Origin of the sequence: Mesorhizobium sp. BH1-1-5, assembly GCF_020165615.1 — a bacterium.
Classification (GTDB): Bacteria; Pseudomonadota; Alphaproteobacteria; order Rhizobiales; family Rhizobiaceae; genus Mesorhizobium.
Genome location: NZ_JAIUIM010000036.1, coordinates 1 through 55,101, shown reverse-complemented (window position 1 = coordinate 55,101; position 55,101 = coordinate 1). Strand labels below are relative to the sequence as shown.

General features: G+C 65.1%; 55 protein-coding genes and 1 tRNA gene (1 of these 56 only partly in view). 23 read left to right on the top strand and 33 right to left on the bottom strand.

The genetic code is table 11. From position 1 onward, the window contains the following. Nucleotides 1-740: the 5' portion of an ABC transporter permease gene (locus tag LB572_RS31460; protein WP_224670519.1), read on the bottom strand. 400 nt of this gene lie to the left of the window's left edge; the window shows 740 of its 1,140 coding nt (coding positions 1-740); its start codon is at nt 738-740; its stop codon lies beyond the left edge, outside the window. After that, the gene (locus tag LB572_RS31455) at nt 737-2,269 is read right to left on the bottom strand and encodes an ABC transporter ATP-binding protein (protein WP_140809331.1); all 1,533 of its coding nucleotides are present in this window, start codon (nt 2,267-2,269) and stop codon (nt 737-739) included. The genes LB572_RS31460 and LB572_RS31455 overlap by 4 nt, the downstream gene beginning before the upstream one ends. A gap of 255 nt (nt 2,270-2,524) precedes the next feature. Here LB572_RS31455 and LB572_RS31450 point away from each other — a divergent pair, with 255 nt between their 5' ends. After that, the gene (locus tag LB572_RS31450) at nt 2,525-2,734 is read left to right on the top strand and encodes a SlyX family protein (RefSeq protein WP_224670518.1); all 210 of its coding nucleotides are present in this window, start codon (nt 2,525-2,527) and stop codon (nt 2,732-2,734) included. A 22-nt stretch (nt 2,735-2,756) separates the two neighbouring features. Next, the gene (locus tag LB572_RS31445; protein WP_224670517.1) at nt 2,757-3,164 is read left to right on the top strand and encodes a hypothetical protein; all 408 of its coding nucleotides are present in this window, start codon (nt 2,757-2,759) and stop codon (nt 3,162-3,164) included. A 174-nt stretch (nt 3,165-3,338) separates the two neighbouring features. On the opposite strand, the gene LB572_RS31440 is transcribed toward LB572_RS31445, so the two are convergent. Both LB572_RS31440 and LB572_RS31435 read right to left on the bottom strand, forming a co-directional pair. After that, nucleotides 3,339-3,797, bottom strand: coding sequence for a GNAT family N-acetyltransferase (locus LB572_RS31440; RefSeq protein WP_224670516.1), 459 nt, complete (start codon nt 3,795-3,797; stop codon nt 3,339-3,341). A gap of 68 nt (nt 3,798-3,865) precedes the next feature. Then, nucleotides 3,866-4,855, bottom strand: coding sequence for a BMP family lipoprotein (locus LB572_RS31435; protein WP_140809334.1), 990 nt, complete (start codon nt 4,853-4,855; stop codon nt 3,866-3,868). Between LB572_RS31435 and LB572_RS31430 the strand changes: the two genes are divergently transcribed. After that, the gene (locus tag LB572_RS31430; protein ID WP_140809335.1) at nt 4,856-5,050 is read left to right on the top strand and encodes a hypothetical protein; all 195 of its coding nucleotides are present in this window, start codon (nt 4,856-4,858) and stop codon (nt 5,048-5,050) included. 86 nt (nt 5,051-5,136) lie between these two features. Here the strand turns inward: LB572_RS31430 and LB572_RS31425 are convergent, their stop codons facing one another. Further along, nucleotides 5,137-5,463 (bottom strand): hypothetical protein, encoded by a 327-nt coding sequence (locus LB572_RS31425; RefSeq protein WP_140809336.1) that lies wholly within the window; start codon nt 5,461-5,463, stop codon nt 5,137-5,139. A gap of 84 nt (nt 5,464-5,547) precedes the next feature. Continuing rightward, nucleotides 5,548-6,243 (bottom strand): hypothetical protein, encoded by a 696-nt coding sequence (locus LB572_RS31420; RefSeq protein ID WP_224670515.1) that lies wholly within the window; start codon nt 6,241-6,243, stop codon nt 5,548-5,550. A gap of 462 nt (nt 6,244-6,705) precedes the next feature. Here LB572_RS31420 and LB572_RS31415 point away from each other — a divergent pair. Next, nucleotides 6,706-6,795 (top strand) — tRNA-Ser (locus LB572_RS31415). 84 nt (nt 6,796-6,879) lie between these two features. Here LB572_RS31415 and LB572_RS31410 read toward each other — a convergent pair. Next, entirely contained in the window at nt 6,880-7,095 is a 216-nt protein-coding gene (locus LB572_RS31410; RefSeq protein WP_224670514.1) for a KTSC domain-containing protein, read from the bottom strand. A gap of 103 nt (nt 7,096-7,198) precedes the next feature. Between LB572_RS31410 and LB572_RS31405 the strand changes: the two genes are divergently transcribed. Continuing rightward, complete coding sequence (locus LB572_RS31405; RefSeq protein ID WP_224670527.1) at nt 7,199-7,819, top strand: alpha-ketoglutarate-dependent dioxygenase AlkB; 621 nt, start codon at nt 7,199-7,201, stop codon at nt 7,817-7,819. 15 nt (nt 7,820-7,834) lie between these two features. On the opposite strand, the gene LB572_RS31400 is transcribed toward LB572_RS31405, so the two are convergent. After that, on the bottom strand, nt 7,835-8,260 hold the full coding sequence (locus LB572_RS31400; RefSeq protein ID WP_224670513.1) for a cupin domain-containing protein: 426 nt from the start codon (nt 8,258-8,260) through the stop codon (nt 7,835-7,837). A 55-nt stretch (nt 8,261-8,315) separates the two neighbouring features. Continuing rightward, nucleotides 8,316-9,068: an SDR family oxidoreductase gene (locus LB572_RS31395; RefSeq protein ID WP_224670512.1), complete on the bottom strand. Its 753-nt coding sequence runs from the start codon at nt 9,066-9,068 to the stop codon at nt 8,316-8,318. Nucleotides 9,069-9,300: 232 nt separating this feature from the next. Between LB572_RS31395 and LB572_RS31390 the strand changes: the two genes are divergently transcribed. Further along, nucleotides 9,301-10,305: a mechanosensitive ion channel family protein gene (locus LB572_RS31390; RefSeq protein ID WP_140809341.1), complete on the top strand. Its 1,005-nt coding sequence runs from the start codon at nt 9,301-9,303 to the stop codon at nt 10,303-10,305. Here LB572_RS31390 and LB572_RS31385 read toward each other — a convergent pair. Beyond that, on the bottom strand, nt 10,288-10,776 hold the full coding sequence (locus LB572_RS31385) for an RrF2 family transcriptional regulator (protein WP_224670511.1): 489 nt from the start codon (nt 10,774-10,776) through the stop codon (nt 10,288-10,290). The two genes, LB572_RS31390 and LB572_RS31385, sit on opposite strands and share 18 nt — an antisense overlap. 277 nt (nt 10,777-11,053) lie before the next feature. On the opposite strand from LB572_RS31385, the gene LB572_RS31380 reads away from it, so the two are divergent. Together LB572_RS31380 and LB572_RS31375 are read left to right on the top strand one after the other, a co-directional pair. Then, the gene (locus tag LB572_RS31380; RefSeq protein WP_224670510.1) at nt 11,054-11,464 is read left to right on the top strand and encodes a hypothetical protein; all 411 of its coding nucleotides are present in this window, start codon (nt 11,054-11,056) and stop codon (nt 11,462-11,464) included. Nucleotides 11,465-11,543: 79 nt separating this feature from the next. Continuing rightward, nucleotides 11,544-12,734 carry an NADH-quinone oxidoreductase subunit D gene (locus LB572_RS31375; RefSeq protein ID WP_140809345.1) on the top strand — a complete coding sequence of 397 codons (1,191 nt, stop codon included), beginning with the start codon at nt 11,544-11,546 and terminating at the stop codon, nt 12,732-12,734. Between the two features lie 88 nt (nt 12,735-12,822). Here LB572_RS31375 and LB572_RS31370 read toward each other — a convergent pair whose 3' ends face one another. After that, nucleotides 12,823-13,257 (bottom strand): hypothetical protein, encoded by a 435-nt coding sequence (locus tag LB572_RS31370; protein WP_224670509.1) that lies wholly within the window; start codon nt 13,255-13,257, stop codon nt 12,823-12,825. A gap of 300 nt (nt 13,258-13,557) precedes the next feature. Here LB572_RS31370 and LB572_RS31365 point away from each other — a divergent pair, with 300 nt between their 5' ends. Continuing rightward, complete coding sequence (locus tag LB572_RS31365; RefSeq protein WP_181179283.1) at nt 13,558-13,740, top strand: hypothetical protein; 183 nt, start codon at nt 13,558-13,560, stop codon at nt 13,738-13,740. 44 nt (nt 13,741-13,784) lie between these two features. Here LB572_RS31365 and LB572_RS31360 read toward each other — a convergent pair whose 3' ends face one another. The 7 genes from LB572_RS31360 to LB572_RS31330 are packed head-to-tail and all read right to left on the bottom strand — an operon-like array spanning nt 13,785 to nt 20,098. Further along, nucleotides 13,785-14,576, bottom strand: coding sequence for a sugar isomerase domain-containing protein (locus tag LB572_RS31360; protein WP_140802900.1), 792 nt, complete (start codon nt 14,574-14,576; stop codon nt 13,785-13,787). Nucleotides 14,577-14,598: 22 nt separating this feature from the next. Further along, entirely contained in the window at nt 14,599-15,366 is a 768-nt protein-coding gene (locus LB572_RS31355) for a GntR family transcriptional regulator (RefSeq protein WP_224670508.1), read from the bottom strand. Beyond that, nucleotides 15,363-16,232 (bottom strand): ROK family protein, encoded by an 870-nt coding sequence (locus LB572_RS31350; RefSeq protein WP_224670507.1) that lies wholly within the window; start codon nt 16,230-16,232, stop codon nt 15,363-15,365. Before LB572_RS31350 ends, LB572_RS31355 begins: the two co-directional genes overlap by 4 nt. Beyond that, entirely contained in the window at nt 16,229-16,969 is a 741-nt protein-coding gene (locus LB572_RS31345) for a PIG-L deacetylase family protein (protein ID WP_224670506.1), read from the bottom strand. Before LB572_RS31345 ends, LB572_RS31350 begins: the two co-directional genes overlap by 4 nt. Continuing rightward, nucleotides 16,966-17,841, bottom strand: a complete 876-nt coding sequence (locus LB572_RS31340) for a carbohydrate ABC transporter permease (RefSeq protein WP_224670505.1) — start codon at nt 17,839-17,841, stop codon at nt 16,966-16,968. The genes LB572_RS31345 and LB572_RS31340 overlap by 4 nt, the downstream gene beginning before the upstream one ends. Next, nucleotides 17,838-18,770 (bottom strand): carbohydrate ABC transporter permease, encoded by a 933-nt coding sequence (locus tag LB572_RS31335; protein WP_224670504.1) that lies wholly within the window; start codon nt 18,768-18,770, stop codon nt 17,838-17,840. Before LB572_RS31335 ends, LB572_RS31340 begins: the two co-directional genes overlap by 4 nt. 56 nt (nt 18,771-18,826) lie before the next feature. After that, nucleotides 18,827-20,098, bottom strand: a complete 1,272-nt coding sequence (locus LB572_RS31330) for an extracellular solute-binding protein (RefSeq protein WP_224670503.1) — start codon at nt 20,096-20,098, stop codon at nt 18,827-18,829. A 335-nt stretch (nt 20,099-20,433) separates the two neighbouring features. Here LB572_RS31330 and LB572_RS31325 point away from each other — a divergent pair, with 335 nt between their 5' ends. From LB572_RS31325 to LB572_RS31315, 3 genes are read left to right on the top strand one after another with little or no spacing between them, the layout of a single operon-like run. Next, on the top strand, nt 20,434-21,726 hold the full coding sequence (locus tag LB572_RS31325; RefSeq protein ID WP_224670502.1) for an ABC transporter substrate-binding protein: 1,293 nt from the start codon (nt 20,434-20,436) through the stop codon (nt 21,724-21,726). Nucleotides 21,727-21,754: 28 nt separating this feature from the next. Beyond that, nucleotides 21,755-22,645 carry a carbohydrate ABC transporter permease gene (locus LB572_RS31320; RefSeq protein WP_224670501.1) on the top strand — a complete coding sequence of 297 codons (891 nt, stop codon included), beginning with the start codon at nt 21,755-21,757 and terminating at the stop codon, nt 22,643-22,645. Continuing rightward, nucleotides 22,642-23,502: a carbohydrate ABC transporter permease gene (locus LB572_RS31315; protein WP_224670500.1), complete on the top strand. Its 861-nt coding sequence runs from the start codon at nt 22,642-22,644 to the stop codon at nt 23,500-23,502. Before LB572_RS31320 ends, LB572_RS31315 begins: the two co-directional genes overlap by 4 nt. Here the strand turns inward: LB572_RS31315 and LB572_RS31310 are convergent. Further along, a complete protein-coding gene (locus LB572_RS31310) occupies nt 23,492-24,679 on the bottom strand; it encodes a Gfo/Idh/MocA family protein (protein WP_224670499.1) in 1,188 nt (395 codons plus the stop codon). The two genes, LB572_RS31315 and LB572_RS31310, sit on opposite strands and share 11 nt — an antisense overlap. Nucleotides 24,680-24,892: 213 nt before the next feature. Between LB572_RS31310 and LB572_RS31305 the strand changes: the two genes are divergently transcribed. The 8 genes from LB572_RS31305 to LB572_RS31270 all read left to right on the top strand — a co-directional run bounded on the left by LB572_RS31305 (nt 24,893) and on the right by LB572_RS31270 (nt 33,972). Further along, nucleotides 24,893-25,792 carry a MurR/RpiR family transcriptional regulator gene (locus LB572_RS31305; RefSeq protein ID WP_224670498.1) on the top strand — a complete coding sequence of 300 codons (900 nt, stop codon included), beginning with the start codon at nt 24,893-24,895 and terminating at the stop codon, nt 25,790-25,792. Nucleotides 25,793-25,863: 71 nt separating this feature from the next. Beyond that, entirely contained in the window at nt 25,864-26,646 is a 783-nt protein-coding gene (locus LB572_RS31300) for an SDR family oxidoreductase (RefSeq protein WP_224670497.1), read from the top strand. Continuing rightward, on the top strand, nt 26,622-28,172 hold the full coding sequence (locus LB572_RS31295; RefSeq protein ID WP_412033613.1) for a mannitol dehydrogenase family protein: 1,551 nt from the start codon (nt 26,622-26,624) through the stop codon (nt 28,170-28,172). Before LB572_RS31300 ends, LB572_RS31295 begins: the two co-directional genes overlap by 25 nt. 19 nt (nt 28,173-28,191) lie before the next feature. Next, entirely contained in the window at nt 28,192-29,103 is a 912-nt protein-coding gene (locus tag LB572_RS31290; RefSeq protein WP_224670495.1) for a sugar phosphate isomerase/epimerase family protein, read from the top strand. Nucleotides 29,104-29,173: 70 nt separating this feature from the next. After that, nucleotides 29,174-30,226: an ABC transporter substrate-binding protein gene (locus LB572_RS31285; protein ID WP_412033612.1), complete on the top strand. Its 1,053-nt coding sequence runs from the start codon at nt 29,174-29,176 to the stop codon at nt 30,224-30,226. Nucleotides 30,227-30,446: 220 nt separating this feature from the next. Next, complete coding sequence (locus LB572_RS31280) at nt 30,447-32,006, top strand: sugar ABC transporter ATP-binding protein (protein ID WP_140802916.1); 1,560 nt, start codon at nt 30,447-30,449, stop codon at nt 32,004-32,006. Further along, nucleotides 32,003-32,989: an ABC transporter permease gene (locus LB572_RS31275; protein ID WP_140802917.1), complete on the top strand. Its 987-nt coding sequence runs from the start codon at nt 32,003-32,005 to the stop codon at nt 32,987-32,989. The genes LB572_RS31280 and LB572_RS31275 overlap by 4 nt, the downstream gene beginning before the upstream one ends. Beyond that, entirely contained in the window at nt 32,986-33,972 is a 987-nt protein-coding gene (locus LB572_RS31270) for an ABC transporter permease (RefSeq protein ID WP_224670493.1), read from the top strand. Before LB572_RS31275 ends, LB572_RS31270 begins: the two co-directional genes overlap by 4 nt. 14 nt (nt 33,973-33,986) lie before the next feature. Here LB572_RS31270 and LB572_RS31265 read toward each other — a convergent pair whose 3' ends face one another. The 7 genes from LB572_RS31265 to LB572_RS31235 form a co-directional block, all read right to left on the bottom strand. Continuing rightward, complete coding sequence (locus LB572_RS31265) at nt 33,987-36,656, bottom strand: nitrate reductase (protein WP_224670492.1); 2,670 nt, start codon at nt 36,654-36,656, stop codon at nt 33,987-33,989. A gap of 3 nt (nt 36,657-36,659) precedes the next feature. Then, entirely contained in the window at nt 36,660-36,989 is a 330-nt protein-coding gene (gene nirD / locus LB572_RS31260; protein WP_140802963.1) for a nitrite reductase small subunit NirD, read from the bottom strand. A gap of 5 nt (nt 36,990-36,994) precedes the next feature. Then, entirely contained in the window at nt 36,995-39,445 is a 2,451-nt protein-coding gene (gene nirB / locus LB572_RS31255; protein ID WP_224670491.1) for a nitrite reductase large subunit NirB, read from the bottom strand. Between the two features lie 13 nt (nt 39,446-39,458). Beyond that, on the bottom strand, nt 39,459-40,760 hold the full coding sequence (locus LB572_RS31250; protein ID WP_224670490.1) for an MFS transporter: 1,302 nt from the start codon (nt 40,758-40,760) through the stop codon (nt 39,459-39,461). 65 nt (nt 40,761-40,825) lie between these two features. Further along, entirely contained in the window at nt 40,826-40,984 is a 159-nt protein-coding gene (locus LB572_RS31245; RefSeq protein ID WP_181179285.1) for a hypothetical protein, read from the bottom strand. Nucleotides 40,985-41,302: 318 nt separating this feature from the next. Further along, nucleotides 41,303-42,529 (bottom strand): CmpA/NrtA family ABC transporter substrate-binding protein, encoded by a 1,227-nt coding sequence (locus LB572_RS31240; RefSeq protein ID WP_224670489.1) that lies wholly within the window; start codon nt 42,527-42,529, stop codon nt 41,303-41,305. Next, a complete protein-coding gene (locus LB572_RS31235) occupies nt 42,526-43,128 on the bottom strand; it encodes an ANTAR domain-containing response regulator (protein WP_140651304.1) in 603 nt (200 codons plus the stop codon). The genes LB572_RS31240 and LB572_RS31235 overlap by 4 nt, the downstream gene beginning before the upstream one ends. A 134-nt stretch (nt 43,129-43,262) precedes the next feature. Here LB572_RS31235 and LB572_RS31230 point away from each other — a divergent pair, with 134 nt between their 5' ends. After that, complete coding sequence (locus LB572_RS31230) at nt 43,263-43,985, top strand: Crp/Fnr family transcriptional regulator (RefSeq protein WP_318014095.1); 723 nt, start codon at nt 43,263-43,265, stop codon at nt 43,983-43,985. A 115-nt stretch (nt 43,986-44,100) separates the two neighbouring features. On the opposite strand, the gene LB572_RS31225 is transcribed toward LB572_RS31230, so the two are convergent. Genes LB572_RS31225 through LB572_RS31210 form a run of 4 tightly spaced genes read right to left on the bottom strand, consistent with a single transcriptional unit; the run spans nt 44,101 to nt 47,459 of the window. Then, nucleotides 44,101-44,544, bottom strand: a complete 444-nt coding sequence (locus LB572_RS31225) for a hemerythrin domain-containing protein (RefSeq protein WP_224670488.1) — start codon at nt 44,542-44,544, stop codon at nt 44,101-44,103. Between the two features lie 24 nt (nt 44,545-44,568). Beyond that, the gene (gene cydX / locus LB572_RS31220) at nt 44,569-44,700 is read right to left on the bottom strand and encodes a cytochrome bd-I oxidase subunit CydX (RefSeq protein WP_127864050.1); all 132 of its coding nucleotides are present in this window, start codon (nt 44,698-44,700) and stop codon (nt 44,569-44,571) included. 20 nt (nt 44,701-44,720) lie between these two features. After that, the gene (gene cydB, locus LB572_RS31215) at nt 44,721-45,875 is read right to left on the bottom strand and encodes a cytochrome d ubiquinol oxidase subunit II (RefSeq protein WP_224670487.1); all 1,155 of its coding nucleotides are present in this window, start codon (nt 45,873-45,875) and stop codon (nt 44,721-44,723) included. Between the two features lie 12 nt (nt 45,876-45,887). Beyond that, a complete protein-coding gene (locus LB572_RS31210; RefSeq protein ID WP_224670486.1) occupies nt 45,888-47,459 on the bottom strand; it encodes a cytochrome ubiquinol oxidase subunit I in 1,572 nt (523 codons plus the stop codon). A 100-nt stretch (nt 47,460-47,559) separates the two neighbouring features. On the opposite strand from LB572_RS31210, the gene LB572_RS31205 reads away from it, so the two are divergent. After that, entirely contained in the window at nt 47,560-49,176 is a 1,617-nt protein-coding gene (locus LB572_RS31205; protein WP_224670485.1) for an ATP-binding cassette domain-containing protein, read from the top strand. Beyond that, nucleotides 49,173-50,774: an ATP-binding cassette domain-containing protein gene (locus tag LB572_RS31200; protein ID WP_224670484.1), complete on the top strand. Its 1,602-nt coding sequence runs from the start codon at nt 49,173-49,175 to the stop codon at nt 50,772-50,774. Before LB572_RS31205 ends, LB572_RS31200 begins: the two co-directional genes overlap by 4 nt. A gap of 31 nt (nt 50,775-50,805) precedes the next feature. Here the strand turns inward: LB572_RS31200 and LB572_RS31195 are convergent, their stop codons facing one another. The 3 genes from LB572_RS31195 to LB572_RS31185 form a co-directional block, all read right to left on the bottom strand. After that, the gene (locus LB572_RS31195; protein WP_140802927.1) at nt 50,806-52,137 is read right to left on the bottom strand and encodes an HlyD family type I secretion periplasmic adaptor subunit; all 1,332 of its coding nucleotides are present in this window, start codon (nt 52,135-52,137) and stop codon (nt 50,806-50,808) included. Then, nucleotides 52,134-53,867, bottom strand: a complete 1,734-nt coding sequence (locus LB572_RS31190) for a type I secretion system permease/ATPase (protein WP_224670483.1) — start codon at nt 53,865-53,867, stop codon at nt 52,134-52,136. The genes LB572_RS31195 and LB572_RS31190 overlap by 4 nt, the downstream gene beginning before the upstream one ends. Before the next feature lie 31 nt (nt 53,868-53,898). Beyond that, the coding region (locus LB572_RS31185) for a VCBS domain-containing protein (protein ID WP_224670482.1) at nt 53,899-55,101 on the bottom strand (1,203 nt) is incomplete at its 5' end.

Genomic DNA, 55,101 nt, shown 5'->3' with positions numbered 1-55,101 from the left:
CCGGCATAACGCGCCGCCTTCGAGCTATGGCCGTAGGTGCGCATCTCGTAGCCCAGCTTGGTCCGCCAGATCAGAAGCCAGACCAGGAACGCCATGACAAGCGCCAGCAGGAAGCAGATGTTGAGCGGCGCCGAGCGGATCTTGGCGCCGAACAATTCGATCATCCAGTTCAGCTTCGGCAGTTCGGCGCCGGCAAGGAAATTGCGCGTCTGCGGCGCCTGCGAGCCGGCCGGCTTCAGCGGACCGACCAGCAGATAGACCATTACCGAAGCGGCGATGAAGTTGAACATGATGGTGGTGATGACGATATGCGAGCCGCGCTTGGCCTGCAGATAGGCCGGGATCAGACCCCAAAGCGCGCCGAACGCCGACGCGGCCACGATCGCGATCGGAAAGATCACCCACCAGGGCAGCACGCTGTCGAAGCTGAGGCACACGAGCGCGATGCCCAGGCCGCCTATATAGGCCTGGCCCTCGGTGCCGATGTTGAACAGGCTGCAATGCGCCGCCACCGCCACCGACAATCCGGTGAAGATGAAGGTGGTGGCATAGAACAGGGTGAACGCGATGCCCGTGCCCTTGCCGAAGGCGCCCTCGACCAGGATGACGGCGGCGCGGAACGGGTTTTCGCCGACCAGCATGACGACGAAGCCGGCGACGATGAAAGCGACCGACAGGTTGATCAACGGAATCAACCCATAATCGGCCCAGGCCGGCAGCTTGGCGTAAGGCGTGCTCATTCGGCGGCCTCCTGGTGCTCGACGCCGGCCATCAACAGGCCGAGCTCGCCTTCGGTCGCGTCCGGGCCGCGCTCGCCGACGACACGGCCGGCGAACATCACCAGGATGCGGTCGGAGAGCGAGCGGATCTCGTCGAGCTCAACCGAGACGACCAGCACCGCCTTGCCCTGGTCGCGCATGGCGATCAGCCGCTTGTGGATGAATTCGATGGCGCCGACATCGACGCCGCGCGTCGGCTGGCCGACGATCAGCACGCCCGGGTCCTGTTCCATCTCCCTGGCCAGCACGATCTTCTGCTGGTTGCCGCCGGAGAAATTGGCCGTCTTCAGGCGCGGATTGCCGGGGCGGATGTCGTATTTCTCGATCTTGTCCTTGGCGTCGGCCATGATGGCGTCGACGTCGAGGAACGGCCCCTTCAGGTAGCGCTCGTCGTCGTGATAGCCGAGGATCGAATTCTCGTTCTCCTCGAAGGCGAGAACCAGCCCGACATGGTGGCGGTCCTCCGGCACATGGGCGAGCCCGCGGTCGCGCAATTCGCCGGGATCGGCCTTGCCGGTGAGATCGATCGGCTTGCCGTCGAGCATCACCTCGCCGGACACCGCGTGCCGGATGCCGGAGATCGCCTCCAGCAGCTCCGACTGGCCGTTGCCGGCAACGCCGGCGATGCCGACGATCTCGCCGCCGCGCACGTCGAAGGAGACGTCGTCAACCATGGTGACGCCGCGCGAATCCTTGACCGTCAGGTTCTTGACCGAGAGTTTTACCGCCCCGGCTTCCGACTCGCCCTTCTCGACCCTGAGCAACACACGCCGGCCGACCATCAGCTCGGCCAACTCGCCGACCGTGGTTTCCTTCGTCGTCCTGGTCGCCACCATCGTGCCCTGGCGCATCACCGAAACCGTGTCGGTGATTGCCATGATCTCGCGCAGCTTGTGCGTGATGAGCACGATCGTTTTGCCCTGTTCCTTCAATTGCTTGAGGATGCGGAAGAGGTGGTCGGCCTCGGCCGGCGTCAACACGCCCGTCGGCTCGTCGAGGATCAAGATCTCGGCGCCGCGATAGAGCGCCTTGAGGATCTCGACGCGCTGCTGCAGCCCGACCGGCAGCTCTTCGATGACGGCGTCGGGATCGACCTCGAGGCCATATTCGCGCTCCAGCCGGTCGAGCTCGGAACGCGCCTTGGCGATGCTGCTCTTCAGCAGCGCATCGTTTTCAGCGCCGAGGATGATGTTTTCCAGCACCGTGAAATTGTCGACCAGCATGAAGTGCTGGTGCACCATGCCGATGCCCAGCGCGATCGCATCGTTGGAAGTGCTGATCGACACCGGCTTGCCGCCGACACGGATTTCACCGCTGTCGGCCTGGTAGAAGCCGTAGAGGATCGACATCAGCGTCGACTTGCCGGCGCCGTTCTCGCCGACAATGCCGTGGATGGTGCCGCGCGCGACTTCCAGGTTGATGTCGCGGTTGGCGCGCACGGCGCCAAAGCTCTTGTTGATGCCTATGAGCTCGATTGCGGCTTGCGCCATGCAGCCTGTTCCCACTATTTTTTTATCGCTTGGTCAAAATGCCTAGCATGATGCCCCGCTTATGCCAATCGGCCGTTCACTCTCGACAAATCCCCGCGCCCTTGTCAATTTCGAACCTGAGCAGGTTCCGCAAAAGTGCTCTGCGGTTTTGCGATAAGGACCGGCGAAAACCTACAGACCATAAGCAGATATTCGTCGGGCAGCCCACGAATATCTGCTTGGGCGGAGGCTTCACATTCATAAGGATCGGTTTGCATGGCCATGCCCGACAATCGGCTGACGACGCTGGAAATCCGCGCCGCCGAGCAGGAAAAGACCATCGAGGAACTGTCCGGCCAGATCGCCGAACAGTGGAAGGTGATCGAGCGCATGGAGCGCAAGCTCGCCGCCCTCACCGACCGGTTCCTGGAGTTGGAGGAGCAGACCGCCTCCGATGTTCCGGTGACCAAGCCGCCGCATTGGTGAGGAGCCAAGGGGAAAGACGGCCATGTCCAGTGAAAGCGACCGCGTCGCTCGGGCCGGCGATTATGTCTTTGGCCTGATGAACGACAGGGAACGCGCCCGCGCCGAGCGCGACCTGGAGATCGATGCCGCCTTTCGCGACACGGTGCTGCGCCTCGCCGAACGTTTGCGCGCCTTCGATCCTGCGGGACCTGAAGGGCGCGACAACCGCTGGGAACTGGTCACGCAACGTCTCGCTGAACTGCCGCAGATGCAGACGCGGCTGGCTGGCGTTGCCGCCCCGGAGGCGGAAGCGCCGCCGCCCGTGATCCACCGCCTAGAGCGCAAACCCTACGGCGTCGGCCTGCATTCGCTCGGCGGCAGCCTGGGCTTCGTCATCGCGCTTGCCCTGGTTGCCGCCTTCGCGCTCGGCTATCTCGCCGGAACGCTATAAGAGCAATTCCAGGAAAAGTGCGGACGGTTAAAGCGCGTCGCGCTGAAACGGATTCAGGCGACGCGCTTTAAGCCTTTGTTTTGATGCATGTCGTTGTCCCAGAACCGCTGCGCACTTCTGGGCGACATGCATTAGGCTCGGCGCCTTCGCCGTCGCCCTCCATCCGGGATTGCGTCAAGGTAGAGACTTCGACATCAGGAGCATCGGCTCGCCGCCCTGCTCGAAGGCCTCTATCGCCGTCCATCCGAGCGCTTCGTAGAAGCCGCGCGCCTGCCAGGTATAAAGGTGGAGCGTGCCGATACCGGCCGACGCGGCATGGGCCTCGATGGTCTTGACCAGCGCCGTGCCGACGCCGCTGCCGCGATGAGTTTCCTCGACCACCAGCCCGGCCAGCCATGGCGTCAGGTCGTGCGGCGAACTGATTTCGTCGCGGACGAGCAGGCAGCTCCCGATCGGCCGGCCGCGGTCTCGCGCAACGAAGGCCGCCTCGAAGCCATCGCCGGCAATCAGCCCGCGCAGCCCGGCCGTGTCCTCCTCGAGTGTCCGGCCAGTGCCCTCGAAGAAAGCCTCGAGCCGAAGCCGCGCCATCGCTTTGACGTCGCTTTCGGCCATGGCTTGGATTATCGGTCGCATCATGCGGTCCCCAAAAACGAAACCGCCGGGCGTTGGCCCGGCGGTTCCTGCCCTGATTCAGCTGCCGATCAATACGGGCAATTGTTGTCCGTGGTGTAGTCGTGCACCTGGACCTTGCCGGAGATGATGTCGGCCTTGGCCTTTTCGACGGCCGCTTTCATCTCGTCGGTCACCAGCGCCTTGTTGTTGTCGTCCATGGCGTAGTCGACGCCGCCTTCCTTGAGGCCGAGATTCTCCAGACCACCCTTGAAGGTGCCGTTCTTGCCGTCCATGAAGGTGTTGTAGACGGCAACGTCGACGCGCTTCATCATCGAGGTCAGCACCTTGCCGGGCTGCAGGCCGTTCTGGTTGGAATCGACACCGATGCCGAGCTTGCCGGCATCCGCCGCCGCCTGCAGCACGCCGACGCCGGTACCGCCGGCAGCGGCATAGACCACGTCGGCGCCCTGATCGATCTGCGTCTTGGCGATCTCGCCGCCCTTGGCCGGATCGTTCCAGGCGGCCGGCGTGTCGCCGGTCATGTTCTGGATGACGTCCGTGGCGCCGGCCGACTTGGCGCCGCCGACATAGCCGCATTCGAACTTACGGATCAGCGGGATGTCCATGCCGCCGATGAAGCCGACCTTCTTCGATTTCGACGCCATCGCCGCCAGGATGCCGACGAGATAGGAGCCTTCATTCTCCTTGAACACCAGCGAGCGGACATTGGGCAGGTCGACGGCATCGTCGATGATGGCGAAATTCAGGTCTGGATAATCTTTCGCGACCGCTTTCAGCGCGTCTTCCCAGGCGAAGCCAGCCATGACGATCGGGTTGCGGCCGTCTTCGGCGAAGCGGCGCAGCGCCTGCTCGCGCTGCGAGGCGTTGGAGACTTCGAATTCGACATAGGCGATGCCGGTTTCGGTCTTGAACTTCTCGGCGCCGTGATAGGCGGCCTCGTTGAAGGATTTGTCGAACTTGCCGCCCAGATCGTAGAGGATGGCCGGCTGCACATCCGCGGCGAAAGCCGGAAGAACCATTGCGGTTGCGGCCAGGAGGCCGAGAACGATACGTTTCATGTGATCCACACCCTGTCGGTTATTTTTCCGTTTTGCGCTGCCTGCCCGCCCGGTTCTCCGGCGGGCTTGCGGCGCCAGGCAGGAAGTGTTTTTTCCCTCCCGCTCGCGGGCAATCTGGCACGGCGCGAAACAAAATTCACGTGGAATTTTGACCTGTTGGAAAAAGCGGTTACCGGCGCGCCGGCCGTCTCTTGAAGCAATTCCAGGAAAAGTGTGAGGCGGTCAGGCTCGGCGACTTCGCCGCGGTCCTGCCATCCGGAATTGCGTCGGAACAAAAGCCTTCAGGGGGTTGGAGCGAATTCCGCGCCGCGGCGCTTGCGGCGATAGCCGATGGCGTAGAGCAGGAAGGCCAGCACCGCGAACACCGCAAAACCGGGTTGAGCGAGCACCCAGGCGACGACGCCGTCCCAGACCAGCGGGCTTGCCTTGGCGCGCACGAAAGTCTCGAAGGCCGCGCGGGTATCGGGCGAGACCGCGAGCCAGCTTGCGTTGAGCGGCGTCATCACCAGCGAGGAGCCGGCGACCGAGCGTGTCGTGTCGATCACCGCCATGATGACGGAAATCGACAGCGCGATCATGGCTGCCAGCCGAAAGATGAAACGCAACATCGACGCTCTCCCCGGGAAAGCTCCAGTCTACCCCGCAATCGACATAGAGCGTGCATGGTTCCCGCGCAATCGCGACCCGTGAAATTAGCGAGCCCGCGCCGGCCTGCGCTGATTCACCCGCCAGATGGCGAAAATACCGCCGGCGATCGCGCCGACGATCAGGCCGCCCAGGCCGACGAAAGCCGCGAAAAATCCGCAGGCGCCCTCGAAGCAGCTCATATGCGTCAGGTCCGCGATCAGCGAGCCGGCGAAGAACCCGGCGCAGGCGCCGATCGCCGCGCCAAGGATGATGCCGAGCAGCGCGGCAAGGATCGAGACGAAGACCGGCGGCCGCTCGGTCTCCGGATTGGCGTAGACGGTTTCGGAACCGGCCCCGTTGCGCAGCAGGTAGATGCAGAGCAGGCCGATGGCGATCTCGGCCACGGTGAAGCCCAGCGCCTCTACCGAGAAGACGAAGGCATAGGACACATAGGCCTGGCGCAGGACGAGCCAGATGATGATGGCGATCTGCCAGATCGTGTAATGGCGCGGGAAGCGGGCCGAGCGGTTGAAGGCAAGGCCGAGCAGGTACAATCCCCACAGGATGGTGATCACGCCGCCGGTCAAGCCGCCATAAACGAGAAAGAATGCATTTTCCGGCAGGCTGAAGTCGCCGATCAGCCGCCAGTTTGCGAACAGGCCGTAGGCCGACAGCCCCATGACGACGACGAGCCAGGCCACCGGGATGAAGGAAAGCCCGCTATCCGGCCGCCCCGCGGGTCGCTGGTCGATCGATGCCATGCCAGGACGATGCCCCTCGCCCGAGCAATTCCAGGAAAAGCACGCAGCCGCTTTCCATCAGGAACTGCAAAACTGAACCGGCAACACCAGGGAGAGCTCGCAACCGTTCCAACCGGGATTGCATGAAAACAAAGAGTCCGGGCAGTCGACAGCCGGGCGCGGCCGAAGTCAAGCGCAGCCAGCCGGAGGCGACCGGCCTGTGCACATCATTCAAACGCATCGGCCTCCCGCCCGCGCCCGCCTTGGCGCTATCCGCGGCAAAAGTCGCCGCGATGCCAATATGGCTTGGCATTCGCTTTCGGATCGACTAGATGAGCCCCGCGCCTGTTTGCCTAGACGGCTAGCGGTGCAGGGAAGGGTTGCCAGCCGGTTGAAGGCAGCCAGATGATCCGTTGAGGACTTCCCATGGGAGCATCTCCCCAACCCGCGCGGCAAAACCAGCCGACGCGCGATGCAAGCGACGGAGAGGTGGCCGAGTGGTTGAAGGCGCACGCCTGGAAAGTGTGTTTACGGGAAACCGTAACGCGGGTTCGAATCCCGCTCTCTCCGCCATATTTTTATAATAATATAAAATACTTAGCTGACCTGTCGCTGCGCCGCCGGCCAGTATCCCTCTGTTCGCACCGGTCATGGCACTCAATGACGACCTCCATGCTCGACCAGGCGATATCTGAAACGATCGCGAACGCATTCGTTGAAGAATTGCCCTTTTGAGGACGCCGCCTTGAAAGCCGCATAAGTCTCGGGCCCGACACCTTCGTAGTCGTAGCGGTCGCCGCTTGGGACGAACCATACCGAAAGGATCCGCCTCGACGGATCGTAACGGATGTTCCGGATGGCGGTGGAAGGCATGTTCGCAATCCTGCTTTCCACCCCTAATCCTTGCCGCGACACGAGGTTCCGGCATGGTGGGTACTGGGCTTGCACAAGCGCTCCGGTTGCCTATTTGAGCCGCATGCCATCATCAAAAAGCCAAGCCGCCGACGACGCTTTCCAGGGCGATCTCTTCGGTGCGCCCGCAAGCCTGCCGCCCGTACCCGAAGGCTTCTCCTACCAGCCGGACCTGATTGCGCGCGACGAGGAGCACGAACTGGTCCGTCGCATCCAGGGCCTGCCTTTCAAGCCGTTCGATTTTCACGGCCATCTTGCCAACCGGCAAGTCGTCGGCTTCGGCCTGCGTTACGACTACGAGCGCCGCCTTGTGCTCGAAGCGCCGCCGATCCCGGACTTTCTGCTGCCGCTTCGCGCCGAAGTGGCCGACTTTGCGGGCGTTCCGGCCGCCGAATTCGCGCAGGTGCTGATCAACGAGTACCGCCCGGGCGCCGGCATCGGCTGGCACCGGGACAAGCCGCATTTCGAGCTCGTCGCCGGCGTGTCGCTGCTGGCGCCCTGCAGCTTCCGGCTGCGCCGCAAGAACGGCGCGGCATGGGACCGTGAAACGATCGAGGTCGAGCCGCGGTCGCTCTACCTCATGGCCGGACTGGCGCGGAACGAGTGGGAGCACTCCATCCCGCCGGTCGCGCAACACCGGTACTCAGTCACTTTCCGAACGCTCCGCGTCGACCGAACAGTCTGATAGGACGACCAGCCACTACTTCTTGGTCGGGAAGGTCAGCTCTTGCTGGCCCGTATCGACAACGAAAACGGCGAGCAGCTTTGCCGGGTTCGTCTTGCTGGCATTTTCGCTGACGCCGTGCCGGTCACCGGGCATTTCCGAAAAGTTCTGACCAGCTTTGTAGACCGTGACGGGGCCGTCATTGACCTGGCTGCGGATCTCGCCCTCCAAGACAGTAGCATAGATGAAGGCGGACTGAGGGTGCGTGTGACCCTCCGAGAAGCCTCCGGGCGCATATTCGACGAGAACGCCTTTGATGCTCTTGCCGGGTACATTGGGCAATTCATGGTCATAGACCAAAGTGACCTTCGCGCCTTTTCCGCCGCCAGGCGTGCCATCGGCAAGGGCCGAACCGGGCAGAAACGCCGCGAGAATCGCGGCAACGGCAAGTGATTTGATCATGTCGATTTTCCTTTTCACGGGGTTGGACGCCGCCGGACGAAGGCGGCTGGAGAGATTATTTCTTGGGCTGAGCGGCGAGCCATTCGTCGAAGCCGACGCGGCCGATGCGGGGATGGTTGTCGGAGACCAGCGAACCGTCTTGCAGTCTGGTCCCGAAGTACCGCGCCTCCGGATCGGCTATGACGGTGCGCGTGTCGCCGATCGCCTTGAGGTAACGAGCGACGAAATCGCACAGACGCAAGCGCTCGGGACCGGAGATTTCGACGATGCCGTTGATCGGGGCGGCAAGGGCGGCGTCCGTCACGAAATCCGCGACGTCGTCCGAAGCAATCGGCTGAAGGTAGCCCGTCGACAGGCGTGCCGTATCGCCGACCGTGCCCTCCTGGGCTATGCCGCGGAGAAATTCGAAGAACTGCGTGGAGCGCATGATCGTATAAGGGATGCCACTCTCCCTGATGATCTTCTCCTGCGCCGCCTTGGCGCGAAGATAGCCGCTGTCGGGCAACCGATCCGTCCCGACGATCGAAAGCGCGACATGGTGTTTGACGCCGGCGGCCTTCTCCGCGGCAAACAGGTTGCGGCCCGAGGTCTGGAAGAATTCGAGCACGGCCCTGTCCTCGAATGAAGGAGAATTTGCCAGGTCGACGACCACGTCTGCCCCGGCCAGCACGTCCGCCAGGCCTTCGCCGGTGGTGGTGTTGACGCCGGTGTTGGGCGAGGCCGCGATCACTTCGTGGCCATGCTTGCGCAGGCGTTCGGCGGTTTTCGAACCGATCAGGCCGGTGCCCCCGATGATGACGATTTTCATGCGATGTCTCCTTCGCGCCTGCGCTTGCAGCGCGCTCTTTGTTCGATGGGGGGTCTGAGCACGCGGCTTGATCGCTCGATCACAAGCCGGCCTTGCCTTTTCCGGGTTTGCCTATTAAGGATAATTGATATCCTTATGGATAGATAATATCCTTAATTGCCGAGCTGTAAAGACCCTTTCGACCCAGGCGACACGCACGAGGTTTGAGCATTTCCACCAAGAGGTTTGTTTGATGCCGCTCGTCCTGACCAACATCCTCGGTATCGCCGGTATCGTCGTCTGGCATCTCCAGGGCAGCAACCGTCCGACAGGCCGATTGATCGTCCAGATCCTGTTCTTTGCCGGGATGAGTTTCGTGCTCTATCTGGGCGGTGTCTCGCCGCAGCATGGCGATGACACCAATCTGCAGGGTTTCGCCGCGCTGCTCGCCAAATCGGCCATGATCCTGTGGTGGACGCATCTGGCATGGGCCATTATCGGCCTGGTCCACATCTGGCTCATGCTCAACCGCGGGCCGCGCGAAGCCCACCTTGTCCGAGATATGACCGTCGGCGTCATCTATCCCGGCGTGGCGCTGTCGATCATAGGCTTCGTTTTCGGCATGCCGGTCGGCACGCTGATCGCGACCTCGGGCATTGTCGCCGTCGTGTTCGGCCTGGCCCTGCAGAACACGCTCGGTGATATGTTCTCAGGCATCGCGCTGACACTTGGCAGGGCCTATGCCATAGGCGACTGGATCCGGATGAAGGATGGCCCTGAAGGCAGGGTTATCGAAACCAACTGGCGCTCCGCCAACCTGCTCACCGCGCAGTACAATGTCGTCGTGGTGCCGAACAGCGTTCTGGCCAGGCAAGCGCTGACCAATCTCAGCCGTCCCGATGACACACGCCAGATCACGTTGACCGTGCGCATCGTCCCCACGCAACCGAGCTTCGTCGAGCAGGCCATGCGCTGCGCGCTGCAAGGCAGCGCGCGGATCGTCAAGGACCCGCCGCCGATTGTCGCCTTGAAGACCATCGATGCGGTCGCGATCGAGGTCGACCTGCTGTTCCGCGTCGCAAACCCAGCCGACTGGGCAGCGGCCGGCAACGAGATCATCGACCTGATCTACAGCCAATGCAACGCGGATGGCCTTTCGTTGGCCGCTCCGGCCGAAAGCATTGTCTTCGGGCCGGCCGCGATCAGCGCGGGAAAGACCGTCGGACGTATCGATGCGCGTTCATCCCGCGCGGTCTAACACCCAATCGAATGTGTCCTTCCAGAGAGCGGCGGGGGTTTCCTGTACAAGCATTCGCCCCAGATCCGACAGCGTGACGCTGCGCAGCTTGTCGCGCCAGGCTTCATCGGCCGCCCACATGATGCGCGCGACGGCGCACGACCCGCTATAGCAATAATTTTCAGGCACACAGGGATTGTTCGCGCGGATGTTGTTGCACACGAAGGTGCGCGTCTTGCCTTCCACGGCCTCGACGATGTCAAGAAAGGTCACTTGCTCCGGCGGTTTTGCAAGACGATATCCGCCCGACGGACCGAGCGTCGTATCGACAAGGCCCGCTTGCGAAAGGCCCTGCAGCGCCTTGGAGAGATATTCCTTCGGAAGTCCGTGAAGTTCCGCCAGCGCCTTGGTGGACAGATAACGTCCCTCGGGCAGGCCGGAGAGAATGGCACAGCAGTGCAGCGCCCATTCAACTTGGCTTTTCAAAATCATCGATCTTTTCCGGGAATTGGCCGATCACCTCATATTAAGGATGCATAATATCCCTATTGTAGCATCATGTAAACATTGAGGTTTCCGGTGCCTTCGGCACTGTCCGCCAATACGATAACGACACGTGCTCCGAAGGTTTGGCAACCGACCACCTGGCATTCCTCGCATTCGGAGCGCCGCGCGCCACCGGGGACCTTGGATTCGTGAGGCCTGATGCCGGAACCATCGCCGGCCCCCCGGGTTGTGTCGTCAGATTTCCAGATGGAAAGGAAAGACGATGCGCATGTTGACGATGGTCCTGACGCTGTCGGCAATGGCATTGGCGCAGCCCGCTTCCGCTCAACGCGCCGATCCGCAGCCGCCGCAAGTCCCGCCTGCTGCCCAGGAGCCGATCCCCGGCCAGCCTCAACCCGGCCAACCCCAACCCGGGCAAGACGATGCCGCCCAGAACGTCACCAACATCGTCGTGGTGGCGATGGAGGACCTGCCCTCGGAAGTGAAGGCGCAGGCCGAAGCCATAGTCACGAGGACGACCGCCAAGGAACTGGCCAAGCTGCAGAGCTCGGTCGACGCCTCGCCCGAGGCAACGTCGGTCCTGCACGCGAACGGACTGAATTCCTCGCAGGTCGTCGCCGCCAACATCGACGGCGACGGCACGCTGACGCTGATCATCCAGACGACGGCCTGATCTTTGGGGGCATGACCCGGCCGGACGGCGGCTGGCGGGCCGTGGTTCGCATTCGATCCTCACTCGTGCGGAGGTCGTCATGACCGAAGCCATAGTCCGCAACTTCACGCTCAATTTCGGGCCGCAGCACCCCTCGGCGCATGGTGTGCTCAGGCTGGTGCTGGAACTGGACGGCGAGATCGTCGACCGGGCCGATCCGCATATCGGCCTGTTGCATCGCGGCACCGAGAAGCTGATCGAATACAAGAACTATCTGCAGGCGCTGCCCTATTTCGACCGGCTCGACTATGTCGCGCCGATGAATCAGGAGCATGCCTTCTGCCTCGCCGCCGAAAAGCTGCTCGAACTGTCCGTCCCCCGGCGCGGCCAACTGATACGCGTGCTGTTTTGCGAGATCGGTCGGCTCCTGTCGCATCTTCTCAACGTCACCACGCAGGCCATGGACATCGGCGCGCTGACGCCGCCGCTCTGGGGTTTCGTCGAGCGCGAGAAGCTGATGGTTTTCTATGAACGCGCATCCGGCGCCCGCATGCACGCGAATTATTTCCGCGTCGGCGGCGTGCACCAAGACCTGCCGGAAGAGTTGCTGGATGACATCTGGGATTTCTGCGATCCGTTCCTCAAGGTCTGCGACAATCTCGAGGGCCTGCTTACCGACAACCGAATCTTCAAGCAGCGTAACGCCGACGTCGGCGTGATCTCCCTCGATGATGCCTGGGCCTGGGGTTTCTCCGGCCCAATGGTGCGCGGGTCGGGCGCAGCCTGGGACCTGCGCAAGGCGCAGCCTTATGAATGCTACCCCGAGATGGATTTCGACATCCCCATCGGCAAGCATGGCGACTGCTACGATCGCTATCTCGTGCGCATGGAAGAGATGCGCCAGTCGGTGCGCATCATGCGGCAGTGCCTGGAAAAGCTGCGTTCACCCGATGGCCGGGGTCCGGTCGCCGTGCCCAACCAGAAGATCACGCCGCCGCCGCGCGCCACCATGAAGCGCTCGATGGAAGCGACCATCCATCATTTCAAGCTGTATACCGAAGGCCACCGCGTGCCGCCGGGCGAAGTCTATGCCGCGGTCGAGGCGCCGAAAGGCGAGTTCGGCGTCTATCTGGTCTCGGACGGCAGCAATGTTCCCTATCGCTGCAAGATACGGGCGCCGTCCTTCGCCCATCTCCAGGCGATGGATTTCCTGTCGCGCGGGCACATGGTAGCCGATGTCGCCGCGATCATCGGCTCGCTCGACATCGTCTTCGGCGAGATCGATCGCTGAAAAAAGGAGGGCGCGGAGAACTCGCCAAGTCTCCGTTGCTCCTATCAAGGCCTTAGACCAGCGCGCGCCCCTGTGCGCAGGGACACGACTAGTGCATGAATACCGCTCTCAGCCAGGCGAGAATGCCTGCGCCCGGCGAAATCGCCGCCCGCACGCGCGACGCTGCCCAGCGGGCCGGCATGTTGGCGCCGACATGGCAATGGCAAACGACTTCGTGCAGCTGCCAGTCGCTCATCTCGAAGAAGCGCTTTGCTTCGCCGTAAGTGTCGTCGCGCAGGCCTTGCGCGCGGAATATCGGATCCGCGAAAGCGATGGTGATCGCCGATCCGTCGGTGCGCATTCTTTCACGCACGTCGGCTGCGGCGTATTCGGTGCCCGCCAGCGCCGTGAGGCGGCGGCCCGGGCTTTCCTCCAGAAGTTGCGCCCAGCGTTCGAGGCGCTGGCCGCGATTGGCGATGAGAGCCGGTGCTTCCGCATGAACGTCGGCAACGGCGTTGATTTGGTCAAGGGTTTGGTGTTTCACGGCCGTCTCCTGTGTCGGCAGATGGCCCCCATCCATTACGGGAATTAAGGCGGCCACCGACGCCGGCAAGAGCCGAAACAGGTGCGCGGAATGATTTGATCGTTACGTGTCGCCATCGCGCGGCCCGCCCGATCAGGTTGGAACCATCCGCGGGCGCGACCGTTCTGCCAGCTTGCGCCGCCAATCGCTCCCGGCGAAGCAACCGAATGCGCGATCACCTCCATCATGTCAGGTCGGGCCGGACATCTCGCTTGTTGGGTCGAGCAGGCCTTGCCAAGGCATCGAGCAGAAGGAAACCCGATGGCCATTCTCCCCAGCCCGGATCCGGTTCCCACGCCGGTGCCGACCCCGCCGCCTATCCCGGAACCGAAGCCGGTGCGCGAGCCGGATCCGGATCGGCTGCCCGACGAGGCGCCGATCCCCAATCCCGACGAGAATGACGCGCCGCCCAGGCATTCGGCCGTCATAGGGCGCCGGCTTTGACCTGGCTCCCGGGGGGCGCCTGACGCGCCTCCCGGCCAATCCCATCACTCGCCGCGCATCGTCGCCTGGAAGGTCGGCAGGTGCTTTTTCTGCGCCTCGATCATGCGTTCGCGGTAGACGCCGTAGATGACGTCGGTATCGTGCAGCGTAACGCCCGCTATGGTCGGCGAGGCGAAGACCGGCAGCTCGATGCCGCGCTTCGACAGTTGCTCGGCCGTGCGCGCAAGCAGCTCATGCGCCATGATCATCGCCAGCACCGTCGAGGAACCCGCCACCGGCCGGCTCCAGCCTTCGATCGGCACCACCGCGTCCTCGATCGGCGAGCAGGTGTCGATGACGAGGTCGGCTGCGTCCGCCAGCCGCTTGCCGGAGGAATGCGTGGCCGGCTTGTCGAGATTGTTCTTGCTGGTCACCGCGACGACGAAGATGCCGCGCTTCTTGGCGTAGAGGGCAGTGTCGATGCCCGACGAATTGCGGCCGCTATGGCCGAAGATGATGATGGAATCGCCCTTGTTCAGCGGCTGGTGGTCGAGGAACTTCTCGGCGTATTTCTCGGTTCGCTCCAGCCACAAAAGCTCGCGCACGCCGCCGGCGCCGAGCACGTTGTGCCACATCACCCTCGGGTCCGTCAGGGGGTTGAAGCCGACGAAGCTGCCATAGCGCGGGAACATCTCCTGCGCCGGCAGCACCGAATGGCCGGAGCCGTAGAGATGCACCAGCCCGCCATTCTCGAGCGTGTCGGCAAAGCGGCTCGCCGCCTGGCCGAAGGCTTCGGCATTCGCCTTTGAAGCCTGTTCGAGAAGAGCGGTGAGGCGTGGGATATAGAGATCGGACACTTTGGTACTCCTGTTGATCGTGTCAGCTTCTGGTGTTTGGGAGGCGGCCGGCGCGCAGCGTCGAGCGAATCTCGTAGCGGTCGCCGCGCATGACGGAGACGGTGAATTCGAACGGGCCGCGCTCGTCGATGGTGATGCGCTCGACGACGAAGGCAGGACTGCCTGCGGGCAGGCCGAGCAACTCAGCGTCCGCCGCGCCGACGGCGCCGACACGGTAATTCTCGCGCGCCTCGACCGGCACGATGCCGTACTGGCGCTCCAGCGCCTCATAGAGCGAGCCCTTGAGCAGGCCGGCATCGAGAAAGCCCGGCACGCGCGCCGCTGCCAGTTGCGCCGTCTGGATGCCGATCGGCTCGTTGTTGCCGAGCCGCAGCCGCCGGATGCGCACGACGGGATCCCCCTCCTCGATCTCCAGCGCGCCGGCCGCAGCCGCGCTCGCCGTGGTCAGGCTGCAGTCGAGCAGGCGCGAGCCGGCGACCACACCGATATTGCCCATCTCCTGGGTGAAGGAAGTGAGCTCGCGTGTGCCGGCGACCAGGGTGGTGGAGCGCACGAAAGTGCCTCGGCCATGCTCGCGCCGGAGCAGCCCGCTTTCCTCCAGGTTGCGCAGCGCGTGGCGCAGCGTGATGCGGCTGACGCCGAACAGCGCGCAGAGCCGGTCCTCGGCCGGTATCTGGTCTCCTGTCGCCCATTCGCCGCTCTTGACGATGGCGCGGATCGCCTCCTCGACCTGATACCAGAGCGGCTCGGGCCGCCTGCGGTCCGGCTGCTGAAAGCTCGCTTCGCTCATCGGATCTGCCTCCACCCACTGCCCGCCTGCCCGGCAAGTGCGGCGCCGATCAGCCCGGCGCGGGAGCCGAATTTTCCAGGCTTGAGTTCGATGCCGCGCAGATGCGGCGGCAATTGACGCCGCAGTGCCGCAAGCAGCGGCGGCGCGATCACGTCCAGCGCATCGGCGAGGCCACCCGAGACCAGGATGACGCCCGGATCGAGCAGCCCGACGGCGCCGGCAAGCGCGGTGCCGAGCTGACGCGCCGGCACCTCGAGCGAGGTCTGCGCTGCAAGGTCGCCTGCCTTGGCGGCTTCGATCAGCTGTCGGCTGTCGGCCAGTCCAATCTGTGCGGCAAGGGCGTCCAGCGCACGACCGGAGGCGACACGTTCCAGCCACCCGCTGCGATCCTCGCCGTGGTCCTTGATGTCGGCGCTGGCCCAGCCGAAGGAGCAGGCGCCGCCATGCGCGCCGGCGACGATGCGGCCATTGGCCAGAACCGCCGAGCCGATGCCGGTGCCGATCGCAAGCAGGATCGCGTCGGAGACGCCCTTGGCCGCGCCTTGCGCTGCTTCCGCCAGCAGCGCGATCTGCGCGTCATTGCCGACCGCCACGCGAAGGTTGGGAAACAGCGCCGCCATGTCGACGCCGTCGAGCCAGGGCAGGTTCGGAATCCAACGGCAGACCGACCCTTGGACCAGGCCCGGCACGGCAAGCCCGAGCGCCTCGGCTTCGCCCCCGGTCGCAAGCGCGCGGACGCGCGCCACGAACGCGTCGAGGTTCTGCGGCGCCGGCTCGCGGACTTGCGGTGTAAGCGCGCCGACATCGCCGGTATGGGCGGCGCGCAGATTGGTGCCGCCGAGATCGATGGCGAGGACCCGCGTCATGTCTCGCGACTCCGATCGGCGGGCGGCGCGAACAGGCCGCTGCCGGCATTCCAGGAACGCGAGGCCGCCGCGAAGGCCTGGGCATGGCGCGTGCCGCGCAGGCAGCCGCGCAGCCGGTAGAGCGCGCTGTAATAGTCGACATAGGGAAAGCTGCTTAAGCCCCGCGCCAGCTCATATTCCATCACCGCCTCGTGCCAGGCGTCGAAGCCGGCGCTGACATCGACGAGGTGCTCGGGCCGGAAGCCCTCGTCGTCCTCCCAGTTCTCGCCGAACAGCAAAAGCTGCGGCGTGTGCGCCGGATGGGCGCGCTTCAGCGTCGGCAGCGCCGAGAAGAAAATGCCGGTCTGGGTAAGGTGCGCCGCGGCGCGATGGTCCTTGTGCCAGCTGCCGTGCCAGTGGGTGATGACGACTTCCGGACGCACCTCGCGGATGACGTCGCAGACCTGGAGCGCAGTTGCGTTGTCGTTGGGCAGGAAGGCGTCGCGCAGCTTCATGTTGCGCATGTCGACGCCGAGCCGCGCGGCGGCCTTCGCCGCCTCGTCCTCCTTCTGTCCCGAATAGTGCTCCGGGATCAGGCAGGGATGACCCTGCTCGCCCATCGACAGATGCAGGAAGGTGACCCGGGCGCCGCCCTTGGCGGCCGCCGCCGCCAACGGTCCCGCGATGACCTCGGCGTCGAAGGCATGCGCCCCGACGACCAGGATCGAACGCGCGGCATAGACCTTGTCCTCGATCATTTCATGCCTCCCCCAGCGCCGACGCCCTCGCGAATCTGGCGCGCCAGCAAACAATACATGATCAGGATCGGCGCCATGGAGATCGCCAGCGAGGCGAACACCAGGCCCCAATCGGTGCGGAACTGCCCGACGAACACGCTGATCGCCAGCGGCACCGTCTTGTAGCGGTCATCGAAGATGAAGATCAGCGGGAAGAAGAAATCGTTCCACACCGCGATCGCCGTGAAGATGGCGATGATCGACACCGCCGGCTTGACCATCGGCAGCACGATCTGGAACAGGATGCGCGCCTCGCCGGCCCCGTCCATGCGCGCCGCCTCGTCGAGTTCGGAAGGCAGCACGCGCATGAAATTGGCAAAGATGAAGACGGCGAACGGGATGCGGATCGCCGAATAGACGAGGATCAGCCCGGTAAGCGAATCGAGCAAGCCGAGAGTGCGCATCAGCGTGAACAGCTCGACCGAGGCCAGCCGGATCGGCAGCATGATGCCGGACAGGAAGAGGCCGAGCATGATGCCGTTCCAGCCGAGCTTGTAGCGGCTGAGCGGATAGGCTGCCATCGCCGAGACGGTGATGGTTAGGACCACCGCGCCGCCGGTGACGATCAGGCTGTTGATGAAATTGTGGCCGAGATCGGCGCGCGTCCAGGCGCGGACGAAATTGTCGAGCGCCCAGCTCTGCGGCAGGCCGAGCCGGTTGTCGTAGATTTCCGCCGTCGTCTTGAAGCACGAGACGACGAGGATGTAGAGCGGCAACAGCACCGCCGCCGTCCAGATCAAAAGGATGATCCAGCCGGGCAGCCGCGCCAGTTTCCGCGGGATGGCCAATTCCTGCTGAAGGGCCAATCTTCGCTGAAGGGACCGGACGCTCATAGCTCGACCGTCCGCTTGTCGAAGAAGCGCAGCATCAACAGCGTGCCGATGCTGAGGATCAGGAACAGCATCGTCCCGAGCGCCAGCGCCAGCCCGATATCGGTGATGCCGACCGCGCCTTCCGCGCCGAAGGCCAACCGGTAGAAATAGGTGACCAGCGTATCGGTCGAATAGCTCGGATTGCCCTGCACGCCCTGCATCACATAGACGATGTCGAACTGGTTGAAGGTGTTGATGAAGGAGAGCGTCGTCAGCGTGCCGAGCGCCGGCATCAACAGCGGCAGCGCTATCGCATAGAGCATGCGCGCGTTGCCGGCGCCGTCGAGCTTCGCCGCCTCGAACACCTGCGGCGAAATCTGACGGAGGCCCGCCGTATAGATCAGCACCGGCAGGCCCATCCAGTTCCAGGCGTCGACGGCGATCAGCATGCCGAGCGCGGTGTGGCTGTTGCCGAGCACGGTCAGACTGCCCTGATGCAGGCCCAGACCATTGAGCGCCCATTCGACGATGCCAGCCGGCGCCAAGAGCAGGCGCCACAGCGCGCCGACGATGACGGGGCTGAGCACCGCAGGGAAGAAGAACACCGACTGGAAGAAGGCAGCGCCCCTGCCGCGCAGGAAAAGCAGCCAGGCGAACAGGAGGCCGAGCCCGTTCTGCAGCACCATGATGCCGAAGAACCACGCGATGTTGTGCCAGAGCGCCCCGTAGAGCCGCGCGCCGCTCGGAAACACGAACAGCCGCGTGAAGTTCGCCAGCCCCGCGAACTCCTGCATGCGCAGCCCCTTCCAGGTGAAGAAGCTGCCCCACAGCGACATGAGCAGCGGATAAAGCACGAACAGCCCGTAGCCGGCCAAGGCCGGCAGGATGAACAGCACCGCCATGCGCTGCTGCGTGCGCTGGAGGCTGGTCGTGCGGCGAGGCTTGATCATGCGCTGCGTTCTATCGAGGAAAAAGCGCCGGCCGCGTCTCGGCCGACGCCGCTCCTTCACTGCTTCGGCTTGAACCAGGTGGCGGCGGCCGCCTGCATGTCGGCCGCCAGCTTCTCTGGCGCGACATTGCCTTCGACCATGTCGATGATCCCGGACTGCAGCACCGACGACGCCGTCGGCGTTTGCCAGCGGAAGCCGACCAGCGTCAGGTAGGGCGTTGAGTTCTTCGCCATCTCCATCATCTTGGAAAGCACCGGGTCCTTCACGGTGACGTCGGTGCGGGCGGGCGGCCAGCCGAGCTCGTCGGCGAAGGCCTGCGCGAATTCGGCCGAGGCCATGTAGTTCAGCACCTTGGTCGCCGCTTCCTTGTTCTGGCTTTCGGAGACCAGACCATAGGAGCCATCCGAGAAGGCCGAGGTGTAGAGCTTGGTCGAGGCATCGTCGGCCGGGAATGGGAAGATCGAGAATTTCAGCTTCGGGTTCTGCGACTTGAAGCTGCCGTTCTCGAACGAGCCGCCGAAGAACATCGCCGCCTTGCCGCCGATGAACTGCTGCGTCGCGGTCGTGTAGTCGATGCCGGCAAAACCGTCGGAATAATAGGGCTTAAGCTCGGCGAAGCGCTTCAGCGCCGCGACATAGCGGGGATCCTCGAAAGTCGCCTTGCCGCTCATCATCTCGTCATAGAAACCCGGGCCGTAAAGCGTCGGCCCGATGACGCCGACGCCGATCTCCAGCTCCCAGGCCGAGCCGTTGGCGCCGCCATTGGCGATCGGCGTGATGCCCGCCGCCTTGAGCTTCTCGCAGGCGGCGACGAAGTCCCTGTAGGTCTTGGGGACCTCGATGCCTTGCGCTGCAAAAATGTCTTCATTGTAGAACACGCCCATCATCGGCACCGAATAGGGCACGCCGTAGATCTTGCCGTCGGCACGGCCGCGCGCGCCGCCAAGCGCGGCATCCGGCATGTTCTTCAGTTCCGCCACGCTGTCGTCGAGCGCGTCGAGATAGCCGCCTTCGATGAAGGGCTGCAATTCGCCATAGGCCTTGAGCTGCGCGATATCGGGCCCGCGACCGCCGCGCAGCGCCGTGCTCAGGCGGTTCTGGTAATCGGCGTCGGGCGTGAACTGGATGTCGACCTTGATATCGGGGTTCTTCTTCTCGAAGGCCTCGAAGATGCGGTGCATCGCTGCCTCGTCCTCGGTGCGCCAGCTCCACAGCGTCACCGTCGAATCGGCGCGGGCCGGCAGCGTCGTAAAGATGGCCGCGCTGGCGGCGGCAACGCCGCCGATCAGGCCGAGCACGGCGCGCCGGTGTATGGAAAGCATGCTCATTACCAGTTCTCCCATTGTTTCGGTTTTGAGGTCCGCGCGGCAAGCGGCAGAAGGCACTCGTCGCAACTCGTCTGCTTTTCCACAAAGTCATTATAACGACATGATGCCATTCGCAAGACCGGTCAGGACGTTTGCGGCCGCTGGCCGATCGAGATGTGCGAAGGGAGTATCGATATATCTATCTGATTAATATATGTAATTAAGAGAAGCCGACATTACCCGGATTTTTGATCCCACAAATCTGATCCAAACCTTCGCATGCAAGGGGCTTGCGCCCTTGCTCAAACTTGTCATAACGTCATTTGCTCTTGTCACGGCTTATGTGGAGGATGCCGATGTCGCTTGCCTGGATTTCGAAGCTGACTCTCGCCGCGGGGCTCGTTGCGCTGCCCGCGACCGGCTGGGCGCAATCGGTCAACATCTCCTATCTCACCCACTGGTCGCCGGAGACGGTGGCACTGCTCGAGGCAGCGGCCAAGGATTTTTCCAAGCAGAATCCCGATGTCGCCGTCACCGTGCGCGCGGTTCCGTTCGGCGATCTCTTGACCACGCTGCGCTCGCAGGGCGGCTCCTCCGACGGCCCGACCATCGGCGGCATCTACGATCTGTGGCTGCCGGAACTGGCGAGGGACAAGCTCGTCGCCCCTGCTCCCGACGCTGTTGCCGGCGAGGTGAAGAGTGCCTGGCCCGCCGGCGTCGTCAGCGCCGCCTCGGTCGGCGGCACGCTCTACGGCATCCCGAACGAGATCGACGTCTATGCGCTGAACTACAACAAGGAATTGTTCAAGGAAGCAGGCATCGGTGCGCCTCCGAAAACATGGGCCGAATTCAAGGATGCCGCCGCGAAGCTGACCGACAAGGACAAGGGCCAGCAGGGCTTCGGTATGATCAATTCATGGGCGGCGGGGGTGGTCCATCCTTTCGCCTCGCTGCTCGTCTCCAATGGTGGCAACCTGGTCAAGGACGGCAAGCCGGCGCTGGACAGTTCCCAGGCCGGCGAGACCTTCGCGCTCTATGAAGACTTGATAAAGTCCGGCGCGAGCAATCCGGCGATGGCGACGGCCGACGCCAACACAACGGGTCCGTTCCTCGACAATTTCGTCTCCGGCAAGACCGGCATGATCATCATGGCCAACTGGTGGGAAAGCGCGCTCAAGGCCGGCATGGGCGACAAGTTCGCAAATATCGCCACGGCGCCGATCCCGGTCGGCCCGAGCGGCGACAAGCCGCATTCGATTTCGTATTCCTGGATGACCGTCGTCAACGCCAAGGCTGGCGAGGCCGAGCAGAAGGCGGCCTGGGAGTTCCTCGCCTGGCTGAACAGCCCGAAGTCGGGCAAGAACGGCGCCTCGGCTATGTCGGATATCCTGATGTCGATGGGCATCCTGCCGTCACGCAACTCCGACATCGAGGCACACAAGGACAAGCTCGGCTCAGAGTTCCTCTCCGGCTATGTCTCGGTGCTTGCCGATGCGCACCCCTTCCCGGTCGTGCTCGGCGGCCAGGAGTTCTCGGAATCCCTGCAGCAGACGCTCGAGGCGTTGCAGTATGGCCAGGTCTCGGCCAAGGATGCGCAGGCGAACGCGCAGTCCGACGCCACGTCGATCCTGGAGCGCGCCGCCAAGTAAGTTCGGGTCGCTGACCGGAAGCAGGTGAATGGCCAAAGCTTTTCGTGCCTCGGCGGGCATCATGCTTGCGCCCGCCGTGACATTGATCGGCGTGTTCGTGCTGCTGCCGATGCTGCTTACCGTCTGGCTGTCCTTCCAGGACTGGTCGACGCAGACGCCCTTTTCCGAGGCGAGCTTCGTCGGCCTCGGTAATTTCCGCGAGATCTTCGGTCCCACCTCGGTCGGCCGCGATTTCAAGACCGCCCTGCTCAACACCACGATCTACACCGCGCTGTCCGTGGCCCTCATCCTGCCGCTGTCGGTCGTCTTCGGCCTGCTGGTCTATCAGCGCGAGGTCGCCGGCGGCACGGCGCTGCGCACGGTGCTGTTTTCCACCTACATGGTGCCGATGATCGCGGTGGCGCTGGTGTGGTCGAAGCTCTATTCGCCGAGCGAGGGCCCGTTCAACCAGTTGCTCGGCCTGGTCGGCATCGGTCCGCAGCCCTGGCTCTCCTCACCGCGTTCGGCCTTGATCTCGATCGTGCTTCTCAATGTCTGGCAGCAGGTCGGCTATTTCACCGTGCTCGCCATCGCCGGGCTGACGCAGATCCCGGGCAGCCTCTATGAGGCAGCGACGCTGGATGGCGCCAATGGCCGCGAGCAGTTCCGCTTCATCACTCTGCCTTTGCTTCGCCGCACGCTTCTCTTCAGCGCCGTCATCGCCATCATCAACGCGGTGCAGGTGTTCGAGCCGGTGGCGTTGATCACGCAGGGCGGACCGGTCGGCTCGACCAATGTGCTCACCTACCATATCCGCCGCGTCGGCATCGAACGCGCGCAGGGCGGGCTGGGCTCGGCCATGGCGGTGATGCTGATGGTCTCGCTGATCGTCTGTGTTTCGGCGTTGTTTGCCTTCGTCAACCGCAAGGACAGCGAATGATCGCTGTAACCCGACCGCTCGCCCGCAAGCGCCCTTCGGGCCGCAAGGCGCTGCTTGCGACCGCAATGCTTCTCGTAGCCGTCGCCTCCGCCTTCCCGCTGGCCTGGATGGTGCTGTCCAGCCTGAAGACGCCGGCCGAGACCATGCAGGTGCCGCCGGTCTGGATCCCGCGCACGCCGACCCTCGAAGCCTATGGCAAGGTCGCCGGCGTCATCAATCTTGGACGCTCGATGTGGAATTCCTTGGTCATCGCCTCGGTGACCACGGCGGGCATCCTGGTCACCAGCATGATGGCCGGCTATGCCTTCGCCAAATATTCCTTTCCCGGCCGCTCGCTGCTGTTCTCGCTGCTGATCGCCACAATGTTCCTGCCGCCGATCGTGACGCTGATCCCGCTCTACCGCATGGTCGGCTCGATCGGGCTGAACGCCAGCCTCGACGGCATCATCGTGCCCAACCTCGCCAATGCCTTCGGCATCTTCCTGATGCGCCAATTCATCGCCGGCGTGCCGGACGAGCTGATCGACGCCGCGCGCATGGACGGCGCCTCCGAACTGCTCATCCTCTACAAGATCGTGGCGCCGAGCGTCGCGCCCGCGATCGCGGCCCTGGCGCTGTTCGCCTTCGTCTATCATTGGAACAGCTATCTGTGGCCGCTCACCGTGCTGCAGGGCAATGCCGACGCCTACCCGATCGTCATCAGCCTCAGCCGGCTGCTCAGCTACAATCGCGGCGCGGTCAACACCAGCCTTGTGATGGCCGGCGCGACGCTCGCCGTGCTGCCGCCGCTGGTTCTGTTCGTCTTCCTGCAGCGCTTCTTCGTCGATTCGATCGTCGGCTCGGCGATCAAGGGTTGAACCGCGCCGGCGTCCACGCCCCTCCAGCCGCGTTCGACTCCACCGCCGCGGCGACAAACTTCACGCCGCGCGCGCCGTCGACCACGTCGGGCACCTGCGCCGCGCGCGCTGGGTCGACCTCACCGCCCGAGCGATGCGCGCGGATGATATCGGCCGCGTCGCGGTAGAAATTGGCGAAGGCCTCGATATAGCCTTCCGGATGCGCCGCCGGCATGCGCGAGACGCGCCTCGCTTCCTCCGTCGAGCCATGGCCGCCGCGCACCAGCGTGCGCGTTTCCTCGCCATAGGGCGAGAAGCGCAGCTCCTCCGGCCGCGACCCAGACCATTCGAGCCCGGCCTTCTCGCCATAGATGCGAACCGACAGATCGTTGTAGTGGCCGGGCGAGGTCTGGCTGGCCAGGATCGTGCCGCGCGCCCCGCCTGCCCAGCGCAAGAGCACATGGGCGTTGTCGTCGAGCCGCCGCCCCGGCACGGCCGTGAAGAGGTCGGCGGAAACCGCCTCGGCCTCGAAACCGGAAATGAAGCTCGCGAGGTTGAAGGCATGGACGCCGATGTCGGCGAGCACCGCCGACTGGCCGGCGCGCGCCGGATCGGTGCGCCACTCCGCCTGCTTCTGGCCCTCGGCGTCGATCGGCTTGGTCAGCCAGTCCTGGATATAGGCGCCATGCACCGACACGATGCGGCCGAGCTCACCCGCCGCTACCATTTCGCGCGCCTGACGCACCATGGCGTAGCCGGTGTTGTTGAGCGTGACGACGAAGCGGCGCTGTTTCGCTTTCGTGAGCGCCACCAGCGCTTGCGCCTCATCGAGCGTCGTCGACAGCGGCTTGTCGCAGATCACGTCGATGCCGGCTTCGAGGAAGGCGGTGGCGACCGGCGCATGCAGATGGTTGGGCGTGACGATGACCACCGCCTCGATGCCGTCCGGCTTTGCCGCTTCGGCCTTCGCCATGGCGCGGTAGTCGGCATAGCTGCGCTCCGGCGCGATGCCGATTTCCGCGGCGGAGGCCGCGGCGTTCTCCGGATCCGAGGACAAAGCACCCGCCACCAGCGCGATCTGGTCGTCGAGCCGCATGGCCAGCCGATGCACGGCGCCGATGAAAGCATTGCGGCCGCCTCCGACCATGCCGACCCGCAGGCGTTGACGTGACGTACCATCAGCGGTTGCATAGACCATGATTGCGATTATTCTCCCTAAGGTTCGCTATAGCGGTCGACGCGGATGTTTGCCGTAACCGTCGTCGTTGTTTTCGAATGATATTTCTATTTTTTGTTTTGTAAAACGATTGTGCCGCGTTAGCTTTTACCCAGGCTCAGGTGATGGGCCGCATCCGGAGGGCAGGGATCGGATGACGCATCCGATGGTTGGGGTCACGATGAGGCATATCCTATGAGCGGCCGCGGCAAGGCGGCCGACGAGCCGTCCACACACAGCCTGGAGACGGCGGCGAGAAAGCGGAGCCGATCACTGGCAGCACTTGGCTACACCAAGCCGCAAACCTACGAAGAGCTGCGGGCGGTGCTTTCGTCAGGCACCGTGCATTTCCCAAAGCGGCTTCGCCAGGTCGCGATCTTTCTCTGGCAGCATCCGAGCGAAGTGGCGCTGGGCACGATCGCGCAGGTGGCGGAGCAGGCCGGCGTGCAGCCCTCGACCCTGGTGCGCTTCGCGCAGATCTTCGGCTATTCCGGCTTCTCCGATTTCCAGGTCCTGTTCAAGGACCGCATGAAAGGCTCCTGGCCGGACCCGCAAGGCAGCCAGGAAAAGGCAGCGGAGCCGAACGCGAACCTGCATTTTCTCAACGGCATGGTCGGTGCCTGCCAAGCCTCGCTCGGCCGCATCGGCACCGGTTTCGACATCGACAGTTTCGAAACGATGATCGATCATCTGGCGGCGGCCGAGCTGATCTATGTGATCGGCAGCAAGCGCGCCTTCCCCGTCACCACCTATCTGTCGCTGACGCTCTCCCAGCAGGGCGTGCGCAACGTGCTGGTCGACAATGTCGGCTCGACCGCGCTCGACCAGGTCGGCTGCATCACGCCGCGCGACGCGGTGCTGGCCGTCTCCTTCAGCCCCTATAATTCGATCACGCCCGACCTCGTCGCCGTCGCGCATGAGCGCAAGGCGCGCATCGTCACCATCACCGACAGCACCTTTTCGCCGCTGGTGAAGCTCTCCGACACCTGGCTCGAAGTGGTCGAGCAGGATTTCGCCGGCTTCCGCTCGCTCGCGGCCTCGCTGGCGGTCGGCATGGCTTTGGTCCACGGCGTGGTCGAGCGGCGGACAAACTGACCGACATGGTTGACTAAAGAGAACCGTCATTCCATATTCAAAAAAATAGAAACTTTGTTCCAGGAGGAGGAATGGAGGTTCGTCTCGACGGCAAGGTGGTGCTGGTCACCGGCGCGACGCAAGGCATCGGCCGGGCGATCGCCGAGATCGCCGCGCGCTCCGGCGCCGCCGGCCTGCTGATCACTGGCCGTGACCGGAAACGCGGCGACGCTGCCGCGGCAGACCTCTCCGCCATGGGCACCGCGGCGGCCTTCGCGTCCGCCGACCTCGGCGATCCCGAAGCCCCGGCGCAACTGGCGCAGGCCTGCATCGAACGCTTCGGCCGCATCGATGGCCTGGTCAACGCCGCCGGCCTGACCGACCGCGCTTCCTTCATCGATGCCAGCCTCGACGATTGGGCATCGCTGTTTGCCGTCAATGCCCGCGCGCCCTTCTTCCTGATGCAGGCCGCGATCGCCGACATGAAGAAGCGCGGACAAGGCGGCGCGATTCTCAACATCCTGTCGATCAACGCGCATTGCGGATCGCCGGAGCTTGCCGTCTATTCCGCCACCAAGGGCGCGCTGGCAACGCTGACCAAGAACGCCGCCAATGCCCACCGCTTCGACCGCATCCGCGTCAACGGCATCAATGTCGGCTGGACCGACACGCCGGCGGAGCGCGTCATGCAGGCCGAGACGCTGGGCCAGGGTCCGGGCTGGCTTGACGCGGCCAATGCGACGCAGCCCTTCGGCCGGCTGTTCTCCGTGACCGACATCGCCAGCCTGGCCGTCTTCCTGCTTTCCGATGCGGCCGGCCCGATGACCGGCACGCTGGTCGACCAGGAGCAATGGGTGATCGGGGCCAACCGGTGAGTGCGCCCGAAAACCTCGGCCCTGCCCTGCTCGGCCGCTTGCCGTCCGACGTCCGCAAGCCGGCTTACGATCGCGCCGAGCTCAAGTCGGGTATCGCCCATATCGGCGTCGGCGCTTTCCATCGTTGCCATCAGGCCGAATACACCGACGACCTCCTTGCACAGGATTTCGACCGCTGGGGATTGGTCGGCATCAACATAAGGCCGCCTCTGCTTGCCGAGACGCTCGGCAAACAGGACGGACTGTACACGCGCCTCATCCGCCAGAACGACGAGGTCGAAGCGCGCATCGTCGGCAGCATCGTGCGCGTCGTCGACAGCCAGGACAATGCGGCGCCGGCACTCGAGGTGCTCGCCTCGCCCGACATCGAGATGGTCACCATGACGGTGACAGAGAAAGGCTATTGCCACATCCCGTCGAGCGGCGCGCTCGACCTCAACCACCCCGACATCGCGCATGATCTCGCCAATCTCGAGACGCCGCGCAGCGTGCCAGGCATCCTGGCAAGGGCGCTGGAATTGCGCATGGCCACGCATCGCCGGCCGGTGACGCTGTTGTCCTGCGACAACATCCCGACCAACGGCACCATTCTCGGCAACGTCGTGCGCACATTCGCCGAGCGACGCGGCGGCAAGCTGGCGGACTGGATCGAAGCCAATGTCGCCTTCCCCTCGGCCATGGTCGACCGCATCGCGCCGGCGACGACCGAGGCCGATATCGACACCATCGAGCAGCGCTTCGGCTACCGCGACGCCGCCGTGGTGGTGGGCGAACGCTTCCGCCAATGGGTGATCGAGAACCGCTTCGCCGGCCGCGTGCCGCGTTGGGACCGCGTCGGCGCGACCTTCGTCGACGACGTCACTGCGTTCGAGCATCTCAAGATGCGGGTGCTGAACGGCGCCCAGACGACGCTCAGCTATCTCGGCGTTCTGGGCGGCTTCGAGCATACGTTCGAAGCGATCGCCGATCCGCTTCTCGCAACCTTCGTCCGCCGCATGCTGACGGAGGAAACGCTGCCCACGCTGATGCCCGTGCCCGGCATCCAGCCGTCGGCCTATGTCGAGCAGAGCCTGTCGCGCCTCACCAACACGGCGATCCGCCATCGCAACCACCAGATCGCCACCGACGGCTCGCAGAAGATCGTGCAGCGCCTGCTGAACCCGATCCGCGACCGCCTGGCAAAGGGCGACAGCATTGCGCTCCTCTCGGTGCCTGTCGCCGGCTGGATGGCCTATCTGATCAGGGCTTCCGCGCGCTTCGGTCGCGCCTGGCAGGTATCCGACCCCTTTGCCGGGAAAATCGCGGCGATCGCCGACCGCATCGGTTCGGACAGCGGTGCGCTTGTCGATTCGATCCTCGCCATCGACGCTATCTTCGACCCGTCCTTGGCCGCCAACGCGATATTCCGGGCCCATGTCGTCGGCGGGCTCGATGGTCTGCTTTCAAGCGATCCGATGGGCTTTGTCGGACAAGTCTGCGTTGGGCCAACCGATGCGCGGTTGAAGCAGCCGGCGCGATCTGCATAGTTAGGAACTGGGAGGCAACATGAAGCTTGGACTGCTGACAGCACCATTTCCGGATACGCCGCTCGGCGAGGTCGCCGACTGGGCACGCTCGGTCGGCTTCGAGGCGCTGGAAATCGCCTGCTGGCCGAAAGCATCCGGCGGGGCCCGCCGCTATGCCGGCACCAGCCATATCGACGTTGACGTCTCGGCCGCGCAGGCCAAGGACATCGCCACAGAGCTTGCCGGCAAGGGCCTCACCATCTCGGGCCTCGGCTTCTACCCCAATCCGCTCCATCCCGACCGGGCGCATCGCGAGGCGGTGATCGATCATCTGAAGAAGGTGATCGTGCTGGCGAGCCGCATGGGGGTCTCGCTCGTCAACACCTTCTGCGGCGGCGACGCCTCGAAGACTGTCGACGCCAACTGGGAAGACGCGCAGAAGGTCTGGCCGGCGATCATTGCCCATGCCCGCGAGCATGGCGTGAAGCTCGCCTTCGAGAACTGCCCGATGATCTTCAGCTATGACGAATGGCCGGGCGGGCACAACATCGCCTACTCGCCCTATATCTGGCGCCGCATCCTGGAAGCCTGGGGCGGCGACGTCGGCATGAATTTCGATCCCTCGCATCTCGTGTGGCAGATGATCGACAAGGAGCGTTTCATCCGCGAGTTCGGCAAGAGCATGCTGCATGTGCATGCCAAGGACCTGATGATTGATCATGATGGTTTGTACGAGCGCGGAATCCTTTCGGCCGGCATAGGTTGGCAGGTGCCGCGCATGCCGGGGCTTGGGGACATCGACTGGAGCAGGATTTTTTCGGGCCTCTACCGGGCCGGCTATGACGGGCCGGTCATCATCGAGCATGAGGACCGGCGCTTCGAGGGGACGGATGAGAAGGTGAAGCGCGGCTTCCTGCTTGCGCGCGACGTCCTGCGCCCCTTCATCAAATGAGGAAAGCTTGGCGCCGATCGCATCGGCGCCCTGGAACTGAACTAAAAAACGAACTGAACTGAAAAGATCAATGTGGAGGAGTACTGAAATGAAAAGACATCTGACCGCGGCCACGCTACTTGCCGGCGCCGCCTTGCTTGCCTCGGTGGGCGTCTCGGCCGCCGCCGGCAAGTACACGATCGGCATTTCCAACACCGTGCAGGGCAATGGCTGGCGCGAGGAAATGATCTGCGCGATGAAGGCGCAGGCGCTCGCTTCCGGCGAAGTGGCGAAGCTCAACATCGCCCACCGCAACACCGACGCCGCCGGCCAGCTCGAGGACATCCGCAACCTGATCAGCGCCAAGGTCGACGCCATCGTCGTCAACCCGGCCGATCCGGCCGGCATCAAGGCCGGGCTCGAGGAAGCCACCAAGGCCGGCATCGTCGTCGTCGCCGTCGACCAGGCGGTGACCGAGCCGTCCGCCTACATCATCTCCAACAACCAGGAACAGTACGCCTATCTCGGCGCCAAGTGGCTGTTCCAGCAGATGGGCGGCAAGGGCGAGGTGTTCTATATGCGCGGCGCCGCCGGTGCTTCGGCCGACTCAGATCGCGACAAAGGCTTCAAGAAGGCGCTGGCCGAGTTTCCGGATGTGAAGGTCGCGCAGGAAGTCTTCACCGGCTGGCAGCAGGATCAGGCCAAGCAGCAGATCCTGTCCTTCCTCGCCACCGGCACCCCGATCAACGGCATCTGGACCTCCGGCATCGACAACGTCATCGTCGACGCGCTGGTCGAGCAGCAGGCGCCGATGGTACCTGTGGTCGGCGCCGACAATGCCGGCTTCGTCGGCCAGTTGAGCTCGGTCAAGGGGCTGGTGGGCGCGGCCGTCACCAATCCCGGCTCGATCGGCGGCGCCGGCATGACGCTGGCGCTGCAGATCCTCGACGGCAAGAAGCCGGCGCAGCAGACCGTGCTGGTCAATCCCGAGCTCTGGGAGAACGCCACCGACGCAGGCAAGGCCAAGCTGAAGAGCGTCGTCGACCCGTCGCTCAGCCCCGAATGGCCGGTCTCGATCTCGATCCCGGACTGGACGACCTACACCAAGGACCAGATCATCGCCTGCAAGGGCCCGGGCGAATAAGAAGATGAGACGCCCTTCTGCCTTCTCCCCTTGTGGGAGAAGGTGGATCGGCGCATAGCGCCGAGACGGATGAGGGGTGTTCCAGCGGAGTGAGACGCTGGCGTTCCCTGGAACACCCCTCATCCGTCGCCTTCGGCGACACCTTCTCCCACAAGGGGAGAAGGGGGAGCTCGCCTGCTTCAGCCGCCTGCACTAGTTTCTGGAACGAGAACCACACGATTTGACAACAGACCCGTCGCCGCAAAGCCCTCTCCTCGACGCCATCGGCGTGGCGAAGAATTACGGCGCGGTTGCCGCGCTGCGCAACGCCTCGCTGTCCGTGCTGCCGGGCGAGGTGCACGCGCTGATGGGCGCCAACGGCGCCGGCAAGTCGACCCTGGTGAAGATCCTGACCGGCGCGATCAAGGCGGACGCCGGGCGCATCCTGATCCACGGCCAGCAGCTCGATGTCCGCTCGCCCGCCGCCGCCCGCCGCGCCGGCCTGGTGCCGGTCTACCAGGAACCGGCGCTGATCCCGGACCTCGACGTGCTCTCCAATCTCAGGCTCACCGGCACGCCGGTCGAGCCTTTCCGCGCCTGGGTGCGCGAGCTCGGCATTCCCGATCTCGACATCCGCGAGACCGCCCGCCATATCCCCTTGGCCATCCTGCGCGTGCTCGATCTGGCGCGCGCTTTGGCGGTCGAGCCCGACGTGCTTCTGCTCGACGAGATGACCGCGGCATTGCCGGCGAACCTCGCCGAGAAAGTGCTGGAAGTCGTGCGCCGCCAGGGTGACGCCGGCCGCTCCGTCATCTTCATCTCGCACCGTTTCGTCGAGATCTCCGCGCTCTGCGACCGCGCGACCGTGCTGCGCGACGGCTCCACGGTCGGTGTCGTCGACATCGAGCCGGGCATCGAGGAAAGAATAGTCGAGATGATGCTCGGCACCCGTATCGAGAAGACCCGCGTCACCGCCCGCGCGGCAAATGATGTGGCGGTCGCCGGCGGCGGCCGTCCGCGACTGTCGGTGCGCAACCTGCAGCTTGGCACCAAGCTCAACGACGTCTCCTTCGATCTCGCCAATGGCGAGGTCGCCGGCGTCTTTGCGCTCGAGGGTCAAGGCCAGGACGAGCTCTTCGCAGCACTTGCCGGCTCGATCCGCCCGACCGGCGGCACCATCGACGTCGACGGCGCGCCGGCAAAATTCTCGCATCCGAGCGACGCCATCCAGGCCGGCATCGCCTATGTGCCGGGCGACCGCGCCGAGGCTTTGGCCATGCAGCGCTCGGTGCGCGAGAACATCGCGCTGCCCTTCAGCGCCGCGTTGCGCAAATGGGGGCCGATCCGCATGCGCCGCGAGCAGGTGGTGGTTTCCAGCGCCATCGCCAGGCTGCAGATCGACACCCGCGCCCAGGGCGAGGTGCAGCGCCTCTCCGGTGGCAACCAGCAGAAGGTGACCATCGCCCGCTGGATCGCGGCCAACGCCCGCACCATCCTTTGCTTCGATCCGACGCGCGGCATCGATGTCGGCACCAAGCAGGAAATCTACAAGCTGCTGCGCGAGCTGGCCGGCCAGGGCAAGTCGGTGCTGTTCTACACATCCGAGATGGAAGAGGTGCAGCGTGTCTGCGACCGCGTCATCGTCATCTTCGGCGGCCGCGTCGTCGACACCTTCCCGGTCGAAGAGGCCGACGAAGCGGCATTGATGCGCGCCGCCTACGGCCTGCCGCGCGGCGCCAAGGCGGATGTCGGCATCCTTGCCGAGGTCAAACCCGGTTCCAGCGCGGAGGCCGCGCCATGAGCCGCTTCTTGCGCAACCAGGGCTGGGTCGCGGGTCTCTTCGCCCTGCTGATCTTCCTCTTCGTCGTCACCAAGCTGATCCAGCCGGCCTATGGCAGCGGCGACTTCGGCTCGCTCGCGCGGGCGGTGCTGCCCTACGCTTTCGCCGTCGCCGCCCAGACCGTCGTCGTCATCGCCGGCGGCATCGACCTTTCGGTCGCCGCCATGATGGCGCTGACCAGCGTGACCGCGGCCTCGATGATGAACGGCGCCAGCGAGGAATATGCGCTGTTCGTCGTGCCCTTCGTGCTCGCCATGGGGTTCGTGCTCGGCGCGCTGAACGGCGTCCTCATCGTCGTCACCCGTGTGCCGGACATCGTCGTCACGCTTGCGACGCTGTTCGTGCTGCAGGGCGCGGCACTGCTCGTGCTTGGCGCGCCCGGCGGCGCAGCCGCCGAATGGCTGAAAGCAAGCGTCATCGGCACCATGCCGCTCCCCGGCCTGCCGGATTGGGCCGACGCCTGGGTGCCGAAGGCGCTGGTGCTGCTCGTCGTTTGCCTCTGCATCATCTGGATTCCGCTCAGGCGCTCACGCCTCGGCCTTTCCATCTATGCCATCGGCAGCAATGAGCTCGCCGCCTTCCGCAGCGGCGTGCCGGTGGCGCGCACCAGGATCATCGCCTATGCGCTGTCCGGCCTGTTCGCCGCGATGGGCGGGCTGTCGCTGACCATCAGCACCGGCATCGGCGCGCCGATCCCCGGGCCTTATCTGCTCGCCAGCGTCGCGGCGGTGGTGCTGGGCGGCGTCGCGCTCGGCGGCGGCAAGGGCGGCCTGCTCGGGCCGATCATCGCCGTCTTCGTGCTGAGGCTGGTGCGCACCGACCTGACGCTTCTGGCCATCGATCCGAACGTCACCGCGATCATCGAAGGCTTGATCATGGTCGCGGTGGTGATGTTCGGCGCCTTCATCACCATGCGCAGCCGCCCGGCGGGAGCAACGTCATGACCGACATCGCGACCATGCCCCAGCCCGTCTCGTTCGGCCGCCGCATCAAGCGCTTCATGGCGGACCGGCCGCTCATCCCATTGATCATCCTGCTGATCATTCTTGTGGTGATCCTGCAGATCCTGCGCCCCGGCATCGTCAACGAGCGCTGGCTCGCCAACACGGCGAAATTCGCCATTCCGCTGGCGATCCTCGCCGGCTGCCAGACCATGACCATGCTGACCGGCGGCATCGACCTTTCCGTCGGCACCGTGGCGACGATGAGCGCCTTCATCATGGCGACGCAGATCGTCAACCAGGATCCGGCGGTGGCTTTCCTGCTGGCCATGCTGCCCGCCGTGCTGATCGGCCTCGTCAACGGCATCGGCGTCGGCGTGTTCCGGGTGCATCCGCTGATCATGACACTCGGCACCAGCCTGATCGGCACCGGCTTCCTGCAGGTCTATCAGCGCACCGTGATCGCGTCCGGCGCGAAAATCCCGGATTTCCTCAACTGGCTGGGTACCGGCGTCACCTATGGCTTTCCCAACGCGCTTCTCCTGTTCGTGCCGGTGGCGGTGCTCATCGTCTTCATGCTGAACCGCACCGGCTTCGGCCGCCTGCTCTATGCCGTCGGCGACAATGAACGCGCGGCGCGGCTGTCAGGCGTCCGCTACTGGCAGGTGATCGTTGCGCTGTACGTGCTCTCCAGCCTGCTCGCCGGCATCACCGGCCTGCTCTATATCGGCCTGATCAAGGCGCCCTCGCTGTCGCTCGCCGAACCGCTGGTGCTGCCCTCGGTGGCCGCCGCCGTCATTGGCGGCACGTCGATCTTCGGCGGCCGCGGCGGCTACACGGGCACCATCATCGGCGCGCTGATCCTGACCGTGCTGACGACGCTGCTCACCATCCTGCAGATGCCCGAAGGCGGCCGCCGCATCCTGTTCGGCTTCATCGTGCTGTTCGTGACGGCGGCCTATCTGCGGATCATCGAGGACCGGTAGAGCCTGCGCACCGCTCACTCCGCCGCTTGCACCTGGCGAGCATCGATGATCGCCCTGATTTCCGAGCGGCAAGAGCCGCAATTGGTGCCGGCGCGCAGTGTCGAGCCGATCGCCTCCAGGCTATTGCATCCGGCGGCGACCGCCGAAGCGAGCTGGTTGGCGCCGACATGGAAGCATGCGCACACGACCCGTCCGATGGCCGGCATGGGCACCGGCGAGCGTCCCGACAAAAGCGCATGGCGATCGGTCGCCGACAGCGGCTGGCGCGTGGCGAGCAGCGACACCAGCCATTCCCGCGCCGGCAGTTGATCCGGAGCGGCGACCAGCAGGGCTTCCGCCATGGCGCCGGCATCGTCAATGGCGGCCGCGCGATAGGCGAGCCCGCGCCGGTCGGTGTACTCCAGGAGCTGATCCCGTCGCTGGACGCCGAGCAGCTTGCGCGCCAGGAGAATGCCCTGGTCCGGCGGTTCGGTTCCTGTCAGTTCGTAGACCCAGCCGCCCTCGACCGCACACCGGCTCCAGTGGACGAAACCCGTCGGCCTGAGATCGCGGCGCGTGATGAGCACGCCGGCCCAGCCGGTCTCTTCCCGCACGATCCTCGCCGGAACATGCTTGAGCTCTGGCTGGCCGGAATGCGGGTCGGTGACCGGCGATGACAGCAGGCCGGCGGAGGCCTTGGCCGCGAACTGCCCGCTCCAATGCATGGGCATGAAGGCCTGGCCGCGCCGCTGTGCCTCCGTCACGCGCACCCGTGCCCGGACGAAGCCGAAGCGCGTCGAAAGATGGGCGAGATCACCATCCTTGAGATTGTGCGCGGCTGCATCGACCGGATGGAGATCGACCGCCGGTTCCGGCGCGTTCGCCATCAAACGCGGCACGTTGCCGGTGCGCGTCATGGTGTGCCACTGGTCGCGCAGCCGGCCCGTATTCAGGGCCAGCGGATAGTCGGCATCGACGGTGAAGGCCGTCGCCTCCTGCCGCACCGGCACGAAACGCGCGCGGCCGTCCGACGTCGGGAAACGGTCATCGCCGAACAATCTTGTGAGCTGCTCGTGCCGATCGAGCGCGGGCCAGTGGCGCGGTGCCAGGGTGGCGTATTCCGCATCGCCGAGGTCCGCCAGGCCGCCAAGGTCGAACAGGCGCTCGCCATTGTTCTCGAAAGCGGAGAGTGCGGCATGCTCGCGGAAAATCTCGGCCGGCGTCTGGTAGACGAAGGCGTTGCCGAAACTCATGCGCACGGCGACGTCGCGGATGATGCGCCAATCGGCTCTCGCTTCGCCCGGCGATGGCAGGAACGGCCGCTGGCGCGAGAGGCGCCGCTCCGAATTGGTGACCGTGCCGTCCTTCTCGCCCCAGGCGGCGGCCGGCAGCAGCACGTCGGCATAGCGCGTGGTGTCGGTGCGAGTGACATCCGACACCACCACGAAATCGCATTTCGACAACGCGGCGCGCACGCGCGAAGCATCCGGCATCGAGACGGCTGGATTGGTGCCCATCACCCACAGCGCCTTGATGCGGCCGTCGGCGACCGCCTGGAACATGTCCATGGCCTTCAGGCCGCCGCGCCGCGCGATGTCGGGCGCATTCCAGAAGCGGGAGACGCGGTCGATGTTGGCCTCATCCGCGAAGTCCATGTGGGCGGCCAGCTGGTTGGCGAGACCGCCCACCTCGCGCCCGCCCATGGCGTTCGGCTGCCCGGTGACCGAGAACGGCCCCATGCCGGGCTTGCCGATGCGGCCGGTGACGAGATGGCAGTTGATGATGGCGTTGACCTTGTCGGTGCCATGCGCCGACTGGTTGACGCCCTGGCTGTAGACGGTGACGGTTCGCTCGGTCTCGGCAAAGAGATCGTAGAAGGCCTGCACATCGGCGGCCACCAATCCGCAGCCTTTCGCGACGCGCGCGACCGACGGCGCATCGGCGCTGGCCAACGCGGCAGCGGCGTCGAAGCCCGAGGTACTTCCGCGGATGAAATCAGCATCGACCTTTCCGACCTGCACCAGATGCGCGAGCAGCCCGTTGAACAACAGCACATCCGTGCCCGGATCGAGCGCCAGATGCAGGTCGCATTCGTCGGCCGTGGCGGTGCGGCGCGGATCGATGACGACGATTTTCGTCCCGCGTTCGTTCCGTGCCGCGAGCATGCGCTGGTAGAGCACCGGATGGCACCATGCGGCGTTGGAGCCGGTGAGCACGATGAGATCGGCGCGCTCGAAATCCTCATAGATGCCGGGAACGATATCCTCGCCGAAGGCGCGGCGATGGCCGGCGACGGACGACGCCATGCAGAGCCGCGAATTGGTGTCGATGTTGGCCGAGCCGATAAAACCCTTCATCAGCTTGTTGGCGACGTAATAGTCTTCGGTGAGCAATTGACCGGAGACGTAGAAGGCAACCGAGTCCGGCCCATGCTCGGCAATCGTCCGCGAGAATTTCTCAGCGACGAGATCGAGCGCGTCGTCCCAGCTCGCCGGCTTGCCGAGAATTTCCGGCCGCAACAAACGGCCTTCGAGGCCGAGCGTTTCGTCAAGCGCGGCACCCTTCGAGCACAGCCGCCCGAAATTGGCCGGATGATCGGGGTCACCGCGGACGGTTGTCGTGCCGTCCGCGGTGACCTCGGCCAGCACGCCGCAGCCCACCCCGCAATAGGGGCAGGTGGTCCTCACCTCGCGTGCTTCCTCCATGCCTCAGGCCGCTTTCGAGGCCAGCGCCTCGAGCGCGATGAAGAGCCGTTCGCCCTCGACCTTGACGGGAAGCGTCCTCACCGAGCCTTCGTCCGCGCCGAGCGCCTTGCCCGTCTCCAGCGAGATCACCCAATTGTGCAGCGGACAGGTCACCGCAGCGCCATGGACGATGCCCTGGCTGAGCGGTCCGCCTTTGTGCGGGCAGTGGTCATCGATGGCAAAGACCTGGTCGTCGGCGGTGCGGAAGACAGCGATCTTGCCTTGCGGGGTGGCCACGCAACGCGCGCCGCGGGGTGGGATGTCGGCGATGGAGCCGATGGCGATCCAGTTCATGTTGGTCATTCCGCCGCCTCCGCGAAACCGACCGACGCCATCGGCCGGAATTCATGCTTATCCTTGCCGGACACGCGCTCCGACCACGGATCGACCTGCGCGAATTTCTGGCTGAGGACGAAGCGCTCGTAATAGGCTTTGCGCTTTTCGGCATCGTCCAGGATCTGCTTCTTGATCTCGGCGGTGCCGATGCGCTTGGCCCATTTGTAGATGCGCTCCAGATAGCGGGCCTGCTCGCGGTACATCTGGACGAGCGCCACGATCACCTCCAGCGCCTCGTCCTCGGTCTTCAGCAGGCCGAGCACCTCGGTGCCCTTGATGTCGAGGCCGGCCGCACCCGCGAAGTGGATCTCATAGCCAGAGTCGACGCAGACCACGCCGACATCCTTGCAGGTCGCTTCCGCGCAATTGCGCGGGCAGCCTGACACCGCCATCTTCACCTTGGCCGGCGTCCAGGATCCCCACATGAACCTCTCGATGCGGATGCCGAGCCCGGTCGAATCCTGTGTGCCGAAGCGGCACCAGTCGGTGCCGACACAGGTCTTCACCGTGCGCAGGCCCTTGGCATAGGCATGGCCGGAGACGAAGCCGGCCTTGCCGAGGTCGGCCCACACCGCCGGCAGGTCTTCCTTGCGGATGCCAAGCATGTCGATGCGCTGGCCGCCGGTGACCTTGACCACCGGGATCTCGAACTTGTCGACGACGTCGGCGATGGCGCGCAATTCGCCGGCGCTGGTCACGCCGCCCCACATGCGCGGCACCACCGAATAGGTGCCGTCCTTCTGGATGTTGGCGTGCACGCGCTCGTTGATGAAGCGCGACTGGTAGTCGTCGGCATATTGGTCCGGCCAGTCGCAGACCAGGTAGTAGTTGAGCGCCGGCCGGCACTTGGCGCAGCCGCAGGAGGTCTTCCATTCGAGCTCCTGCATGACGGCGGGGATGGTCTTCAAGCACTTCGCCTTGATCAGGCGCCGCACGTCGTCATGGCCGAGGCTCGTGCAGCCGCACATCGGCTGCACCGCCGCCGGATTGTAGGCGTCGCCCAGCGTGAGCTTCAGCAGCTGCTCGACGAGGCCCGTGCACGAGCCGCACGAGGCCGACGCCTTGGTGTGGGCGCGCACGTCGTCGAGCCCGGTCAGGCCCTTGGTTGTGATCGCGCCGGTGATCTTGCCCTTGCAGACGCCGTTGCAGCCGCAGATTTCCGCATCATCCGCCAGTGCCGCAACGGCCGCCAAAGGGTCCGAGGAAGCGCCTCCCTGGAACGCCTGGCCGAAGATCAGCGTGTCGCGCATCTCCGAAATGTCGGTCGCCTTCTTCTTGAGGTCGTTGAACCAGGCGCCGTCGCCCGTCTCGCCGAACAGCACCGTGCCGATGATGCGGTTGTCCTGCAGCACGACGCGCTTGTAGATGCCGGCCGATGCGTCACGCAGGATGATCTCTTCGCGATCCTCGCCGTCGGCGAAATCGCCCAGCGAATAGAGGTCGATGCCGGTGACCTTGAGCTTGGTCGGCGTGTCGGAATGGACGAAGCGCCTGTCCTCGCCATCCGCCAGCCCGGCCGCCGTCACCCGCGCCATTTCGTAGAGCGGCGCGACCAGCCCATAGACATGGCCGCCGACCTCGGCGCACTCGCCGAGCGCCATGATCGCTGGATCGGAGGTCCGCATACGATCGTCGACGACGATGCCGCGGTTGACCTCCAGCCCAGCCTCCTTGGCCAGGCCGATGCTGGGACGTATGCCGACCGCCATCACCACCAGTGTCGCCGGGATGATCGTGCCGTCCATCAGCTCGACGCCCTCGACCTTGCCGTTGCCGACAATGGCCTTGGTGTTGGCCTTGGTCATCACCTTGATGCCCCTCGCCTCGACGGCCTTCTGCAGCAGGTAACCGGCGGCCGGGTCGAGCTGGCGCTCCATCAGCGTCGGCATGACGTGCAGCACGGTGACGTCCATGCCGCGCTCCTTCAGCCCCGCAGCGGCTTCGAGCCCAAGCAGGCCGCCGCCGATGACGACCGCCTTGGCGCGCGACTGCGCCGCAAGCAGCATGGCGTTGACGTCATCGAGATCGCGATAGCTGAGCACGCCGGGCAATTCCTTGCCGGGCACCGGGATGATGAAGGGCACCGAGCCGGTGGCGACGACCAGCCTGTCGTAGCTTTCGGTGACGCCGTGGTCCGAAGTGACGGTCTTGGCATCCCTGTCGATGGCGACGATCCGGTGGCCCTTGTAGAGGGTGATGCCGTGCTTGATGTACCAGCCGTCGCCATGGATGACGATTTCCTCGAACGCCTTCTCGCCCGACAACACTGGCGACAGCATGATGCGGTCGTAGTTCACGCGCGGCTCGGCGTTGAAGATGGTGACGGCATAGCGGTCTGGCGCTGCCTCCAGCAGGTGCTCGAGCATCCTGCCTGGCGCCATGCCGTTGCCGATGATGACGAGTTTTTCGCTCATGTCGGTCTCCGATCTATTCGGCGGCATAGGAGAGGGACGCGGCCTTGACCTCGGCCGCGCGCTCCATCCGGCGGATGGTGAGATGCATCCAGACCAGGCAGGAGACGACGGTAGCAAACAGCAGCATGAAGCAGCTCGACCAGACGCCGGTCAGGTCGTTCAGCGCGCCGAAGGCGATCGGCAGGATGAAGCCGCCGAGACCGCCGATCATGCCGACGACGCCGCCGACCGCGCCCACGCTCTGCGGATAATAGGCCGGGATGTGCTTGTAGACCGCGGCCTTGCCCAGGCTCATGAAGAAGCCGAGCACAGAGGCGACGGCGATGAAGGCGAGCGGGCCGATCTCGAAGTGGAAAGGGATCGGCCCGCTGATGCCGCGCACGACATAGTCTGCCGAGGGGAGAGACAGAACGAGCGTCGCGACGGCACAAACGCTGAAGGTCCAGTAGAGCACGGTGCGGGCGCCGACGCGGTCGGAAAGCACGCCGCCATAGGCGCGAAAGATGCTGGCGGGGATGGAATAGGCGGCGCCGACCATGCCGGCGGTGGCGATGCCGAAGCCGTAGACGCCGATCAGGTAGCGCGGCAGCCAGAGCGACAGCGCCACGAACGCGCCGAAGGAGAAGAAATAGTAGAAGGCGAAGCGCCAGACCTGCAGGTTCTTCAGCGGCACGAATTCCTGCCAGAAGCTCCTCGCGGGCGTCGCCTTGCCGGCGCGTCGCTCGCGGATGACAGGATCGTCGCCGGTGCTGAGCCAGAAGACGATGGCCATGACGACCAGCGCCGCCGCCCAGATCAGCGCGACAGACTGCCAACCCCAGGACAGGAGCACGAATGGCGCCAGGAACTTGGTGACGGCGGCGCCGACATTGCCGACGCCGAAGATGCCGAGCGCCGTGCCCTGCTTTCCAGCCGGGAAGAAGCGCGAGACATAGGCGACGCCGACGGCGAAGGAGCCGCCGGCCAGCCCGACGCCGAGTGCTGCGACCAGCATCTGCCCATAGGTGTGCGCGAAGGCGAGCAGGAAGGTCGCGACCGCCGCAGCGAGCATGGTCATGGTGTAGACCAGGCGGCCGCCATAGCGGTCGGTCCAGACGCCGAGCACCATGCGCACGAGCGAACCCGTCAGGATCGGCGTGCCGACCAGCAGGCCGAACTCGGTCTCGTTGAGCCCAAGCTCCTGCTTGATGCGCACACCGATGATGGAAAAGATCGTCCACACCGAGAAGCAGACGGTGAAGGCGATGGTGGACATGACGAGCGCCTGCCGGGGAGCACTGTCCTGGCTGGGCGCGGCTGGGAGGTTTGCGGTCATGGTCGGCTCCAGTTTGCGGCGTAGGGAGACACCCCGTGGGATGTTGATCAGAGGCGCGGCATCGGTCAGCGCGAGGGGGTTTGCGCGGTCACTTGCGGACCCTTGCCTTCGGCTTCGTGGCTGGCGGGAAACAAAAGCAGCGCTGCGACGAACAGCACCACCGTCAGGATGCTGCTCGCCAGGACATCGCGGCGGGTGAAATCCTTGAGCGAGGGTTTCGTCATCGTCGTCTCCGGTCCAAAACGAAAAAAGCTGCCGTCCAGGCCTCGCGCGTCCGTACATCCGGGATCGCGTGGTGACCTGAGCGGCAGCTTTGCCTGTGGCGCCCGCCATTGGACGCCTGTTCTATTGCCCGCGAGGGGCTCGATTATTTCAAAGCACGAAGCGTGCCAGTTTTGCGAGAAAGAAGAATTTCAATTAAAATCAATGTGATAGCGGAATCGACCTGCGATCGAGCCAAGCAGCGGCGCGGTCAAACATTGATCAACAGCACGGACATGGCGCATAAATTTTGTGCAACGCACAAGATGCTGCGCAAATGATCAGGCGTGCTCCTGGCCGGCAATATAGGCGTCGATCCGGTCGGGATCGAAGATCTGGCCGTCGAAAAACCCGTCCGGGCCGAGCATGAGACTCGCCCCCGCGGAGCCGACCGGCGTCGCGACCTTCAGCGCGCCCTCGACCTTGGCATTGGCGCCGGGCAGAGCGACGCCGAGCGGCTTCAGCGCCGAGCGGTAGAGGTCGGGCCGGTAGCAGTCGCGAGCGATGGCGAGGTTTTGCGGCGTGTGCGGCAGCTGCCCCCAGCGCACCATCTGCGTGTAGAACCACAGCGCGTGGCTCTTCCAAGGAAAATTCGCCGCCTTGTCGAAGGGCAGGAAGAAATCCTCGACGCGCCTTTCCGCGCCGCCGCCAAGTTGAAGCTGTCCGGTCAGGATCGGCGTCTGGATCGCCTCCGGCTGACCGAGAAAAGCTGGCCTTGCCATCAGCGCGGCCAGCTCGCCGCGGTTTGCCGGATCCTGGCACCAGCGGGCGGAATGATGCAGCGCCCTCAACAGCGCCGCCAGCGCATCCGGGTTCTCCTCGGCCCACGCCTTGCGCACGCCGATCACCTTTTCCGGGCTGTTGCGCCACAGCAGCGCCTTGACGGTGACGATGCGGCCGGTGCCGGCCGCGACGGCGGCGCTGTTCCAGGGCTCGCCGACGCAATAGCCGTCGATGCGTCCGGCAGCCAATGCATCGGCCATGAAGGGCGGCGGCACGATGACGATCTCGATGTCGCGGTCGGGATCGACGCCGCAGGCGGCGAGCCAGTAGCGCAGTTCGTAATTGTGCCCGGAATGCGGATGGACGACCGCGAAACGCAAAGGCTCGCGGCCGGCCGCCGCCCGCTCGCGGATCAGCGCGCCGAGTGCGGCCCCGGCGCGAGCCGGATCGAGGTCGGGCGCAGCACCATGCGCCGCCATGCCGTCCCAGATGGCGTTGGAGACGGTGATGCAATTGCCGCCGAGCCCAAGCGAGAACGGCACGATGGTTTCTGAGGCAAGCGGCGTCAGCCCGAGGCTGCAGGCAAGCGGCATCGGCCCCAGCATATGCGCGACGTCGAAATGGCCGATCGCGATACGGTCGCGAATGTTGGCCCAGGACGTCTCGCGCTGCAGCTTGAGCTCGATGCCTTCGCGGGCGGCAAAGCCCATTTCGCCGGCCGCGACCAGCACGGCGCTGTCGAAGAGCGGCATGAAACCGGCGGTGATTTCGTGCGCCATGCTCATTCGCCCTCCAGCGGTCCCAGCAATCCCGCCGCCGTCACCAGGCTCTGGGCGATATCGGCGATCTTGCGGTTCTGGTTCATGGCGGTCTTGCGCAAAAGCGCGTAGGCCGCCTCCTCGCTCAAGCCGCGCGACTTCATCAATATGCCCTTGGCCCGGTCGATGACCTTGCGGTTCTCGAGCTCGCTGCGCGCTTCCTCCAACTCGCGCGCCATACGCGAGAAGGCGTTGAAGCGGCTGATCGCCATGTCGAGGATCGGCTTGATGCGTTCCTTCTTCAGCCCGTCGACCACATAAGCGGACACGCCGGCATCGACAGCAGCCTCGATCGAGGCCTGGTCGGAGCGATCGACGAACATCGCGATCGGCCGCTTCACCGCGCGCGACAGCTGGAACATGTTCTCCAGCATGTCGCGGTTGGGGTTCTCGAGGTCGATGACGATGACATCCGGCTCGATCTCGGCGATGCGCCGGGCGATGCCGGCCACGTCATGGATCACCGTGACATGGCGATGGCCGGCGTCCCGCAATCCAGCCTCGATGATCGAGGCACGGATGCGATTCTCGTCGATAACAAGGATGGTCAACGAACCGGCGGACATGCGCCTATTGTGCAGGCGGACCGGATTTGTGCAATGCGGCAATCGACGGGATGGATTTTCCCGCCGAACTGCGACGCTATCGCGCCCAACCCTGCGTTGCCGTTACGGGCCGCGGACATTATAGGTATTCCATCGTGCGCGAGGATATTCACACGGCCGGCGTCCCTGTGCTCTGCGCTTCATGCGAGGCGCGGCATCGCGGCATATGCGGCGCGCTCAACGCCGAGCAGCTCCTGGTGCTTGCGAAATCGACGAAGCGGCACAAGGCCGAGGCCGGCAAGGAACTGGCGGGCGACTCCACGAGCGTCGAGCGCTTCTCGAACGTGCTTTCGGGTGTGGTGAAGCTGACCAAGACGCTCTCCGACGGCCGCCAGCAGATCGTCGGACTGCAATTTGCTCCCGATTTCCTCGGCAGGCCCTTCCAGAGCGAAAGCACGCTCACCGCCGAGGCCGCGACCAATGTCGAATTGTGCTCGTTCCCGCGCCAGGCGCTGGAGCGCATGATGAAGGAGCAGCCGAACCTCGAGCATCGCCTGCTCGAACAGAAGCTGCGCGAGCTCGACCAGGCGCGCGACTGGATGGTAGCGCTCGGCCGCAAGACGGCGGCCGAGAAGATCGCGAGCTTCCTTCTGATGATCGCCCGCAACATCGATCCCGCGGCCGGACCCGAGCGGCGCGCCGCCGCTTTCGACCTGCCGCTGTCGCGCGCCGAAATCGCCGATTTCCTGGGTCTCACCGTGGAGACGGTGAGCCGCCAAATCACTCGGCTGCGCGGCGAGAACGTCATCCGCGTCGAGAACAACCGCCACGTCATCGTCGACGACATCGGGCGCCTGGCCGCGCGAGCCGGGGACTGATCCCCGGCATCCCCCAGGCAGGTTCCGCAAAAGTGTCCCGCGGTTTTGCGAAGAGAACCTGCGAAAAACAACAGTCCCTAAGCAGGCATTCGTGGGCTTGCCCGCGAATTTCCGCTTAGGGATGGTCGACGACCTCGGGCAGCACATGGTCGCGCTCGAAGGCGATATGGCGACGCATCGATTCGAAAAAAGCGAGCAGCATGTAGCCGAACGCCTCCGGATTCTCGATCGGCCGCCCATGGCCATAGGCCAACAGCGCCTCGCTGAGATCGGCCGCCGCGCTTTGATCCTCCAAATGCTCGAGCTTCAGCCGCGCGACGGTATCTTCCTCGCCGCTTCGCCGCGCAAAAACGGGGAAGACGACCTCTTCCTCGAAGCGGTGGCATTCACCCAATAGCGGCAAGAGATCGGCCGCCACGGCGAGACACTGGAGCCGGTCGACGCGCGACGGCAGATCGTCGGCGATGCCTTCCAGCATGTGGCAGAGCGCGAGCTTCTGCACATGCGCCCGCCGCATGTCGGCCGGGCTGTGCAGCGGCTCCGGCATTACGCCCGTCATGACGCTCCTCCCTCGCTCCCGGTTTCAAGGAGTGGGCAAGGAGACGGTGTCCTCGACGGGTTCTTCGCGGACGGTGCGCAGCTCGTACCAGAGCGCGTTGAGGATGCCGACGGAGGCGGCAAGTCCGAGGCCGAGTATCCAGGAAAAATACCACATGGTCAGAAACTCCGGTTGGATCAGTAGGCGGAAGAGCCCGCCTTCTCGATGCTCTTCTCGCCGACCTTGCCCCACAGCACGCTGTAGACCCAGGCGGTGTAGGCAAGGATCAGCGGCAGGAAGATCGCCGTGGCGATCAGCATGTTGCGCAGCGTGGCGCGGCTCGACGAGGCGTCGAAGACCGCAAGCGAGTGGCTGGGGTTGCTGCTCGACGGCAAAAGGATCGGGAACATTGCTAACCCCACCGTGGCGATGATCATCGCCACGCCGAGCTTCGAAGCAATGAAGGTCCACCCTTCGAACCGGGCGTGGAAACCTGCGGCGGCAAGCAAAGGTGCGGCGATGCCGAGCCCGGGCACGATCCAGAGCAGCGGATGAGCATGGAAGTTCGCCAGCCAGGCGCCGCCATCCGCCACCACCGTCTTCAGGAGCGGATTGGACGGCCCGTCCCAGACGATCGGCGACGTCACGCGGTAGCCGCCCAGCAGGCCGAGCCAGACCAGCACGCCGCCGCCGGCAAAGAGCACCGCCGTGACGATCGCCGAGCGCGTTCCGACGGCGCGGGCGCGGTCGGCGACGCTGCCTTCGGCCTTGAACGTCAGCCAGGCTGCGCCATGCGTCACCAGCATGGCGAGCGAGACCAGGCCGCAATAAAGCGCCAGCGGATTGAGCAGCCCGAAAAGGCTGCCCTCATAGATCGGCCGCAGGTCCGGCGTGAAGTGGAACGGAACACCCTGCAGCGTGTTGCCGACGGCGACGCCGAAGATCAGCGCCGGCACCGCGCCGCCGACGAACAACGCCCAGTCCCAACGGGTGCGCCAGGCCGGATCCGGCCGCTTCGAGCGGTACTTGAAGGCCACCGGACGCATGATCATCGCCAGCAGCACCAGGAACATGGCGAGGTAGAAGCCGGAGAAGCTCACTGCATAGAGCGCCGGCCATGCGGCGAAGATGGAGCCGCCGCCAAGGATGAACCACACCTGGTTGCCCTCCCAGACCGGGCCGATTGTGTTGATCGCGACACGCCGCTCGGCGTCCGTCTTGGCGACGAAGGGCAGCAGCGCGCCGACGCCCATGTCGAACCCGTCCGTCGCTGCGAAGCCGATCAAAAGCACGCCGAGCAATATCCACCAGATCACGCGCAGCGTTTCATAGTCGAAGAGAAATTCGATCATCGTCGTGATCCTTCATTCTGCCGGTTGCATTGCGGGGTCGGCGCTCGGACGCAGGTCGTCGATGACCTTCGCGATCTCGGGTCCCTTGCGGATGGCGGCCAGCATCAGCCTGACCTCGATGACGGCGAGCACGCCGTAGACGAGCGTGAAGCCGGCGATGGTGAGCACAAGGTCGCTCACGCCGAGCTCCGAGGTGGCGAGGAAGGTCGGCAGCACGCCGTCGATGATCCACGGCTGGCGGCCGAACTCGGCCACGAACCAGCCGACCTCGATGGCGATCCAGGGCAGCGGCATGGCGATGAGCGCGGCGCGGAACAGCCAGCGCGGCGCTTCGGTCTCCCGCGTCGTATGCCACAGCGACACCGTAAACAGCGCCAGCAGCGCGAAGCCGCAGGCCACCATCAAACGGAAGCCGAAGAAGAGCAGCGGCACGTAAGGCACCGTCGACCAGGCGGCGTCCTTGATCTGCTGTTCGCTCGCCTGCCGCGGATCGGGCAGGTAGCGCTTGAGCAGCAGCGCGTAGCCGAGATCCTTGGAGCTGGCATCGAAGGCGGCGCGAGCGGCGCTGTCGTTGCGGTCCGCCTTGATCTTCTCCAGCGCGTCATAGGCCACGATACCGTTGCGGATGCGGACTTCCGCGTGGGCGACGAGCTCGTCGATGCCGGCGATCTGCTTGTCGAACGAGCGCGTGCCGATGATGCCCATCACCCATGGAATGTGGATGGCGAAATGCGTTTGGCGATCGCTCTGGCTCGGAATGCCGAACGCCGTGAACGATGCCGGCGCGGGCTCTGTCTCCCACATGGCCTCGATGGCCGCGAGCTTCATTTTCTGGTTGTCGGTGAGCGCATAGCCGCTCTCGTCGCCGAGCACGATCACCGACAGCGCCGATGCCACGCCGAAGGCCGACGCGATCACGAAGGAGCGCTTGGCGAGCTGGACGTGGCGCCCCCTCAAGAGATACCAGGCCGAGACGCCGAGCACGAAGGTGGCGGCGCAGACATAGCCGGCGGAAACGGTGTGGACGAACTTCGCCTGCGCCACCGGATTGAAGATCACGGCCACGAAATCCATGACTTCCATGCGCATCGTGTCCGGATTGAAGGCCGAGCCGACCGGGTTCTGCATCCAGCCATTGGCGATCAGGATCCACAGCGCCGAGAAGTTGGTGCCGAGCGCCATCAGCCAGGTCACGATCATATGCGCGCGCGGCGAAAGCCGGTCCCAGCCGAAGAAGAAAAGTCCGACGAAAGTGGCCTCGAGGAAGAAGGCCATCAGCCCCTCGATGGCCAGGGGCGCCCCGAACACGTCGCCGACATAGTGCGAGTAATAGGCCCAGTTCATGCCGAACTGGAATTCCATGGTGATGCCGGTGGCGACGCCGAGCGCGAAGTTGATGCCGAACAGCACGCCCCAGAACTTCGTCATGTCGCGCCAGATGGTGCGGCGAGTCATCACATAGACGGTCTCCATCATGGCGATCAGGATGGAGAGGCCGAGCGTCAAAGGCACAAACAGGAAATGGTAGAGGGCCGTCAGCGCGAATTGCAGCCGCGACAGGTCGACGAGAAGAAAGTCGGACATGAGAGCATCCTTTCTGGATACCGCCTCATAGCGCGCCACGAATGCCGGCGACTTGATCTGGATCAATTCCTTTCCTCTCCGCGTGTGCGAAAACCGGGCCATGCAAACGCCGGCCGTTCCCGCACCAGCCTCTGATCCCTCAGTCCCCTCGCCCGGCGCTTTCCAGGCGCTCGCCACCGCAAGGCAGCTTGCAAAACGCGGTTTGCGCCAGTTGCTTGCCGCGCAAGTCGCCCGCACCGCGCTGCGGCTTGGCTTCGCCGCCACGGCGGCGATGGCGGTGGGGCGGCTCGTCATGGGGGAGCCCGTCGCCGCCTGGGTCGTCCCGGTCGCGATGGTTTTTCTCCTGGCTGCCTGCCTCGCCGGGCTTGCCGCCGACAGGGCGCAAGCCTCCGCGGAAACCGCCGTGTCGATCGGCCTGCGCGAGCTGGCGGGCAAGCGGCTGGACGAGATGCCGGCACGTCAATTACAGGCGCTTTCAGTCGGCGGCGTCATCATGTCGATGCAGCGTCACCCGGAAGCGGTCGCCGGCCTCGCCGTCGGCCATCGCGCGGCAAGCGGCATGATGGCGGCCGGGCCGCTGCTTGCCGCGGCAGCCCTTTTCCTCGTCTCCTGGCAGGCAGCCCTGCTGGTCATCTGCCTGACGCCGGTGATGATCCTGTTCTTCGCACTGATAGGCGATGCCATCCGCCGGCGCGCCGATGCGCAGGAACGCGCCTTCGGCCGGCTGGCCGGCCAGTTCGCCGACCGCATCCGCACCTTGCCGACGATTCTCGCCAACCATGCCATGGCCGGCGAGGAAGCAAAGCTGGCGCGGCGCCTCGAAGTCTATGCCGGCAACACGATGGGCGTGCTGCGCATCGCCTTCGCCAATGCCGGCATCATCGATTTCTTCGCCTCGCTCTCGATCGCGATCCTCGCCGTCTTTCTCGGCCTCGGCCACCTGAAGCTCGCGATGATTCCCGGCTTCTCCAATCTCGAGCTCTGGCAGAGCCTGTTCATCCTGATGATCGCGCCGGAATATTTTGCGCCTTTCCGGCGCTTCTCCGAGCAATACCACGCCAAGGCGGAGGGGCTGGCGGCGACCGACGCGCTGGACGGGCTGCTCGATGTCGGTCCGGTTGCGGCCAAAGCCCTGCCGGTGCTCGACCGGCTGTCCCTGGCGCTGCCGGCGCGCGCCCTCGTCGCCGTCGTCGGTCCCAGTGGGTCAGGGAAATCGACCCTGCTGCGTCGTCTCGCCGGCCTCGAACCGGGCGGCAAGCCGATGCCGGGAGCCCACCCGTTGGCTGCCAACGAAATCGCCTGGGTTTCGACGGACGCCTACGTGCCGGAAGGAACGCTGGCCGAGGCCATTTCGTGGAACGCCGGCGCGGTGGACCGAACCCGGTTGGAAGACGCCGCCGGCGCGATCGGGCTGCTTGACGACGCGCTGCTGCCGGGCGGCCTCGATGCCAGGCTGGACAAGGGCGGCGCCAACCTTTCGGGCGGCCAACGGCTGCGCATCGCGGTCGCCCGGGCGCAACTCTCCGTTCGGACCGTGCTGGCCGACGAGCCGACCGCGAAGCTCGACCGCGAGACGGCCGAAGCCGTGCGGCGCATGCTGCTGGAGATGTCGCGGAAGCGGCTGGTCGTCGTGGCGACGCATGACCGGGACCTTGCCGTTGCCGCGGACATTATGGTCGACCTCGCCCGCGACGACACCGTCGAGGTGGCGGCATGAGCGCCGCATATCAGTCGTCGAGCCGGAAGTCGTGGCGGCTGGCGACGGGCTTCGCCTTTGCCGCTCTGGCCTGCGCCATATTGCTGGGCGGGGTTTCGGCCTGGCTGCTCGGATCGGTGGCGATAGCCGGCCTTTCCGCCGCTGCCTTCACGTTCAACTTCCATATCCCGGCGGCTCTCATCCGGCTGTTCGCGGTCGGCCGCACCGCCGCGCGCTATGGCGAGCGGTTGACCGGGCATAAGGCGGCGCTCGCCGACCAGGTGGCGCGGCGCGTCGACCTCTTCGCCGCCATGGCGGCGGCGCCGGCCGTGCGCCGGGCCGGCTGGCAGCTCGGCGACGATGCCCGCCTCGCCGACTATCTCGACGACGTCGAGGACCTCGACTACGCGAGGCTGCGCGCCGGCCTGCCAGCGCTGACGCTCGGCTGCGGCCTCGCGGCCCTGATCGCGGGCTCGGCGGTGCTGGCGCCTTTATCCCTTTTGCCGATCACCCTCTTTCTGCTTGCCATCCTGTTCGCGGGGAACCGGGTGGCCAAGGCTGGCGCCATGGCATGGGGTGAGACCAGGTCGCTGCGTCGCGGGGGCGCAGTGAGGCTTGGCGCGGCCATGGCGTCAGTCATCCCCTTAAAGGCGGAAGCCGCCTGGAGCCGCGAATGCGCCGAAGCCCTTACCGCGCTCTCCCGCGCCGACGGCATGCTGCTTTCGCTTCGCCGGCTGCAGGCCATGCTGGACATGATCGGCGCGGCCTTCGGTCCGGTTGCCGGCATCAGCGTGATGGCGGCCGCCTGGCATGCCGGCAGGCAAGGCGCGGACCTTCTTGCGCCTATGCTGCTCGCCTTCTGCTGGCTGGCGCTGGGCGAAGCCATGAATGGCGCGTCGCGCATGCTGGTTGCCGTGCTTCGCCGCAACGCGGCGCGCAACGAGATCGAGCAATGGACGCGGACAGCGGCAGCGGCCGGCAGACGCGATTCGGCTACCGCCGAGGCTCCGCCGCGCCTGCTGCGCCACGGCGCGCTGCAGCGTCGCGCGCCTGACGGCCGCGCCATCGGAATGCCCATCTTCCTGCTTCTCGCACCGGGCCAGCCGACGCTGCTCGTCGGGGCGAGCGGCTCGGGCAAGACCAGCCTGCTCAAGCAGATCGCCGGCTGGATCGGCGACGATGCCTTTGCCGCCGGCGACTGCATCCTGTCGGCGAGCGAGCGTCGGACGCAAGCGGCGCTCGTCCTGCACGACGCGGTCGTCCTCGAGGACACCGTCCGCGCCAATCTCTTCGCCAGCGATGTCCCTGACGCGGCACTCTGGCGAGCGCTGGAAGCCGTCGAGATGGACGGCCGTATCCACGAGGCCGGCGGGCTGGACGCCTGGATCAGGCAGGACCGGTTCTCGCTCGGCGAGGTGCAGCGCATCAATCTCGCCCGCGCCTGGCTGTCGACCAAGCCCCTGATGCTGCTCGACGAGCCGACCGAGCACCTCGACGATACACAGGGAGCGCGCATCCTCGAGCGGCTACTCGCCCGCTTCAGCGATCGCATCGTCGTCGTCTCCACCCATCGCGCACCGCCGCTCCGCGATGTTGGCGTGATCGCATTGCGGCCGTGAATGCCATGCCAACCGAAGGCTGGCGGCCTTTTCACTCCTCCTTGAAGGCGTGGGCGAAACTGTCTGCGACAGGCTGAAAGAGATATTCGAGCAGGGTTCGCTTGCCGGTGACAACGGAGACGTCCACCGGCATTCCCGGATATAGCTTCACTTGCGGGAGCTTCTTGAGTTCATCGGCGCCCACCTCGACCGTCCCCCTGAAAAACGTCACGCCGCTGCGCTCGTCGATCTCGGCGTCGGCCGAAATCCGGGTCAGGGCGCCCTTCACCGTGGGCGTGGTCCTCTGCTTGTAGGCGACGAGCCGCACCGTCGCCGGCAGACCGGGGCGAACGACATCGATATCCAGCGGCTGAATCTTGACGTCCAGCACCATCTTGTCCTGGTCGGGAACCAGATCGAGAATAATTCCGCCGGGGGGTACAACGCCGCCCGGCGTGAAATACCGAAGGTTCATTACTGCCCCATCTTCCGGCGCGACGACATCCTGGCGCGCCGCGCGCGCGTCGGTCTTCTGAAGCGCCTTTTCGAGCTCGGAGCGTTTGGTCTGAACGTCACGAAGGTCCTCAGCGGCCTTCTTGACATAGGAGAGCCGGCCATTGTCGATCTGCGCATCCGCCTCGGCGATCTGCTGCCGCAGGCTCTCTATATTCCCACGGTTCGAATCGGCCTCACCCTTTGCGGCGATGATCTGCCGTTCGAGCTGGAGCACGCGGGACTTCACCCCATAGCCTTTCTTGAGAAGTGTGCGGGCGTCCGCCAGCTCTTCCCGCAGAGACGGCAACTGGATCTCGTAGGCCGCAACTCTCGCAGCGAGCGCAGACATCTGGGCATGGTATTGGGCGATCCGCTGCTGCCAGACCTCGACCTCCGACGCCTGAACCTTGGCCTGGTCCTGGAAGATGCGCTCCTGCCCGGCCATGGCCTCGGCGACGGTCGGTTCGCTTCGCCGGGCCGACAGGTCCGCCGAAAAAGGAATTGTCTTCAGGCCGTCGCGCTGCGCGATCAGGCGGGCTTCGCCGGCGAGCGCGGAATCGAGTTCGCCACGCACGGCATCGCGATCGGATTCCGCGTCAAGCCCGTCGAGGCGGACCAGTATCTGGCCCTGCTTGACCAGGTCTCCCTCCCGGACCAGGATTTCCCGGATGATGCCGCCTTCCAGGTGCTGTATGGTCTTGCGATTGCTGTCGACCTTTACCACCCCGGGCGCGACCGCCGCGCTCGTCAGCGGGGCGGTGGCTGCCCAGAGGCCGAAGCCGCCGAACAGCAGGCCGATGACGGTCAGACCGCCGAAGACATGGGCGCTTACCGCCGGCCAAGCGGGCGGTGGCGGCGGCATTTTCACCGAAAGGGCGGCTTCCGTCACGACCCGGTCCTTTCGGAGCTCACGACCCGGACCTGCGGCGGGGCGGACTGCTGCTCGGGACGGCGCAGTTGCGCAAGCACGACGTCGCGCGGGCCGAACATCTGCGACTGGCCTTCGTTGAGCACCAGGACGCAATCGACGTTCACCATCAGCGACGGGCGGTGGGCGACGATCACCACCGTCGAGCCGGCCTCCTTCATTGCGGCAATCCCCTGGTTCAGCGCTTCCTCTCCGACGGCATCGAGATTCGAGTTCGGCTCGTCCAGCACGACCAGCGCCGGACGGCGATAGAGCGCCCTGGCAAGGCCGATGCGCTGGCGTTGCCCGCCGGAAAGCACCGACCCCTGTTCGCCGATCTCGGTATCGTAGCCGTTCGGGAGCCTGAGGATCATCTCGTGCACGCCGGCCATCCGGGCCGCGGCCACGATCTCGGCCGGATCGCCTTGCTCCATACGGGCAATGTTCTCGCGGACGGTGCCGGGAAAGAGTTCGACGTCCTGGGGGAGATAGCCCACATATGAGCCGAAATCGGCGCGGTTCCAGGAAAACACGTCGACACCGTCGAGCCGCACCCGCCCTTGCTGTGGCGAAAGCATGCCGACGATCAGGCGGGCAAGCGTCGACTTGCCAGCGGCCGACGGCCCGATCACCGCAAGCACCTGGCCTGGCGGCACGACGAAGGAGAGGTTCCTCAGCACGGGCTCCTTGCCGCCGGCCGGCGTATAGACGAGGGCGTCGACCGAGAGGCGTCCTTGGGGCCGCGGCAATTCCATCCCTGGCGGACGCAGCGACGGAGCCTCGAACAGCCGGTCCAGCCGACGCCAGGCCTCGCGAGCGGCGGCCGTCTGCTTCCAGGTTGCGATAGCCTGCTCGACTGGGGCGAGCGCGCGCGACATGATGATCGAGGCCGCGATCATGGCGCCGGGCGAGACTTCATGGCGCAGCGACAGCCAGGCGCCGAGCCCCAGCACCGCGACCTGCAGGAACATCCGGAACGGCTTGGTGAATGCATTGATCAGGCCGGCCCAGTCGCTGGCGGTCGTCTGCAGCGCGAGCACGGACGCATTGGCTGCATCCCAACGCCGGGCGAGCACCCCGCCCATGCCCATCCCGTCAATGACTTCGGCATTGCGGAAACCGGCATCCGCCGCCTGGTAGGCGCGCGCGGAAGCGGCGTTGGCCTGTTTGAGCGTGTTGGCCGTCAGCGCGTTGTTGGCGAGGGCGAAGCCGAACAGGACGATCGCGCCGCCCAGCGCCAGAAGTCCAAGCAGGGGATGCAACAGGAAGATGAAGCCGAGATAGAGCGGCATCCACGGCGCGTCGAACAGCGCCATGATGCCGCCGCCGCCAAGATAGCCGCGCAGCGTAGCGAGGTCTCGCAGCGCCTCGGTGCGGTAGGAGGAGCCGCGCAACGCGTTCTCGAGCCCGCGGCCCAGCACGTGCGGCGACAGCACGCGGTCGATCCAGGCGCCGAGCTGCACAAGCAGCCGCGAGCGGAAGAATTCGAGCGCGCCCATCGCAGCGAGCGCCATTGTCGTGATCAGCGTCAGATAGACGAGCGTCTCCACGCTGCGTCCCGTCAGCACGCGATCATAGACCTGCAACATGTAGATCGAGGTCGAGAGCACGAGCAGGTTGATGACGAAGCTGAACCCCGCCACCGCGGCGAAACCGCCGCGGCAGCGAGACAGGGCAAGCTTGAGGGGAGAGAGGCCCTGCATCACGATCATCTACCGCTTCATCGTCTTCCTGTGGGCCCCATCAGGCATGCAGATTGAAATCTGCGCTGCTCAGATTGTTCACCCCCAGCAGGTGGATTTCGATGACGTCCGTACCGCTTGTAATCGCCTCAGCTGACGTACCGACATTTGCGTAGACAACGGTGTTCGTTCCATCCGTCGTCCAACCGACGCTGTGCGCGGCAAGCGTTGTCGAAGCACCTAAGTTGGTCGGAGTGCCAGTCAGATTGAGTGCGTTCAGGAAGTCGAGCTTGTCCGCCCCGTGGGCGAAGTCCTGGATCGTATCGAAGGCGGCATGGGTGGAGTCGGCAACCGCCGTGTAGACGAAATGGTCGGCACCGTCGCCGCCGACCAACCAATCAGCGTTCGCCTTTCCAATAATCGTGTCGTTGCCCGCACCACCGAAGATGTAGTCGACGGCAGAGGTTCCGGTGACGCTGTCCGTGCCTGCTCGACCGTCAGCGATAGTCGGATCCGTACTTACCAGTGTGATCGTGTTGTCGACGTTGCCCCCATTGGCGTTGCCGATCCAAACGGTGAACGACTGTGGAGCCGATGAAGCCGAATGACTGTCAGTGGCGGTGACAGTAAGAGTGCCTGTTGCCGAGCTTCCTAGTCCGACGCTGGCGGTTAGCTCTCCGTTTGCTGCAACCGCGACTGTCCCGGACCCACTCCAGGTAGCTGCAAAGGAGACACTATCGCCTGCATCGGGATCCACGGACAAGAAGTGGCCCAGATCGACAGGATTCCCGTCGGCGATCGGAGCCGAGCTCGGAACGAAGACCGGGGCGCTCGGCGCATGGTTGGTCACGGGCTCGTCGGCACCGTTCACCGTGATATCGATCACGTGGTCCGTGCCATCGGCCGACGCCACATGGATCTGGTCGTGCGGATGGTCCGCCGAAGTCAGAGCCTGGACATTGGCCGCGGCATTGTTGAGCGTGTAGACCCAGTTTCCGGCGGCATCGATGGTCAGCGACCCGTAGGTGCCGGCAATCGGAGTGCCGCCATTGTGAACCTGGAACGAGCTCTGGCCTGCGTCGGGGTCGTTGACGCTCAGAGCGCCGTTCACGGTCAGCACGGCATCCTCGGTCACGGAACCGCTGCTGCTGCCGGTGATCACCGCCGCGTCGTTGGTGCCGTCGATGTGGATGGTGACGGTGCGGGTGTCGGTGCTGCCCTGGCCGTCATCCACCTTCACCGTGTAGGTCTCGGTCAGGTGATC

What these genes read in the sequence shown, in the direction of transcription:
- LB572_RS31295 (WP_412033613.1), top strand. Translation starts at nt 26,622, where the DNA reads ATGGGTGATCGGGGCCAACCGGTGAGTGCGCCCGAAAACCTCGGCCCT.
- LB572_RS31400 (WP_224670513.1), bottom strand. Translation starts at nt 8,260, where the DNA reads ATGATCAAATCACTTGCCGTTGCCGCGATTCTCGCGGCGTTTCTGCCC.
- LB572_RS31405 (WP_224670527.1), top strand. Translation starts at nt 7,199, where the DNA reads ATGCCATCATCAAAAAGCCAAGCCGCCGACGACGCTTTCCAGGGCGAT.
- LB572_RS31335 (WP_224670504.1), bottom strand. Translation starts at nt 18,770, where the DNA reads ATGATCAAGCCTCGCCGCACGACCAGCCTCCAGCGCACGCAGCAGCGC.
- LB572_RS31455 (WP_140809331.1), bottom strand. Translation starts at nt 2,269, where the DNA reads ATGGCGCAAGCCGCAATCGAGCTCATAGGCATCAACAAGAGCTTTGGC.
- LB572_RS31365 (WP_181179283.1), top strand. Translation starts at nt 13,558, where the DNA reads ATGGCCATTCTCCCCAGCCCGGATCCGGTTCCCACGCCGGTGCCGACC.
- cydX (WP_127864050.1), bottom strand. Translation starts at nt 44,700, where the DNA reads ATGTGGTATTTTTCCTGGATACTCGGCCTCGGACTTGCCGCCTCCGTC.
- LB572_RS31245 (WP_181179285.1), bottom strand. Translation starts at nt 40,984, where the DNA reads ATGACGAAACCCTCGCTCAAGGATTTCACCCGCCGCGATGTCCTGGCG.
- LB572_RS31355 (WP_224670508.1), bottom strand. Translation starts at nt 15,366, where the DNA reads ATGAGCGAAGCGAGCTTTCAGCAGCCGGACCGCAGGCGGCCCGAGCCG.
- LB572_RS31240 (WP_224670489.1), bottom strand. Translation starts at nt 42,529, where the DNA reads ATGAGCATGGCGCACGAAATCACCGCCGGTTTCATGCCGCTCTTCGAC.
- LB572_RS31395 (WP_224670512.1), bottom strand. Translation starts at nt 9,068, where the DNA reads ATGAAAATCGTCATCATCGGGGGCACCGGCCTGATCGGTTCGAAAACC.
- LB572_RS31315 (WP_224670500.1), top strand. Translation starts at nt 22,642, where the DNA reads ATGATCGCTGTAACCCGACCGCTCGCCCGCAAGCGCCCTTCGGGCCGC.
- LB572_RS31275 (WP_140802917.1), top strand. Translation starts at nt 32,003, where the DNA reads ATGAGCCGCTTCTTGCGCAACCAGGGCTGGGTCGCGGGTCTCTTCGCC.
- LB572_RS31310 (WP_224670499.1), bottom strand. Translation starts at nt 24,679, where the DNA reads ATGGTCTATGCAACCGCTGATGGTACGTCACGTCAACGCCTGCGGGTC.
- LB572_RS31385 (WP_224670511.1), bottom strand. Translation starts at nt 10,776, where the DNA reads ATGATTTTGAAAAGCCAAGTTGAATGGGCGCTGCACTGCTGTGCCATT.
- LB572_RS31440 (WP_224670516.1), bottom strand. Translation starts at nt 3,797, where the DNA reads ATGCGACCGATAATCCAAGCCATGGCCGAAAGCGACGTCAAAGCGATG.
- LB572_RS31380 (WP_224670510.1), top strand. Translation starts at nt 11,054, where the DNA reads ATGCGCATGTTGACGATGGTCCTGACGCTGTCGGCAATGGCATTGGCG.
- LB572_RS31190 (WP_224670483.1), bottom strand. Translation starts at nt 53,867, where the DNA reads ATGATCGTGATGCAGGGCCTCTCTCCCCTCAAGCTTGCCCTGTCTCGC.
- LB572_RS31265 (WP_224670492.1), bottom strand. Translation starts at nt 36,656, where the DNA reads ATGGAGGAAGCACGCGAGGTGAGGACCACCTGCCCCTATTGCGGGGTG.
- LB572_RS31225 (WP_224670488.1), bottom strand. Translation starts at nt 44,544, where the DNA reads ATGACGGGCGTAATGCCGGAGCCGCTGCACAGCCCGGCCGACATGCGG.
- LB572_RS31330 (WP_224670503.1), bottom strand. Translation starts at nt 20,098, where the DNA reads ATGAGCATGCTTTCCATACACCGGCGCGCCGTGCTCGGCCTGATCGGC.
- LB572_RS31300 (WP_224670497.1), top strand. Translation starts at nt 25,864, where the DNA reads ATGGAGGTTCGTCTCGACGGCAAGGTGGTGCTGGTCACCGGCGCGACG.
- LB572_RS31435 (WP_140809334.1), bottom strand. Translation starts at nt 4,855, where the DNA reads ATGAAACGTATCGTTCTCGGCCTCCTGGCCGCAACCGCAATGGTTCTT.
- LB572_RS31205 (WP_224670485.1), top strand. Translation starts at nt 47,560, where the DNA reads ATGCAAACGCCGGCCGTTCCCGCACCAGCCTCTGATCCCTCAGTCCCC.
- LB572_RS31210 (WP_224670486.1), bottom strand. Translation starts at nt 47,459, where the DNA reads ATGTCCGACTTTCTTCTCGTCGACCTGTCGCGGCTGCAATTCGCGCTG.
- LB572_RS31445 (WP_224670517.1), top strand. Translation starts at nt 2,757, where the DNA reads ATGTCCAGTGAAAGCGACCGCGTCGCTCGGGCCGGCGATTATGTCTTT.
- LB572_RS31425 (WP_140809336.1), bottom strand. Translation starts at nt 5,463, where the DNA reads ATGTTGCGTTTCATCTTTCGGCTGGCAGCCATGATCGCGCTGTCGATT.
- LB572_RS31345 (WP_224670506.1), bottom strand. Translation starts at nt 16,969, where the DNA reads ATGATCGAGGACAAGGTCTATGCCGCGCGTTCGATCCTGGTCGTCGGG.
- cydB (WP_224670487.1), bottom strand. Translation starts at nt 45,875, where the DNA reads ATGATCGAATTTCTCTTCGACTATGAAACGCTGCGCGTGATCTGGTGG.
- LB572_RS31235 (WP_140651304.1), bottom strand. Translation starts at nt 43,128, where the DNA reads ATGTCCGCCGGTTCGTTGACCATCCTTGTTATCGACGAGAATCGCATC.
- LB572_RS31250 (WP_224670490.1), bottom strand. Translation starts at nt 40,760, where the DNA reads ATGACCGCAAACCTCCCAGCCGCGCCCAGCCAGGACAGTGCTCCCCGG.
- LB572_RS31290 (WP_224670495.1), top strand. Translation starts at nt 28,192, where the DNA reads ATGAAGCTTGGACTGCTGACAGCACCATTTCCGGATACGCCGCTCGGC.
- LB572_RS31410 (WP_224670514.1), bottom strand. Translation starts at nt 7,095, where the DNA reads ATGCCTTCCACCGCCATCCGGAACATCCGTTACGATCCGTCGAGGCGG.
- LB572_RS31320 (WP_224670501.1), top strand. Translation starts at nt 21,755, where the DNA reads ATGGCCAAAGCTTTTCGTGCCTCGGCGGGCATCATGCTTGCGCCCGCC.
- LB572_RS31390 (WP_140809341.1), top strand. Translation starts at nt 9,301, where the DNA reads ATGCCGCTCGTCCTGACCAACATCCTCGGTATCGCCGGTATCGTCGTC.
- nirB (WP_224670491.1), bottom strand. Translation starts at nt 39,445, where the DNA reads ATGAGCGAAAAACTCGTCATCATCGGCAACGGCATGGCGCCAGGCAGG.
- LB572_RS31420 (WP_224670515.1), bottom strand. Translation starts at nt 6,243, where the DNA reads ATGGCATCGATCGACCAGCGACCCGCGGGGCGGCCGGATAGCGGGCTT.
- LB572_RS31285 (WP_412033612.1), top strand. Translation starts at nt 29,174, where the DNA reads ATGTGGAGGAGTACTGAAATGAAAAGACATCTGACCGCGGCCACGCTA.
- LB572_RS31350 (WP_224670507.1), bottom strand. Translation starts at nt 16,232, where the DNA reads ATGACGCGGGTCCTCGCCATCGATCTCGGCGGCACCAATCTGCGCGCC.
- LB572_RS31270 (WP_224670493.1), top strand. Translation starts at nt 32,986, where the DNA reads ATGACCGACATCGCGACCATGCCCCAGCCCGTCTCGTTCGGCCGCCGC.
- LB572_RS31200 (WP_224670484.1), top strand. Translation starts at nt 49,173, where the DNA reads ATGAGCGCCGCATATCAGTCGTCGAGCCGGAAGTCGTGGCGGCTGGCG.
- LB572_RS31340 (WP_224670505.1), bottom strand. Translation starts at nt 17,841, where the DNA reads ATGAGCGTCCGGTCCCTTCAGCGAAGATTGGCCCTTCAGCAGGAATTG.
- LB572_RS31450 (WP_224670518.1), top strand. Translation starts at nt 2,525, where the DNA reads ATGGCCATGCCCGACAATCGGCTGACGACGCTGGAAATCCGCGCCGCC.
- LB572_RS31325 (WP_224670502.1), top strand. Translation starts at nt 20,434, where the DNA reads ATGTCGCTTGCCTGGATTTCGAAGCTGACTCTCGCCGCGGGGCTCGTT.
- nirD (WP_140802963.1), bottom strand. Translation starts at nt 36,989, where the DNA reads ATGAACTGGATCGCCATCGGCTCCATCGCCGACATCCCACCCCGCGGC.
- LB572_RS31305 (WP_224670498.1), top strand. Translation starts at nt 24,893, where the DNA reads ATGAGCGGCCGCGGCAAGGCGGCCGACGAGCCGTCCACACACAGCCTG.
- LB572_RS31375 (WP_140809345.1), top strand. Translation starts at nt 11,544, where the DNA reads ATGACCGAAGCCATAGTCCGCAACTTCACGCTCAATTTCGGGCCGCAG.